Consider the following 57026-nt stretch of genomic DNA (forward strand, 5'->3'; position numbering starts at 1 on the left):
CCCTCAGCGCCGCGCGCCCTTGTTCGCTGAGGCGCGCGGCGCCGGACGTCTCACCCTGTACGGGTGGTGTCCGTCACCGCTTGGGAACGACCAGGCGGGTGCCCGACCAGTCGGCGCCGATGCTGACCGCGCTGGTCTGGGACAGGCCCGAGGTGGTAGCGGCCTCGGCCACGTCGTTGGGGGACACGTGCAGCTCACGACCGGCCTTCGGGGTCAGGACCAGGATGGTCCCTCCGTCGGCGATGGTCGTCACCGTGTCCATCAGAGCGTCGGTGAGGTCGCCTTCCTCGTCGGACCGCCACCACAGCAGTGCCGCGTCGACGTCGCCGTCGAAGTCCTCGTCGACCAGTGCCTCGCCCGTAAGCTCGGCGATGGAAGCGCGCAGTCCCTCGTCGACGTCATCGTCGAACCCGAATTCCTGCACCACCTGACCCGGCTTGAATCCGAGTCGGTCAGCCAAGCCGCGTTCGCTTTGTGCCTGGCCCGCGGTCGCGCTCACGAAAGTTCTCCTCCACAGATGGTTTTTCTCAATCTTGCCTGCACGAAGCAGTTGTCACAACGATGCCGGGCTTTTTTGTCACCCGTCACGTGGGTCCGTAACCATCGCTGATGGCCTAGTTCACACGCTAGTGGCATATCCCGTCAACGCACGGCCGAACCCGGCCCGAGTCGAATCAGCTCATCCGGACTCCAGGAAGGACAACCGGACCTGCCGATCCGGGTTGTCCACGTTCAGGTCCACGATCGCGATGGACTGCCACGTTCCCAGTTCGAGTCTGCCGGATAGTACTGGCACCGTGGTCTGCGGTGCGACGAACGCCGGCATGACGTGCGAGCGTCCGTGCCCCCGGGACCCGTGTCGGTGGCGCCACCGGTCGTCGGCCGGCAGCAGGTCGTCGAGAGAGGCAAGGAGGTCGTCGTCGGACCCCGCGCCCAGCTCGATGATGGCCACACCCGCGGTCGCGTGCGGGACGAAGACGTTGAGCAGGCCGTCGCCGCCGCTCTCGGCGACGAAGTCACCGCACTGCGCGGTGATGTCGGTAACGCTCTCCGATCCGCCTGTGTGCAGCTCAAGGATCAGTGTCCGCATAGCGACACCTTCGCGCAGCCTGGCTCCCGGTGCAACCATCACCTGTGAATCCGGGGGTGGCCGAAGCCCCCTGAAGGGGCCATACTCCTCTCCGACGTGTGTGAAACTGGACGAAAGAAGGGATAAGGGTGACTGTCTCGTTACTTTTGGGACCCGTGCTTCGCCACGTGGGTCACACCACGGCGACGGTGTGGGTGGAGACGGACGCCCCCTGTGACGTCCGGGTTCGCGTGGACGGCGGGCCGGTCTCGGCCAGCCGCACCTTCACGGTCCACGGCCACCACTACGCCGTGTGCGAAATCGAGGGCCTGGAGCCGGGTTCCGTCCTTCCCTACGAGGTCTTCCTGGGTGAGGACCGGGTGTGGCCCGAGCCCGACAGCCCGCTGCCGCCCAGCGTCCTGCGCACCCTGTCCCCCGGTGCGCCGACGAGACTGCTGTACGGCTCCTGCCACACCCCCACCGGTGACACTCCGGAGGGCCTGGTCCGCTACGGACCCGACATGCTCCGCGCCACCGCCCGCCGTCTGGCCCGCGAGGGCGCGACCGGGGACAACCAGGTCCTGCTGCTGATCGGCGACCAGGTCTACGCGGACGAGGTGCAGGAGCCCATGCGGGCCTTCCTGCGGGAGCGGCGCGGCGAGGTCGACCCGGACGGCGCTCCCGAGGACGAGGTCGTCCGCTTCGACGAGTACGCGGAGCTCTACCGCCAGGCCTGGTCCGACCCCCAGGTGCGGTGGCTGCTCTCGACCGTGCCCACGCTGATGGTCTTCGACGACCACGACATCCGCGACGACTGGAACACCTCGGCCGCCTGGCGCAGCGCGATGGACCGGCAGCCGTGGTGGCGCACCCGGGTGACCAGCGGCATCGGCGCCTACTGGGTGTACCAGCACGTGGGCAACCTCTCCCCCGACGCGCGTGCCAAGGACCCTCTGTGGGCGTCCGTGCGGGACCACCGCGATCGCGGAACCGACGCCGGGGACACCGTGGACTCCTTCGCCTGGCGGGCCCACGACGAGCCCTCCTCGTACCGGTGGAGCCACCACCACGACGTGGGCGACGTGCGGGTCCTGGTCGCCGACACCCGCTGCGGCCGGTCGCTGGAGGAGGACGACCCCTCCGGCGGCTCACGGTCCATCCTGGGCGCCGAGGGGCACGATTGGCTGGACCGGCACCTCACCGGCGGCCCCGACCACCTCGTGGTGGCCTCCACCGTCCCGGTCCTGCTGCCGCCCTCCGTGCACCACCTGGAGGCCTGGAACGAGGCCGTGTGCGCGGGGGCCTGGGGTTCGGCCGCGCGGGGCCCCGCGGAACGCCTGCGCCAGGCACTGGACCTGGAGCACTGGGGCGCTTTCCAGTACTCCTTCCACCGCCTCGCGGAGGCCTTGCTCGATGTCGCCCGTGGCGCTCGGGGTCCGGCGCCCGCCACGATCCTCCTGCTCGGCGGGGACGTCCACTTCTCCTACCTGGCGCGTGCGCGTGCGCGCGAGGGGCGGACGACCTCCCGGATCGCCCAGCTGGTCTCCTCCGCACTGTGCAACCAGCTCCCCCCGAACCTGCGCCGTGCCGCCACGCTGTCCGCGAGCTGGCCCCTGCACGTGGCCGGGCGGGTTATGACCCGGCTGGCCGGGGTGCGCCGCAGCCCGCTGTCCTGGGATCTGGCGGAGCGGCCCTACTTCGGCAACACCATCGGTGAGGTGGTCTTCGACGGCCGCGAGGCCGAGGCCCTCTGGTACCACTGCCCGCAGGGCGGGGACGACGCCCTGCCCGAGGTCCGACGCCGCACCCGCGTCTGAACCCCTGGAAACGAAGCAGCTCCGGCGGCGCCCGTCTGGGCGCCGCCGGAGCTGCTTCGGACCGCTCGTGCCGGGAGTCCGGCCGAAGGGCCCTAGGGCTTGTGCGAGGGCGGGCGGCGGTTGGCGTGTCCTCGACGCCGGTTGCGCACGCTCAGGCCGAGCGCGCCACCCTCCTCCAGGAGTTGCCGGGCGGCCCGGTTGACCGTGCCGCGCGTCCCCGATCCCGTCGAGGGGGTGTCCTCGGTCTCGACCAGCTCGGGCTTGGGGAGCAGCGTGGTGGGCTCGTTGTCCTGGTCGTCCAGTTCCTCGGGGAGCGCGTGCAGCTTGCGGGTGCGCTGGAGCCGGGGCCCCTCGGTCCCGGGCTCCTCCCCGACGGGGGCCGCCGCCTCGGTGGGGTTGCGCTTCTCCTCGTCGACGGCCTCCTTCCACGCCTGGTCCTGCTGCTGGTCCTCCTGCTTCTGGCGGGCCAGACGACGGGCGCGGTCGGTGCGCCAGGCGCGGTAGGACCGGGCCAGCGGGGTGAGGACCGGCCAGGTGACCTTGGCGGGGCGTGAGAGGGCGTGCCACAGGTAGGCGGTGGTGCCCCAGGCCTCCATGGCGCGGCGGGCCCTGGTGATGGTGAAGAAGGTGGGCATGGCCAGCAGCAGCTGCGGCCAGGCCAGGGCCAGCGCGGCGAACAGCGGGTACATGCCGCCGCCAGCGATCGCGGCGGCGGCGCCGATGACCACCGGCACCAGGGCCAGCGCCACCCGCAGCTGGGTGAACTGCCGGAACCGGTGCAGGGAGCGGCGGGCCGAGACCGGCGGGGCCAGACCCTCGGGGAGCGGGGTGGGCTGCACGATCACCGCGAGCAGCAGCGTTCCCACGCCCACGCTCGCGGCCAGCAGTATCGTCCATCCGGCGGCGGACATCGCCCCGCCCACCAGCAGGTACACCAGTCCCAGGACCGGGATCGGCGCGGGGAGCCAGAACAGCACCCGCCTGCGCAGCTCACCCTCCTGCGTGGGTTGGAGTACGAAATCGATCACCGGGCGTAGTATCCGGAACCTCTTCCTCGGTCGCTCGACCACAGCGTTGGACCCCCCAAGAACGTCGTGACGGAGCGGTGCGGGGAGCGACGCCCGTGGGTTTTCGTCGTCTGTGGCTCCACCTGCAACCTGCCCGTATCAAAGCTATCTCTTTTCGCGTAGTCCCCGGGCGCGCACAGTCAGTTACACACCTACCCGACGCTGGTGAAACTTCCATAAACCCACGGAAAAGGGAGGCAACGATCAGATTACGACGTGACGGAGGTCACTCTCCCGAGCATGGCCGACACCGGACATCAGGGTGATCCGTCCCGGGTTTCGGACAATCGGCCGAGGGCGACCGCGACCCGGAGCACGAAGGACCCGCGGCCGTCCGAGGGGATGTGCCCGGTGAGCTCGGAGATCCGGCTCAGCCGGTAGCGCACCGTGTTCGGGTGCACGAAGAGCATGCGCGCGGTGGCCTCCAGCGACGAGGCGTGCTCCAGGTACACCGACAACGTGTCCAGGAGCGGGGAACCGGCACCCTGGAGGGGCAGGTACACCTCCGTCACCAACTGCTGGCGGGCCTCAACGTCACCCTCCAGCGCGCGCTCGGGCAGCAGGTCGTCGGCGAGCACGGGCCGTGGAGCGTCCGGCCAGGCCACCGCGGCCCGCAGGCCGTTCACCGCCGACCGCACCGAGGAGCCCGCCGCGTGCAGGTCGGCCACGGCCGGCCCCACCACCACGGGTCCGTCCCCGAACAACCCCGCCAGTGGCTCCACGGGTTCGACCGGGAGATCGTCGACCGGGTGGCGTTCACCCACCCCCACCACCACGACCACACGGCGCCCCTGCATGCCCGCCAGGACGTCGTAGCCCAGACGGCGCGCGGCCGAGCGCAGGTCGTCCATGACCTTCCCGCCGTCCTCGTCGCCGATGTCCCCGGCCATCGCGATCACCGGCGTGTGCGACCAGCCCAGCGCCGAACCCCAGGTCTGGAGCCCCTCCACCTGGTCACCGTGCAGGAGCGCGTCGACGATCAGCGCCTCCAGCCGCGCGTCCCAGGCACCGCGGGCCTCAGCCGCGCGGGCGTAGACCTTGGCGGAGCTGAAGGCCACCTCGCGTGTGTAGCGGAGCATGGCCTCGCGCAGCTGCTGCTCGCCTCCGGCGGCGGCCAGGTCGTCGACCTGGTTCTCCACCACCTCGATGACCACGCGGATCATGTCGACGGTCTGCTGGAGGGAGACGGAGCGGGTGAGTTCGCGCGGGGCGGTGCCGAACACCTCCACGGTGATGGCGGGCCGACCGCGGTCGGGGTCGCGGAACCAGTCCACGAAGGCGGCGACCCCGGACTGCGCCACGAGGCCGATCCAGGACCGGTCCTGTGCCGACATCCGGCGGAACCAGCCGAGCCGCTCCTCCATCCGGCTCACGGCGGCGGTGCCCAGCGCTCCCATGGAGCGTTCCAGGCGTCGTACGGTCTCGGCGCGGATCTTGTCCTGTGGGGCGCCGCTCCCGGTCGGCGCGCTCGCGCCGTCCTCGGTCGGTCGGGGTTCGGTGTTCACTTGTCTAGGTTCGCATCCTCTCCGCACCCGGTCCCGGGTTCGCCTCCGTGTCGGCTGTCACCCCCCCCGGGTCGACCCGGTCCCGGAGGGGGCCGCGGACAGCCCCGCGTAACGTCGGAAAGTGATCTCCTCCACCCGTTTCGGGTTTGTGGGCACATGACCGGCGTCGTTTTGTGGATTACCTACAAACGGTGTCCGGTGAACTTCGTGTCTCTCCCCATCCAACTGGTGATCTCCTACAGGGCAAGGTTGATGTCGTGCTTGTAATCGTTGCTCCAGGCCAAGGCGCCCAGGTTCCCGGTTTCCTCTCCCCGTGGCTCGAACTCCCCGGCATGGCCGAGACGTTCGCGTCGTGGTCCGAGGTGACCGGTCTCGACCTCGTGCGTTACGGCACCACGGCGGACGCGGACGAGATCCGTGACACCGCCGTCGCCCAGCCGCTGCTGGTCAGCGCCGGTCTGGCCGCCGCCACCGCGCTGCTCGGCCCGCAGTCCGCCCCCGGGGCACCGCTGCCCGCCTCGCCCTCCCTCGTGGACGCGACGGCCGGACACAGCGTCGGCGAGTTCACCGCCGCCGCGCTGGCCGGTGTGCTCTCCCCCAAGGACGCACTGGCCCTGGTCGCCGAGCGCGGTCGCGGGATGGCCGACGCCGCCGCCCGCACCGAGACCGGGATGACCGCTGTCCTGGGGGGTCAGCGCGAGGACGTGCTGGCCGCCATCGAGGCCGCCGGTCTGACCCCGGCCAACGACAACGGCTCCGGGCAGATCGTGGCCGCCGGTACCACCGCCCAGCTGGCGGCGTTCGCCGAGAACCCGCCCGAGCGGGCCCGGCTGCGCCCCCTGTCCGTGGCGGGCGCGTTCCACACCGAGCACATGGCCCCGGCCGTGGAGCGGGTGCGGGCCGCCGCCCGGGACCTGACCCCGGCCGACCCCAGTGTCCGTCTGCTGTCCAACGCGGACGGCGCCGTGGTCGACAGCGGCGCCGAGTACCTGGAGCGTCTGGTCTCGCAGATCTCCTCGCCGGTCCGGTGGGACGCGTGCACCGACACTCTCGCCGACCTCGGAGTGACCGCGTTCATCGAGCTGACCCCGGCGGGCACGCTCACCGGGCTCGCCAAGCGTGCGCTGCGCGGCATCGAGATCCTCGCGGTGAAGACCCCCGACGACCTCGAACGCGCCGGCGCCCTCATCAAGGAGCACGCGGGGACCATCTCCCCCGCGAGCGGCCAGCAGGAAGGCTGAGCATGTTCAACGTCCCGAGCGCGCCCGGCGGCGCCTCGATCCGTTCCTTCGGCGAGTACCAGCCGTCACGGGTCGTGACCAACGCCGATCTGGAAGCCCGTGTCGACACCAATGACGAGTGGATCCAGAGCCGTGTGGGCATCAGGGAGCGTCGCATCGCGGGCCCCGAGGACACCGTCGCGAGCATGGCCGTGGCCGCCGGAGGCAAGGCACTCGCCGCGGGCGGGTTCTCCCCCGAGGACATCGACCTGGTGATCGTGGCCACCTGCACCGTGCAGGACCAGATCCCCAACACGGCGGCGACCGTCGCCGCCCGGCTCGGCATCGCCGCCCCGGGTGCCTTCGACGTCAACGCGGCCTGCGCGGGCTTCGTCTACGCGCTCGGGCTGGCCTCGGACTCCGTCCGGGTCGGAAGCTCCCGCAACGTCCTGGTGATCGGCTCGGAGAAGCTCAGCGACTGGGTGGACTGGCAGGACAGGTCCACCTGTGTGATCTTCGCCGACGGCGCCGGGGCCGCCGTGGTCTCGGCCTCCGAGGACCACGGCGTCGGACCGGTCGTCTGGGGCTCCTCGGGCGAACGCGCCGACACGATCCACCTGCGTGAGGGCAAGTACCTCCACCAGGAGGGCCAGGCCGTCTTCAGGTGGACCACCACCGAGCTGTACAAGGTGGCCCTGGAGGCCCTGGAGCGCGCTGGTGTGGAGCCGTCCGAGCTCACCGCCTTCGTTCCCCATCAGGCCAACCTGCGGATCGTCGAGTCCATCGCGCGCAAGCTGGGGGCGCCGCAGGCGCTCGTGGCCCGCGATATCGTCACCGCGGGCAACACCTCCTCCGCCTCGATCCCTCTCGCGCTGTCGCGCATGGTCGAACGCGGGGAACTGCCGTCGGGGAGCATCGTGCTCACTCTGGGATTCGGTGCGGGCCTGGTCTACGCCGCACAGGTGATCCGCATCCCCTGATCCGTTGGTCCGGTCCCGGACGGGCGGGCTCGCCCGCTCCCGTTCGGGAACGCCACCCGACTCCACATTCGTCAAGCGTCAAGCAAGGAGAAAAAGACATGGCCGACCACAGCGAGCAGGACATCCTCAAGGGCCTCGGCGAGATCGTCGAGGAGATCGTCGGCACCGACCCCGCCGAGGTCACCCCGGAGAAGACGTTCGTGGACGACCTGGACATCGACTCGCTGTCCATGGTGGAGATCGCCGTCGCCGCGCAGGACAAGTTCGGCGTCGAGATCCCCGACGACCAGCTCAAGGACCTGAAGACGGTCCAGGACGTCATCAACTTCATCCAGAAGTAGCGTGTCCGGCCGCCGGGCCGCACACCGGCCCGGCGGCCCGCAAGTCCCCACCAGGACGCCCCAGACCCACTCATTCGCCACGCCTCCCGGCACACGCGCCGGGATCGACCCACGAGAAGGGCGATCGGATCATGTCCAAGACCGATGTCGTCGTCACCGGCCTCGGCGCCACCACCCCCCTCGGGGGTGACGTCGCGACCACATGGTCCGCGCTCCTCGACGGCCGCTCCGGGATCAGCATGCTGCCGGAGGACTGGCACGAGAAGCTTCCGGTGCACTTCGCCGGGCGGATCGCGCAGGAACCCTCCGAGAAGCTGCCGCGCCCCAGGCTGCGCCGCCTCGACCGGACCCAGCAGTTCGCCCTCATCGCCGCGCAGGAGGCGTGGGGCCACGCGGGCACCCCCGACGTCGACCCCCTCCGTCTCGGTGTGGTGGTCTCCAGCGGGATCGGTGGCATCCTCACCATCCTGGAGCAGTACGACACCTTCCGTGAGAAGGGCTGGAAGCGGGTCTCCCCGTTCACCGTGCCCATGCTCATGCCCAACAGCCCGGCCGCCGCCGTGGCCCTGGAGTTCACCGCGCGCGCGGGCGCCCACGCCCCCGTCAGCGCCTGCGCCTCCAGCGCCGAGGCCATCGCCAACGGTGTGGACATGATCCGCGCCGGCCGGGCCGACGTGGTGATCGCGGGCGGTACCGAAGCCGCGATCCACCCCCTGAACATCGCCTCCTTCGCCTCCATGCGCGCGCTCTCGACGCGCAACGAGGACCCGCAGACCGCCTCCCGTCCCTGGGACAAGGACCGCGACGGCTTCGTCATGGGCGAGGGCGCGGGCATCCTCGTCCTGGAGTCGGCCGAGCACGCCGCCAAGCGCGGCGCGCACGTGTACGCCCACGCCGCCGGTGTCGGCTACACCGACGACGCCCACGACATCGTCATGCCCGACCCCGAAGGCGCCGGTCAGGCCCGCGCCATCACCCAGGCGCTGGCCGACGCCGACCTCAAGCCGAGCGACATCGTGCACGTCAACGCGCACGCCACGTCGACTCCGGCCGGTGACGTCGGTGAGACCCGGGCGATCCGCACGGCGCTGGGCGACTCCGCCGCCGACCGGGTCGCGGTGACCTCCACCAAGTCCATGACCGGGCACCTTCTGGGCGGCGCGGGCGCGGTGGAGTCGATCGCGACGATCCTGGCGCTGCACGAGGGCCAGATCCCGCCGACCATCAACATCTCCGAGCTCGACCCCGAGGTGGCCGTGGACATCGTCCGCGACAAGCCCCGGGAGATGCCGAGCGGGGACGTCGCCGCCGTCAACGAGTCCTTCGGCTTCGGCGGCCACAACATCGCCGTGGCCTTCCGCCGCGCCTGATCCGACCGGCCGCGCCCCCGCGCGCGGCACCTGGTCCTGCAGTGGGCGTCACCGCACGGTGACGCCCACTGTCGTGTCCGTGACCTCGGTCAACCGTTCGTGAACGTTCGGGGGCCCGTGCCGCAAGAACGGTTGAACTCCGCCGCGAGGGTCTTCAGGTGGGCGCGTCCCGCGCGCGACCATGGATGACGTGTCCACGCTGCCCCATCCACACGCCCCACCGGGTCCCGGCGACGACGGCCGGGCCGGTCGTCGTCGCGGTCCGGCCTTCCGCCCCGTCGTGGACCTGGACTCCGGAGCCGTGGTGGCCGTGGAGGTCGTGGCCGCCGTACCGGCGGGGGGGGGGGGCCCNGGACGGGAGGGGCGGCGGGTCGGCGGTGGTGGCCGAGTGGCTGGCCTCGCTGGTGCGTGCCGGGGCCGGTGTCGAGAGCCTTCTGCCGCTGGTCCTGCCACTGCCCTCGGCCGCGCTCGTCGACGGCACCGACCTGCCCGGGCTGATCGACGGTGCGCTGCGCCGGGCCGGCCGCCGCCCTCGCGACGTGACCCTGATGCTCACCGCGGACCTGGTGGACCTGCCCCGGGCCTCCGTGCTGACGGCAGTCTCGGGGCTGCGCTCCCTCGGGTTCCGCTGCGGCTTCGGCACCGCGATGGCCCGGCCGGATCTGGTCGTGGAGGCCACCCCGTTCCTGATCCGGTTGGACCCGGTCCTGGTGTCGGGGATCGAGGGCGACCAGCGCAACGGGGGGATCGTGGACGGGCTGGCCCGGATCGGGCGCAGCAGCGGCGTGTACGCGTTGGCCTCCGGTGTGGCCCGGGGCGAGGAGATCGTGCGCCTGCGCGAGTGCGGAGTGCGGCTGGGCAGCGGTACGTTCTTCGCCGAACCGGACTGGCGGCCCGGCGAGCGGGTGAACCCGGTGCCGGAACCGGCCGCCACCGCTCTGGCCGACACCGACGCCGGCCCCAGGGTCACCGAGTTCATGGTGCCTCCGCTGGACTTCGACGCCGAGTCCACGGGCGAGCACGTCCTGGAGGCGTTCACCGGCGACACCGCGCTCAACAGCGTGGTCCTCATCGACCACCGGGAGCGGCCGATGGGGGTGATCGACCGGACCCGGTTCCTGCTGTCGGTGACCGGTCGGTACGGGCACGCGCTGCACGCCAAGCGCCCGGCCCTGCGTCTGGCGGAGTCGCCTCGGACGGTGCCCGCGTGGATGTCGGCGATCTCGGCCCTGCGGGTGGCCGGGCAGGACCGCGAACGGGTCTACGACGACCTGATCGTGACGAACCCGTACGGCCAGTGCGTGGGGGTCGTGCACGTCAGCGACCTCATCCAGTCGCTGTCCCGCCAGTGAACCCCGGGGAAGCGGGGACCCCGCTTTCCCACCGGCGGGCTCCCGACGGACCCGACGACCCGTGACGGCACCGTGGCCGCGACCCCTGAGGAACAGGGGGCGCGGCCACGGTGGCGGCGCGGATCCGGCGCGGTCAGCGCAGGGGCTCGGGGCCCTTGGTGCCCGAGGGGCTGCTGGTCGGGGGCGTGTCGTCCGCCGAGTAGTCGTTGTAGTGCGTGTCCGCTCCGCTCCTGCGCAGTTCCTCCCGCAGCTGGTCGCGGGTCTGCTCGTCGTGCAGGTAGTCCAGCTCGGGGCGGCGGGGCAGCAGGCCGTCGCCGGAGGAACGGCCCATCGCGCGGCGGCGCAGCCACGGTACGAGGTACTGACGGGCCCAGCGACGGCCCTCCCTGCGACGCAGGATGCGGGGCAGCTGCTGGGGCGGGGTCGCCCACGGGTCGGTCCAGGACTCGGGCGGACCCATCGGGTGTCCGAGCAGGTCGGCGACGCGCGCCGCGACGATCTGGTGTCCGGCGCCGTTGGGGTGCAGCCGGTCGTCGCTCCAGGCCCGCGGGTCGTTGAGGGCGTTGAGCGCCCACAGGTCGACGATCTCGGTCCCGGTGCGTTCGGCCACGGCCCGCATGTGCATGCTGAACACGGCGATCCGGCCCCGGTACAGGCGCAGGACGGGGATCCACCCGGTGTCGTGGCCCGCGAGGATCACCACGCGGATGCCCGCGTCGCGCAGCTGGCGCACACCCCACTCGAACTTCTCGGCCAGCTCGTCGAGGTCGCCGCCGGGGCGGAGGACGTCGTTGCCCCCCGCGAGTACGGTGACGAGGTCGGGCTTCCAGGCGAGGGTCTGCTCGAGCTGTTCACCGAAGATGTGTTTCATCCGACGTCCTCGGACGCCGAGGTTGGCGTAGCGGAAGTCCGGGGAGAGCGTGCCCAGGTGTTCGGCGAGGCGGTCCGCGAACCCCCGGTACTCGCCGCCGGGGCCGCTGTCGTCCTCCATCCCCTCTGTGATGCTGTCACCGATCGCCACGTAGGACCGGATGAGCTCCGGTCTGTCCGCGGGCGCAGCAGCGGGGGGATTCATCTCAAGGTCTGTCACGTCAACCAATCATCCGGATCGACCGTCCCCGCGCCTGCCATGCGCCGGGGTGCGTGGGAACGGAAGTCTTGGGCGGGTCGCGGTGTGCCGCTGGCCCGAATGTCCGAGCACCGTCGGCCCCGAGGTGAGCCGCGTCGCGGGCACCCGGCCGGGGGGCGCTCGGGCGAGGACAGTGCCCATCCAGCATACCCGCGCCGAACGTCAGCGCGCCGGGCTCACACAGGGCTTCGGGGCACCCTGGGAACAACGCCCGGAGCACCCAAGAAGAGCCAAAAGCCCGATATGAGGTAGCTCACAGCACTTGCTGGCCTCTCGGGGCGAATGTCCTTTGTCACGGTGATCACACGCCGAGGTCACCTCCGGGTATCGGTGGACCCGGTCACCCTGGGACTACCCATGAGCGCCCGGGGCACGTACGATCTCGGAGAAGTGCTCACGGCACCCCTGTCCCTCGGCCCGCCGTGCCCCCACGCGGAACGACCGAGTCGGTTCAAGATCCGTCCTCCTCCGGGTCAAGGGCGCGTACTGTGGTGCATCGAACCGAAGGCCCGTGCGGTTCCTCCCCAATTCACGTGCAGACACCAGGAGGTCGAGGTCCCCAGCGGATGAACGCCGTCTCTCCGATCTGCCTCGTCGACCTCGCACCCGCCCTGCGGTGGTCGAGATCGCCGGACGTGGCACCCCTGCTCCACCACGACCGTCTCATCGACGGCTGGTGGCACTCGCTGCCCGTCACACGCGTGCTGGACATCGCCGGTCCGCCCTGGCTCGCCAACGGGTTGGCCCGCCTCGCGGTCGAACACTGGGGGCACATCGCCCTCTCCGAGTTCCTGCCGAGCCTGCGCACCCAGCACGTGGACTGCTCCGACCTCGCCGAACCGGTCCGCGGCGCGGTCTTCGCCACCGCCGGTGACTGGGACCGCCTCATCGCGTCCAGCCCCCAGGAGATGCACGAGTGGCGGCTCCCGGGCTGCGGTGTCCTGGACATCGTGAGCACCGTCGCCTGGCGTGCCCTCCAGCCCTGCTGTGAGCTTCCCGGAGGCCCCACCCCCTCCCCCGCGCTGATGACGGAGGCCGTGCGCACCATCGCGCACTGGCTGCCCGACTCCGCTCCCGAACACGTGCGCAGCGCGCTGGACTACCTGGAGACGGCTACCGGAACCGGCGACGCGCCGGAAGGGGACGGCGACTCCGAGGACCCGGCGAACCCGCCGCAGACCCCGGCCACCCGCGCGATCCGGACCCTGCGTGCCCTGCGCGCCCAGCGGGACCAGGAGCAGCCCTCCGCCGAACACGTCGAGCAGCGGCCCGCCCCCGTGGCCGAGGCCCCGGCAGCGGTCGGCGGCATGGTCAGCTCGGCGGCGATGATCCCCGGCTCGGTCCTGAGCGCCGAGGCGGTGAGCAGCGAGGCGGCCGCCCCCACGACCAGCGGTGTCGGTGACCTGCGTTCGCAGTTCCGCAGCTCGCTCCTGGGCCCCGGACGCACTCTGCGCCGCCCCAGCTTCAGCCGCACCAAGGCCCCCTCCCCCGAACGGGTGGAGGAGCCCCCGGCACCCGTCCTGGGCCAGCACCCGTTGGTGGACCAGGTCGAGGAGATGTTCCGTTCCTGGCCCGAGCTCGAGCGGACGGTGGCCGCCGAACGGCTCTTCGCCACCGACCCCATCAGCATCCGCGTGCTCTCCGAACAGATCTCGGTGGACGTGACCGAGATACGCGGAGCTCAACGCAAGGTGGAGGAACGCCTCCTGCGCTGGCTGGGCTCCCCCGAGGGCGCCGCCATCACCAGGCACCTGCGCGAACTCTCCGAGCAGCTCGGTTCGGCGACCACCATCGACCGGCTCATCAACGCGCACCCCGATCACCCGGTGGACGTGCCCACGCTGCACACGCCGCTGTGGCGCGTGATCATCACGCTGTTCACCGACCGGCGGATGCACAACGGCTGGCTTATCGCCGACGACCCCAACAAGCTGCGCTGGCAGACCCGTGAGCTGCTGGGCGACGCGCCCAACCTGACCGAGGCGGGCATCCGCCTGGGCCGGATCGGCATCCGCCAGCAGGAGCTGCGCGCCTGGCTGCTGAGCACCCCCGGTGTGAGCCTGCGCGACGGCCAGGTGTACGTGGACACCTCCGTCCCCATGGAGGCCCCCGGCGACGGCCACTCCACCGAGGGGTCCGGCGCCACCACCGAGAACGGCCTCCCGATCCGGCGCCGCCCCGACGGCCAGCCGGGTCCCGAGCCCGCGACCCACGCCCCCGAACACATCCACCACCACAGACCCGAACCCGAGCAGGGCGGGTTCGTGCCCGGCCTCCCGTCCGTCCCGTTGGCCCCGCCGCCGGTCCCGCCCCTGGCTCACCCGGCGCACCCGGGGCACCCGGGGCACCCGGGGCACCCGGGGCACCCGGGGCACGCCGCACCGGTCCGCCCCGGGGCGAGCGACCCGGCCGCCTCCGCGCGCTGCTTCCGGGCCCCGGACGGCCGCTGGTGGCACCGCATCGACATCACCGCGGACCACCTCAACGGCGCGCCGGTGGCCGTGCCCACCGGATACGCCACCCATCTGGGGTTGCAGCCCGGCCGGTTGCTGTGCCTCACCGCTCCCGGCGCCGACCTGCTCGTGCTGGTCTGGCGCGACCAGCCCGCCTTCGACTCCCTTCGTCCGCTGCTGCGCCGCCAGGCGGCCCAGCCGGGTGACCGCATGTTCATCACGGTCTCCGGCGACCGTCTGGACGCGCGCAAGCTGCCCGCCGGGGACCTCAGCGGTCACCCTCCGGCCGCGCGTGCGCTGCACCTGATCGGGTACACCGCCCCGGCCGCCACGGAGGAGGCGCTCAGGATCCTGTCGCGTCGGATCACCGACAACGGCGACGAGTCGCTGGCGGACCCGCAGGCGCTGTTGGAGGCGCTGTCCATGCGCGGGGACGAGGACATCGCCGGGGAGCTGCGCTCGGCCATGTTCGCCACACACTAGACACCTGGTCAGGAGGGGCCGCACCGGACACGTTCCGGTGCGGCCCCTCGTCGTTGGCGCGTGGAGGGGTTCCGAACCGAAGCCGGAGGATGTAGGTTAGCCTTACCTAATTGATTTGAGGTGGTCCTCCTGCTGTCGTACCCGAACTCCCTCACGCCCTCCCCCGCCGAACGGGCGCGCTCCGTCCTCTCCCGCCCCAACCCGGCCACGGTCACCAGTGCGGACGTCTCCCTGCACCTGACCGGAGCCGTCTGCCACACCACCTTCCAGGGCGAGGTCACCCTGCTGGTCCCCGACCAGCACCGCGTCCTGGCCGAGATCGGTGAGGGGGTGCTGGAGGCCACCGTCGAGTTCACCGACACGGCCCCGGTGGACCTGCGCGATCCGACCCGCTCCCTGCTGTGGATCAGCGGCGAACTGCGCGCCCCCTCCCCTCGCGAGGCCCGTGACCGCGCGCTCGCCGCCCTGGTCGACGACCCAGACGAACGCCTGCTCGACCTGGGCCACGGCCGTACCCTGATCGTCATGGACCCCCACCTGATCATCCACTCCGACCACGACGGCTGCCACCTGCTGCACCCGGAGGAGTTCACGGACGCGGCGGCCGACCCCTTCGGCCGCTGGGAGGGTCCCTGGCTGCGCCATCTGGAGGACGACCACCCCGACGTGCTCTGGGCGCTGGTCGCCCACTGCGGCTCCCCGCTCCCGCCGGGGCGGCCCCGCCCGCTCGGCGTGGACCGGCACGGGCTGCGGCTGCGACTGGAGGGTCCGGACGGCGATCACGACGTCCGCATCCCCTTCAGAAGACCGGCACGCACTCCGCACGACGTCGCACACGAGGTCCAGGAGATGGCCGGGCTCGACCGGCACCAGTGCTGAGCCCGGGGCGGGGCCAGCGACCCCGGACACACGACGGGCCGGAACCCCAAGGGGTCCCGGCCCGCGCTCCGACAGGGTCGGATCAGACGTTGAAGCCCAGCATGCGCAGCTGGTCCCGGCCGTCGTCGGTGATCTTGTCCGGACCCCACGGCGGCATCCAGACCCAGTTGATCTTCACTTCGCGCTCGAACTCGTCCAGGGCACTGTTGGCCTGGTCCTCGATCACGTCGGTCAGCGGGCACGCCGCACTGGTCAGGGTCATGTCCAGGGTGATCGACTCGTCGTCGTGGTTCACCCCGTAGACCAGGCCCAGGTCGACGATGTTCACGCCGAGCTCCGGGTCGATCACGTCCTTGAGCGCCTCTCCGATCTCCTCGGCCAGCGCCTCCTGCTCAGGAGAGAGCGGAGCGGCCTCGGGCTTCTCGGCGGTCTCGGTCTTCGTGGTCTCGTTGTCGCTCATTCAGGCGCCTTCCTTCTCCAAGGACTGCGACACCGCGTCCTTCCAGGCCATCCACCCCAGCAGGGCGCACTTGATCCGAGCCGGGTACTTGGACACACCGACGAACGCCACGGCGTCCTCCAGCACGTCCTCGTCCGGCTCACCCTTGCCCTTGGACTGCATCAGCTCGGTGAACGCGTCCAGGGTCGTCATCCCCTCGGCCACCGTCCTGCCGATGAGCAGGTCGGTCAGCACCGAGGTGCTGGCCTGGCTGATCGAGCAGCCCATCCCCTCGTAGGAGACGTCGCTGACGACGGCTCTCTCGTCCAGCTCCGACCCGGAGTCGGGGGTCAGCGTCACCCGGAGCGTCACCTCGTCCCCACAGGTGGGGTTGATGTGGTGCGCCTCGGCGTTGTACGGATCGCGCAGCCCCTTGTGGTGCGGGTTCCGGTAGTGGTCCAGGATGATTTCCTGGTACATCGCGTCCAACTGCATGGTCAGGCAGAATCCTCGTACTAGGAGTGCTCTCTTTGGGCCTCCGCTTCACTTCGGCCCGTGCTCGGCGCCTTTGCGGAGGGATGCTTCGATCTCGTCTACGCCTGGCTCGTTCCTCGCTGGCGGCTTGACTCGTCCTGCAACACCCTCCCCGGCGCCCGACCGGAAGAACACCCCCAGTAGTTCACCGAACCGTTCCTAGGCCCTGGTCCCGAAGAACCTCTGGGCGGCCCGGATGGCCTCCACCAGCGCGTCCACGTCCTCCAACGTGTTGTAGAGGTAGAAGGACGCGCGTGTGGTCGCGACGATACCGAGCTTGCGGTGCAGGGGCCAGGCACAGTGGTGACCGACCCGGACCTCGACGCCCCTGTCGTCCAGGACCTGCCCGAGGTCGTGCGGGTGGATGTCGTCCACCACGAACGACACCGCGCCGCCCCGGTCGACCGCCTCGGTCGGGCCCACGATCCGCACGCCCTCGACCGCGCCGACCTGCTTGAGCGCGTACTCGGTGAGCCTGTGCTCGTGCGCGGCGACCCGGTCCATGCCCACCTCGGAGAGGTAGTCACAGGCCGCGGCCAGGCCGACGGCCTGCGGGGCCATCGGCACACCGGCCTCGAAGCGCTGCGGCGGGTCCGCCCAGGTCGAGTGGCTCATGTGCACGACGCCGATCATCGAACCACCGCTGATGAACGGCGGCATGGCGGCGAGCAGCTCCCGGCGGCCCCAGAGCACGCCGATCCCGTTGGGACCGAGCATCTTGTGCCCCGAGAAGGCCAGGAAGTCCACGTCGAGCTCACGGACGTCCACCGGCATGTGCGGCACCGACTGGCAGGCGTCCAGCAGCACCAGCGCGCCGATCTCCCGGGCCCGCGCGGTGATCGTGGCCACCGGGTTCACGGTCCCGAGCACGTTGGACTGGTGCGCGAACGCCACCAGCTTCGTGCGCTCGTTGACCAGTTCGGCCAGGTCCGACAGGTCCAGCCGGCCCTCGTCGGTCACCGGGAACCAGCGCAGCGTCGCGCCGGTGCGCTGGCAGAGCTGCTGCCAGGGCACCAGGTTGGCGTGGTGCTCCATCTCGGTCACGACGATCTCGTCGCCGGGACCGACCTGGAAGCGGCGCAGGCCCTCGTCCGCCGTGGCGGCGTTGCTCATCGCGTACGCGACCAGGTTCACCGCCTCGGTGGCGTTCTTGGTGAAGACCACCTCGTCGGAGTCGGCGCCGACGAACCTGGCGATCGTCTCCCGCGCCGACTCGTAGGCGTCGGTGGCCTCCTCCGCGAGCTGGTGCGCCCCACGGTGCACCGCCGCGTTGTGGCGTTCGTAGAACCCGCGCTCGGCGTCCAGCACCTGGCGCGGTTTCTGCGAGGTCGCCCCGGAGTCGAGGTACACCAGCGGGCGCTCGTCACGGACGGTCCGGGAGAGGATCGGGAAGTCCTCCCGGATCGCCTTCGTGTCGAGCGGAGCCGTGTCGGGCTGACCGGGCTCGCGGAGGGTCATGGTTACGCGCCCGCCTTCACGAACCGCTCGTAGCCCTCGGACTCGAGGACGTCGGCCAGCTCCGAACCGCCGGACTCGGCGATGCGGCCGCCGGAGAAGACGTGCACGAAGTCGGGCTGCACGTACTTCAGGATGCGGGTGTAGTGGGTGATGAGCATGACGCCGAGGTCGTTGCTCTCCTGGGCACGGTTGATGCCCTCGGAGACGATCTTGAGCGCGTCGACGTCCAGGCCGGAGTCGGTCTCGTCCAGGATGGCGACCTTGGGCTTGAGCAGCTCCAGCTGGAGGATCTCGTGGCGCTTCTTCTCACCGCCGGAGAAGCCCTCGTTCACGCCGCGGGCGGCGAAGGACGAGTCGATGGACAGGTCCTTCATCGCGCCCTGGAGCTCCTTGGAGAACTGGCGGAGCTTGGGCGCCTCGCCGCGCACCGCGCTGACGGAGCTGCGCAGGAAGTTGGACATGGACACGCCCGGGACCTCGACCGGGTACTGCATGGCGAGGAAGACGCCGGCGCGGGCCCGCTCGTCCACCTCCATCTCGAGGATGTTCTCGCCGTCGAGGAGGACCTCGCCCTCGGTGATCTCGTAGCGCGGGTGGCCCGCGATCGCGTAGGCGAGGGTGGACTTGCCGGAGCCGTTGGGGCCCATGATGGCGTGGGTCTCACCGGAGTTGATGGTGAGGTCAACGCCCTTGAGGATCTCCTGCCGCTCGTCCTCGTTGATGAGGACGTCGGCGCGCAGACCGCGGATTTCGAACTTCGTCATTTCAGGCCTCAGGAATTCTTGTCATCCAGCGACACGAGCACGTCGTCGCCGTCGATCTTCACGTCGTAGGTGGGGACCGGCTGGGTCGCGGGCGGGTTGACCGGCGCTCCCGAGCGCAGGTCGAAGCACGAGCCGTGGAGCCAGCACTCGATGGTGCCGTCCTCGACCTCCCCCTCCGAGAGGCGGACCTCCGCGTGCGAGCACACGTCCCGCAGCGCGTAGAGCTCGCCCTCGGTGCGCACCAGCGCGATGGGGGTCTCGTCGTCGGTCTCGATCCCCAGGACACCTTCCTCGGGGATCTCGTCGAGTTCGGCGACCTTGACCCAACCGCCCTGCTCACTCATGCGCGGAGAGCTTCCGCTCGACCTTCTCCATGACGTGGTCGCGCAGGTCCTGGTCGTCGATGCGGTTGACGATGTCCAGGAAGTAGCCGCGGATGATGAGGCGACGGGCCTCCTCCTCCGGGATACCGCGAGAACGCAGGTAGAAGAGGTGGATGTCGTCGAGCCGCCCGCTGGCGCTGGCGTGCCCGGCGCCCGCGACCTCACCGGTGAAGATCTCCAGGTTGGGCACGGAGTCCACACGGGTGTCGTCGGTGAGCTGGAGGTTCCGGTTGTTCTCGTAGGAGTCCGTACCGGTGGTCCCCTCGCCGATGATCACGTCACCGATCCAGACCGCGTGGGCGTCCTTGCCGCTCAGCGCGCCCTTGTAGTCCACCCGCGAGCGGGTGTTGGACACGTTGTGGTCGATCAGCGAGCGGTGCTCGTGGTGCTGACCGTCACCGGCGAAGTAGAGCCCGTAGAGCTCGGCGTTGCCGCCCCGGTCGTCGTAGGACACGCGCGGCGACAGGCGGACCACGTCACCGCCGAGGGTGATCACGATCGACCGGAGGCTGGCGTCCTTGCCGACCCGGGCGTTGTGCTGGCTGACCTCGACGGCGTCGTCGTCCCACTCCTGGAGGGAGATCAGCGTGAGCTTGGCGCCCTCGCCGACGTGGACGTCGAGGCTGCCCGCGCGGACACCGGTGCCGGTGTTCGTGATGATCACGGTGGCCTCGGCCAGCGGCTTGACGTCGATGAGCAGCTGCTCGAAGGCGGTGCCGCCCAGGCCCTTGCGGTCGATGGTGATCGCCTTGTCGGCGGCCAGCGCCTGCGGCACGGTGACGACCGTGGCCTTCTCGAACGACGTGTACGCCTGGGCGATCACGCGGTTGACGGGCAGGCCCGCCTTGCCCAGCCGCTCGTCGTCACGGCCGACCGTCTCGACGGTGACGCCCTCGGGGGCGTCCACGGCGACCTCGTCGGTGCCGTCGGCGACACCCTTCCAGTCGTGCAGCCCCTTGAGGCGGCGCAGCGGCGTGAACCGCCACTCCTCCTCACGCCCGTTCGGGACGGGGAAGGCGTCCACGTCCTTGGAGCCGTGCGTGTCGAGCTTGGAGACAGGGATCTGCCCCAGCCCGTGGCTGTGCGCCTTGGGCTCTGTGTTCGCGGTCGTCAACTTATCCCACCGATCCTTCCATCTGGAGCTCGATCAGACGGTTGAGCTCCAGTGCGTACTCCATCGGGAGCTCCCGTGCGATGGGCTCCACGAAACCTCGGACGACCATGGCCATGGCCTCCTCCTCGCCCATCCCCCGACTCATCAGGTAGAAGAGCTGGTCCTCGCTGACCTTGGAGACGGTGGCCTCGTGCGCGAGCTCGGTGTCGTCCTCGCGCAGGTCGTTGTAGGGGTAGGTGTCGGAGCGGCTGATGGTGTCGATCAGCAGCGCGTCGCACTCCACCGAGGACTTGGCGAGGTGGGCGCCCTCCTGGACCTGGATCAGGCCGCGGTAGGAGGAGCGGCCGCCGCCGCGCGCCACCGACTTGGAGACGACCTTGGAGGACGTGTTGGGCGCGCAGTGCACCATCTTGGCGCCGGTGTCCTGGTGCTGGCCCTCACCCGCGAAGGCGATCGAGAGGGTCTCACCCTTGGCGTGCTCGCCCATCAGGTAGACGGCCGGGTACTTCATGGTGACCTGGGAGCCGATGTTGCCGTCGACCCACTCCATGGTCGCGCCCTCTTCGGCGATGGCGCGCTTGGTGACCAGGTTGAAGACGTTGTTCGACCAGTTCTGGATGGTCGTGTAACGGCAGCGGGCGTTCTTCTTGACGATGATCTCGACGACCGCGGAGTGCAGCGAGTCCGACTTGTAGATCGGCGCGGTGCAGCCCTCGACGTAGTGGACGTAGGCGCCCTCGTCGACGATGATCAGCGTCCGCTCGAACTGGCCCATGTTCTCGGTGTTGATCCGGAAGTAGGCCTGGAGCGGGATCTCCACGTGCACGTTCTTGGGCACGTAGATGAACGACCCGCCGCTCCACACGGCGGTGTTCAGCGCGGCGAACTTGTTGTCACCGGCCGGGATGACGGAGCCGAAGTACTCCTCGAAGATCTCCGGGTGCTCCTTGAGGGCGGTGTCGGTGTCCAGGAAGATGACACCCTGCTCCTCCAGGTCCTCGCGGATCTGGTGGTAGACGACCTCGGACTCGTACTGGGCGGCGACACCGGCGACCAGGCGCTGCTTCTCCGCCTCGGGGATGCCCAGCCTGTCGTACGTGTTCTTGATGTCCTCGGGCAGGTCCTCCCAGGAGGTGGCCTGCTTCTCCGTGGACCGCACGAAGTACTTGATGTTGTCGAAGTCGATCTTGGACAGGTCCGCGCCCCAGTCGGGCATGGGCTTCTTGTCGAAGAGCTTCAGCGACTTGAGGCGGAGCTTGGTCATCCACTCCGGCTCGCTCTTCTTGTCCGAGATGTCCCGGACGACCTCTTCGTTCAGGCCACGACGGGCCGAGGCTCCGGCGGCGTCGGAGTCGGCCCAGCCGTACTCATATGTTCCGAGCCCTTCGAGCTCGGGATGCGCGACAGAAGTCATGCGCGGACTCCTCCTGGACTCAGACGTCCTTCTGGTGAACTGAGCCGCCCGCCCGCTGGCGGATGGCCTTCTTGGACGCGGGGGTGCCGTCCTCCCCGCTCGCCCCGTCTCCCCGTGGGGTGACGTGCGTGGTGCACACACCGTCGCCGTGGGCGATGGTGGCCAACCTGCGCACCGGGGTGCCCAGAAGCCGCGCGAAGGCCTCGATCTCGGCCTCACAGAGCTGCGGGAACTCGGCGGCCACGTGCGCGACGGGGCAGTGGTGCTGGCACAGTTGGTCGCCGCCACCCGGCGCGGGCGCCTGGCCCGAGGTGGCGGCGTAGCCGTCGTTGGAGAGCGCCTCCGCCAGCAGCCGGACCCTCTGTTCCTGGGGTACGGCGTCCAGCAGGGGCTTGTATCGCTGCTCCAGGTCGGCGACCTGACTCCGGGCGAACTCGCCGACCGCCTCGGGACCGGAGGTCCGCGCCAGGAAGCGCAGGGCGTTGGAGGCGAGATCGTCGTAGGCGTGGACGAAGGCGTCACGCCCGGCCTCGGTGATGGCGAAGACGCGGGCGGGGCGGCCCCGCCGACGTCGTCCGTGCGTGGGCCGTGCGTCACGGGCCTCGACCATGCCCTCGACGGTCAGGTTGTCGAGGTGGCGGCGGATGGCCGCCGGGGTGAGTCCGAGCCGTTCCCCCAGTGCGGAGGCGGTGATCGGACCCTTCTCCAGGATGAGCCGGGCGACGCGGGCACGGGTCCCGTGGTCGGGACCACTCAGGGGCCGGGGCGCACCCGGCGTACCGGACAGGTCCGACACAGTGTCCCCCTCCCGCTCGTCGTTCGGCTCTCGGTTTTAGACAACATCAGTGTGGCCTAAATAAGTCCACCTAGGCAAACCCGCCTTGATGCGCTTGATCACGAAGGTCAGGCTTGCCTAATCTGGGAGTTCACGCGGAAGTCACGCACGGACACCCTTTTCGCACACTTCGGAACCGATCCGTTTTCCCATTCAGTGGGATCGCGGTATCACCATCCGACCAACCTGGTGGCCGGAAGGTCGGCTGGCCCTGGCGGGAGCCCCGCTCCGGCCCCTCCGAACCCGGCACCGGCGGCACCCACGCCACTCAGGCACAACCAGGGGCCATGCGCCATTCTTCCACCACACGCACCAAAAACACCTCCGTGTTCCGGCTGTCCGAAGTGGGACGTTCGGTCCCCGCCCGAACGCGGTCGGCCCTCCGAAAGGCGGGGTGGTGAAGCGCGGAGCACCGGCGCACGTAAACTCAGGCCCCATGGACACACCCGCCGTCGAGGTCGTCGACCTGGTCAAGCGCTACGGCGCCACCACGGCCGTCACGGGCCTCTCATTCACCGCGCGCCGCGGCGCGGTGACCGCCCTGCTCGGCCCCAACGGCGCGGGCAAGACCAGCACCATCGAGATCTGCGAGGGCTTCCGCCACGCGGACGGCGGGAAGGTGCGGGTCCTGGGGCTCGACCCCGTCGCCGACGCCACCGAACTCAAACCCCGCGTGGGTGTGATGCCCCAGTCCGGCGGGGTGCCCACCGGCGCCCGGGCCGCCGAGTGGCTGCGGCTCATGGCCTCCTTCCACGCCAGACCGATCGACCCCGCCCTCCTCCTGGAGCGCCTGGGTCTGACCTCCGTCTCCGGCACCCCCTTCCGCCGCCTGTCCGGCGGCCAGCAGCAGCGGCTCTCCCTGGCCTGCGCGGTGATCGGCCGCCCTGAACTGGTCTTCCTGGACGAACCCACCGCCGGACTGGACCCACAGGCGCGCATGGCCACCTGGGACCTGGTCGCGGCACTGCGCGAGGCCGGCGTGGCCGTGATCCTGACCACGCACTACATGGAGGAAGCCGAGCGGCTCGCCGACCACGTGGTGATCATCGACCGGGGCGCGGTGGTCACCGAGGGCACCCCCGCCGAACTCACCCAGGGACGGCGCGAGGTCCGCTTCTCCACCGCCGCGCCGCTGGACGCCGTGGCCCTGGAGGCGGCCCTGCCCACCGGTGGCCGGGTGAGCGCCACCGACTCCGGGGGAAGGAACGAGTACTCCGTGGCCACCGACGACCCCGACGACGTCGGCCCGGAGTTCCTGGCCGCGGTCACCGCCTGGTGCGCCTCGACCGGCGTCCTGGCGGAGGACCTGCGCGTACGGCGGCGTACCCTCGAAGACGTCTTCCTCGAAACCACAGGCCGGGAACTGCGCGACTGATGACCGAGCACACCTCAGGGACGGCCGCGTCCGCCGTCACCGACGCCCCGAAGCCCGCCCTCGACGCGAGCCTGTTCACCCCGGCGCCCGGCGCCGCCCCGATGTGGCGGATGGTCGCGGCCCAGGCCGGGATGGAACTGCGGGTCATGCTGCGCCACGGCGAGCAGTTCCTGCTGACCATGGTCATCCCCGTGCTGCTGTTGGTGGGATTCAGCCTGGTCGACGTCCTCGACGTGGGCGAGGGGGCGCGCGTGGACGCGCTGACCCCCGGTGTCCTGGCCCTCGCGGTCATGTCCACCTCCTTCACCGGCCTGGCCATCGGGACCGGGTTCGAGCGCCGCTACGGCGTGCTCAAGCGGCTGGGCGCCACCCCGCTGTCGCGGTTCGGGCTGCTCGCGGCCAAGACGCTGGCGGTCCTGGGCGTGCAGGCCATCCAGATCACCGTGCTGTGCGTGGTGGCGCTGTTCCTTGGCTGGTCGCCCTCGCTGGAGCCGGCGGGTGTGCTGGCCGTGCTCGCGCTGCTCCTGCTGGCCACGGCGGCGTTCAGTTCCCTGGCACTGCTGATGGCGGGCACGCTGCGCGCCGAGGCGACCCTGGCCGGGGCCAACCTGGTGTACGTGCTGATGCTGGGTCTGGGCGGGGTCCTGTTCCCCACGAGCAGCTTCCCCGAGCCGGTGGAGCAGGCCGTGTCGGTCCTGCCGATCACCGCGCTCGGCTCCGGCCTGCGCGCCGTGCTCACCGACGGCTCCCTTCCCGGCCTGGGCGCCTTCGCGGTGCTGGCCGTGTGGACGGCCGTCGCAGGTTTCCTGGCCTCCCGCCTGTTCCGCTGGGAGTAGCGCCGCCGTTCCGGTCCGGTCTCCGTCACTGAGGGTCCGCGCCCTAGGGTGTCGGTCATGACCATCGACATCGACGCGGTGACCACGATCCTCCGCGAGACCGCCGAATCGACGATCCTGCCGCGCTTCGGTGCGCTGTCCGAGGACGAGGTGTCGGAGAAGGCGCCCGGTGAGATCGTCACCGTGGCCGACCGCGAGGCCGAGGAGCTGATCGGCCGCAGACTCCGTGAGCTGGTCGACGCGCCGGTGGTGGGTGAGGAGGCCACCTCCGCCGATCCCGGGCTGGTCCGTGTCCTGGGCAGTGAGCCCACCGCCTGGGTGGTCGACCCTGTGGACGGCACCCGCAACTTCGCCGCCGGTGACGACCGGTTCGCCGTCATGGCGGCACTGGTCCGTGGGGGCCGGGCGGTGGCCTCCTGGATCCTGAGGCCCACCGAGGGCACCGTGCACGCGGCCGAACTCGGTTCGGGGACCTGGCGCGACGGTGTGCGGGTGCACCGCGCTCCCGCGCCCGCGGACCCGGCCGAGCTGCGGGGTATGACCCAGCGCCGGTTCCTGTCTCCCCGGGAACGCGACCGCGTGCACGCCGCGGTCCCGGGGTTCGCCCTCCTGGACGGCGGCTCCGGTTGCGTGGGAGTGGACTACCCGCGCCTCCTGGCGGGTGAGCTGGACTTCATGCTGTTCGCCGACCCCACACCCTGGGACCACACGCCCGGCGGCCTGCTGCTCACCGAGGCGGGCGGGGTGAGCCTCCGACCGGAGGGCACCCCGTACCGCCCCGACGAGGAGGGGCGGCTCCTGCTCACCGCCGCCGACGAGACGACGTGGCGGACGGCGCGGTCGCTTCTGCTGGGCGCCTGAGCCGGGTCCCGCCGGTGAATCGGGCGACGAACAGCACGGCGCCCGACACCACCACGAGCACCGCTCCGACCAACGGATAGCCGGCGCCGGGCGGCGCCACGGTGAGGAACAGGCCCACGCTCGCCGCTCCCACCGAGGCACCCGCGTTGTGGGCGGTGTTCAGCCAGTTCCCGGCGCGGGTCCGGTACCCGGCCGTCACCGACTCGTCGGCGAGCAGGTAGGCGGTGGTGATGATCGGCGCGCCGCACGCACCGGCCACGAACAGCAACGCCGCCAGCGCCGCGACTCCCGGCACCAGTGCGGCCGCCGCCACACCGCCGCCCAGAGCGAGGCCGAGCAGGGCCAGGCGGGTCCTGGCACCCGTGCGCCAGGACAGGGCCCCGTAGGCCAGTCCACCCAGTGCGCTGCCCGCGGACTGGGCGGACTCCACCAGGACCACCGCCCCGACCGCACCCCGCTGTTCGGCGAAGGCGACGTTGAGGAGGGCGGCCGAGCCCAGGGTCAGGCCCGTCGCGGCGGAGACCGCGACGGCGGAGAGGAAACCACCGCGGGCGGTGAGTCGCGGAGCGTCCGGCGCGGTCGGCTCGGGTCCGGTCCGTTTCTCCGCGGAGGGCCGGACAGCGGGCGTGGGACGGACGGTGTGCAGGGCGCGGGCGGCGGGCGAGGTCAACAGGCCAGCGGTCCCGACCACGATCAGGGAGGCCCCGAGCGCCAGCCCGGCCGAGGGCGGCCCGACCAGCATCAGGGCCCCCAGGAGCAGCGGACCGGTGAAGAAGATCAGTTCCTCGGCGACGGTGTCGAGGCTGTAGGCCCGCTGGAGCAGCCCCCTGTCGGGGACCAGGTGGCTCCACAGGGTGCGGGTGACCGGGCCGAGCGGCGGGGCGCAGGCCCCCGCGACGGAGGTCAGGGCGGTCAGGAGACCGAGGTGTCCGCCGGGGTTCCAGGAGACCGCGGTCAGGCCCACCAGGGCCAGCCCGTGGAGTCCGGCCATCGGGGGCAGGGCGAGGAGCGGCCCGTGCCGGTCGATGAGCGCGGCCCGCAGGGGCGACAGGACGCTGGCGGTGAGGCCGAACAGCCCGGCGACCAGGCCGACGTCGGCGTAGGACCCGGTGGTGTGGACCACGGACAGGACCAGGGCGAGCGAGACCAGCCCGTAGGACAGACGGCCCAGGAGGGCGGGAACGAGGAAGCGGGGGACCCCCGTGACGCGCAGGACGGCACGGTAGGTCGGCGCCCGGTGGGGCGGGGTCATGGATGTTCTCCGTCAGGGAGGCGGCACGCGCGGGGGCGCCGCGAACGTGCGTGGACGCCGAGGGACCACGGGACCGGGCCGTGGTCGGGGCGTCGCATCACGCACAGGGGGAGAACATGCGCACGAGGCTAGCAGGGGGACACTGGCCGTCAACCCCCGCTGCGTCCTCCGGGGTCAGCCCTCGACCGGGAGCAGGCGCCACTTCTGGTGGGGGTGGCCGCCGTCCTCACCCTGGGCGACCAGCGTGCCGTTGTCGGGTGCGCCGCCCTGCCCCTCCAGCGCCTGACCGGTGGCGCGGTTGAGGAGGCGGACCTCGCCGTCCCCGCTCTCGACCACCCGCCACTGCTGGTTGTGTCCTCCGGTCCGCGTGAGCAGGGCCGAGCCCGGCTGGGCCTCCTCGTCGGCGGGGATCTCCAGCAGCTTGCCGCTGCCCACGCCGACGATCTCGTAGAAGTCGTCCTCCACGTGCGCGAACCGCCACTGCTGGTGGGCCTGGTCGTGGCGGTCCCACAGGTGTACCGGGGCGCCGTTCTCGTCGGAGCCGCCCGCGACGTCCATGACGCGGTCCCCGTGGACGCTCTGGAGGGCGTAGACCTGTTCGGGGTCGAGGCCCGCCGGGTGGGTGACCTCCTCCTCTTCTGCCTCGTCCTCCTCGGGTTCGGCCTCCTCCTCGGGGCCGCCTGTGGGTTCGACGAGGATGCCGGAGACCACGGACATCTCCTCGGGGGTGTCGCTCTCGGCGACGAACATCCCCGCGACGTAGCCTCCGAGCGCGACCGCCAGGACCAGGGCCGAGGCACCGGCGACGATCGGCCACCGGGGTACGTACGACACCTGGTCATCGACTCGCTGGTCACTGCGTCGGGAGGACATGGCGGGGACTCTCCTGCGGGAACGGGGCCGCCCGCGGTCTCCACGGGCTCGGACCATTTCACACCACGGGGACCCCCGGCGCACGTTCGGGCCACCTGTGAGCACGTGTCCCGATTCCCACCGATTCGGGACGGTAACGCCTCGATAGGGTGACCGACCATGGAAGCCATCGGAGTCCCCTGGTTCATCGTGGTCCGCTACCTGGGGCCGCCCCTGTTCCTGCTCGTGGTGGGCGGAGCGCTTCTCGTGTGGCGACGACCCGCGCGGGCGTGGATGGTCTGGTCGGCGCTCGCGGTGAACCTGGTGGCCGCCATGCTTCCGTTCCTGTGGATCGGGGTCCAGATCCTCACCGGGGAGGGTGATCTCACGGTGGTCGGGTTGGTGATGACGTTGCTGCAACCGGGCACGGTGGTCGTGGCCTGGCTGCTCCTCCTGCTCGCTCTGGTGACCCAGCCCGGCGCCGGGGCCACCGTTCCCGGTGTTCCCGGGAACGAGGGGGCTCATGAGGCGGAGAGGGTCGCGCAAAACGTAGGATGACTCAACATGAGTTCTCGGAGCGGCTCGACGAGCCTCCTCTCCCCCGGCGCCGCCCTGGGGTCCCTGCCCCCGGTCTGGCTGGTCATGGTCAGCATCGTCTCGGTACAGACCGGCGCGGGCGTGGCCAAGAACCTGTTCGAGGTCCTGCCACCGGCCGCCGTCGTCTGGCTTCGCCTGCTCACCTCCGCGGTGATCCTGGGCCTGTTGGTCCGACCCGCGCTGAAGGCACGCAGCCGCACCGACTGGATGGTGGTGATCGGCTACGGAGTGGCCCTGGCCTCGATGAACTACTTCATCTACCAGGCCTTCGCGCGCATTCCGCTGGGCATCGCGGTGACCATCGAGTACCTCGGCCCGCTGGCCATCGCGATCCTGGGCTCACGTCGCCGGGTGGATCTGCTGTGGGCGGGCCTGGCCGGGCTGGGCGTGGCCGCGCTGGGGATCGAGTTCCGTGAGCTCGACCCGGTCGGCGTGCTGTTCGCGGTGCTGGCCGCCACCGCCTGGGCGGGCTACATCCTGTTGAGTGCCGCCACGGGGCAGCGCTTCAGCGGGGCGTCGGGGCTGGCCATCGCCAGTGTGGTGGGCGTGTTGGTGCTGGCCCCGGTGGGGATCGCCGAGGGCGGCGCGGCCCTGTTGGACTGGCGCCTGCTGCTGTTCGGTCTGGCCGTGGGCGTGCTCTCCTCCGTGGTGCCCTACACGCTGGAGCTGAACGCGCTGCGCCGTATGCCGCCGAGGGTGTTCGGGGTACTCATGAGCCTGCAACCCGCGGCCGCCGCCATGGTGGGGCTGGTTCTCCTCGGTGAACTGCTGACCGTGTGGCAGTGGTTGGCGGTGGGCTGTGTGATCGCCGCGAGCGCGGGCGCGACCCGGACCTCGGCCAACCGGGACGAGCGGACGCGCACCGAGCGTGACCACACCAACACGGATACGAGTGGGGACAACTAGAGGCCAAGGCCAACGCCCTCGTCCATTGGGACGGAAGATCACCGCCACTGATCAGGCAAACCTCGTTCCGTCGGTGTTTCCGACGAGTCGGGACCGGCAATTCTTGCCTCTGGGACGGCGGGCCTTCCGGACCGCCGACCCAATTCCTGAGCACTCGCACTTAAAAGGGGAAACCCATGCGCATCGCCGCCAAGCTCGCCCTGACCGCTTTCTTCTCCGCCAGCCTCCTCGGGCTGGGCGCCGGGGCCGCTTCCGCGGAGTCTTCCTCGGTCTACCACCAGTGTGTCCAGGAGCAGCAGCAGCTCGGTCTGCTGAACCTCAATCTGGACCTGCTGAACCAGTGCATCGCGCAGAACAGCCACAACAAGTAGCGGATCGACTGGTCTGACCCACGATCCTGACGGCGGGGGGGGGGGGGGGGGNTGACCCACGATCCTGACGGCGGGGGCCCCGGAGCGTACTCCGGGGCCCCCGTGCGTGCGCGTGGTCCGTCTCCCGGGCACGGCCGATCCGGTGAGTGCCCCGGGGTAGTTCCGCGTTCGCGACCACCAGTTTCCCTCTCGCCGCGTCTCTGGAGCTCGGACAGCCAACCCGGACGGGCCCGCCGCGCGGCACGGCGCACCTTGTGTGGCGGCGCACAGTAGGAGAGACGGCCGCTGGCATCGATGGCGGCCCCGCCACCGCCGCCGAAAGCGCCCGCGAAGCAGCCCCCTAGGAACGGACCGGGCTGACGGGCTCCCGTGGCGGGGTCTGTGAACGGTGGGAGCGTCCCCGTTCGGCTCCGAGGCCGAAGTAGTGGCGGAAGCTGTAGACCAGCGGATTCCAGCGCGCGGGATCGATGTGATGGGTTCCGGGCACCACGATGTCCTCCGCCGCGTGGACACGGACCACTTCAGCCTCGACGATGACGTGGTCGCCGGAGTCGTCCAAGCGCACATGGCGTGCCCTCGCCTCCAGTTGCAGGGGGCACCGCGCCACACGCGGCGGGCCGACCAGGTCCGCCCCCAGGGGAGACAGCCCGGCCGCGCCGAACTTGTCGGCCTCGAAGCGGCAGCCCGGTGGCTTCCCCTCAGGGACGGGACTCCGACCGGTCAGGGGCGCCAGCCGTTCCACGTGCTCCCACAGGTCGGCGGAGGGCAGGTTCACGACCAGTTCCGGTCGCTCCCGGAGGTTTCGGGCCGTCTGCCCGGTGGCACCGAGGCCCACGACGAGCAGCATGCCCAGGGCCCACACGGAGGAGACGGGGGCCAGGTTGGGCGACCCGTCGTGGTTGAGCGTGGACACGAGGGCCACGGGGGTACCGAAGTAGAGAATGCTGGGCTCGATCCTCAGGTGGTCCCCGGAGGTGTCCGAGGGGTTCTCGAAGGTGTCAGTGGTCATGGCCGTGACACTAGTAACCGGACACTTCGGTGCTGGCCGAAGCGTCTGCGGGGACAATGGACCCATGGAAACCGAGCGGGTCGCCCCAGGGCTGGCGAAGGTCGCGGGCCTGCTGGCCGACCCGACCCGGGCCGGGTTCTGCCTGGCCCTGCTGGACGGGCGGGCCTGGACCGCCGGGGAACTGGCCCGGCACGCGGGGGTGGCGGCCTCCACGTCGACCGAGCACCTCAACGCCCTCGTGGAGGGCGGACTCCTGGCCCAGGAGCGGCAGGGACGTCATCGCTACGTACGTATAGCCTCCTCCGAGATCGCCGAGCTGGTCGAACGCCTGGCCGCGCTGGGGCCGGAACCGGCTCCCCCGGCGCCTTCCCTGAGGGCGCGTTCCCGCCAGCGGCACCTGGCGCTCGCACGGACCTGCTACGACCACCTGGCTGGTCGGCTGGGCGTACTCGTCACCGAGGCGATGGTCGAGCGCGGACTGCTGACTGAGCGCGGCGGCCTGGCACTGACCCCGGCCGGAGTGAGCTGGAGCACGGAACTGGGGCTGGTGACCGCCCCGGGCACCCGGCGTCCGGCGGTGCGGGCCTGCCTGGACTGGACGGAGCGTCGCCCCCATCTCGCGGGCGCCCTGGGGGCCGCGTTCTGCTCCCACGCGTTCGCTTCCGGATGGATCGTCCGCACGGGAACACCCCGCGCCGTCGAAGTGACCCCGGAGGGCATGGAGGCCTTCGGTTCGCTGCTCGGCGCGAGGGCCGAGGAACTGCGCGTTCCCTGAGGACGCCGCCGCACGGGCCGGTCAGCCGGACCGGATCCCACTGGCTCGCCCCCGCCCGGAGACCAGTGGCCTCGCGGCTGCGGGGGCTCCCCGGCCGACCCCGCTCCACGACCGGTCCGTTCGATCCTGTGCGCGTGGCACGCGCCACGACCACGAACCAGCGGAACACGATTCCGGCGCACCGGGTTTGCGCAGGCCAACACACAAACAGAGGGCGCATTCGTCCCCTCCGAAGGATGTACTACAGTCTGTCGTATGTTTGCATCCCCGGCCTCCGCGACGACGGCCCTCAACACGATCACCCCGCTCGCGGCGGACGAGATGGATGACATCGTCCTCCTCGGAGTCCCCCTCTGGGGCTGGCAGATCGCCGTGGCCGCCGCGGGCGTCCTGGCGCTGGTCCTGCTGGCCCGGACCATCTGGAACCCCTCCCAGAGGTCGCTGCGAGCCTGGGCGCTGGGCAACATCGTCGTCAACGCCGGGATCGCCGTCACCGGCGCGACCGTGCGGGTCACCTCCTCGGGCCTGGGATGCTCCGAGTGGCCCCGGTGCACACCGGACAGCTTCGTGCCCATCGACACCGGCCACGCCGCCCTCAACGCGGCCATCGAGTTCGGCAACCGGACCCTGACCTTCGTGGTGCTCGCGGTCGCCGTGATCACCCTCATCGCGGTGCTGCGCATGACCCCGCGCCGCCGCGACCTCGTTCTGCTGGCCGCGATCATCCCGTTCGGCGTCCTGGGACAGGGCGTGGTCGGCGGCATCACCGTGTGGACGGACCTGCACCCGGCCTCGGTGGCCACCCACTTCCTGCTGTCCATGGTGATGGTCTTCATCACCGTGGCGCTCTACGTGCGCTGCCAGGAGCCCGAGGGCAGGCCACAGCTCGCCGTGGGACCGATGCTGCACACGGTGAGCATCGGCCTGGTGGTGGTCGGCTTCCTGTTGCTGATCGCCGGAACCGTGGTCACGGGCACCGGTCCGCACGGCGGTGACGCCGCCGCTCCTCGCTGGGAGCTGGACCTGCCCGCTGTCACCCGGGTGCACTCGGTCCTGGGCTGGCTCACCCTGCTGGGAAGCGTCCTGGCCACCGTGATCGCCTTCCGCAGCGGCGCCTCGCGCATCGCGCGGACGAGCAGCGTGAGTCTGCTGGTGATCGTGGTGCTCCAGGGGGTCCTGGGCTACACCCAGTACGCCCTGGAGCTGCCCGAGGCCCTGGTGGTCCTGCACGTGCTGGGCTCCGCGGTGACCTGGGTCGCGATCTCCCGCCTGTACTTCGCCACCACCCGCCTGGTCCCTCCGGGTGAGGAGGTCAGCGGGGAGGCTGACCGTGCCGGGGAACGTAGTTCTGCTGGCTCGGCGGCTGCTGGACAGTAGGCTGCTCGGCCCGCGCCTGGGCGATGACGTGCGCGAAGTCGGCCCGGCGCAGGAAGCCCGAGTCCGTGGGGTTCTCCGCCCAGCCGGGCGTGACCGGCTGGGGGACGCGCCCCAGGAAGGTGTCTCGGGCCACGTGCATCAACGCCAGGAACGAGTCCCGGTCGACCTTCCAGTTGTCGCGGGGCAGGCCCGCGTCGAGCTTCTGGTGCAGCAGCGCGAGTTCGGTGGCTGCCAACTGGTAGTCCTTCATCGCCGAGCGGCCCCGGGCCCCCGCGTTGCGGGCGGCCCACTCTCGGGCGCGACGCCTGCCCGTCATCGAGCTGAGCATCGTGATGTCGGCCGGGGTGACCAGCCCCGTGGAGATGTAGGGCGGCAGGTAGCGGTCGATCGCCGCCACCTGGCCGCGCCGGTCGTGGGCGGCGATCGCGAGGATGCCGAGCAGGAACACGAACAGCACCAGGTACGCCACGCCCAGGCCGGTCCAGCCGAAGTAGGTCGAGCCGTTCCACATGCCGTGCAGCAGCACGGCCGTCACCCATCCCCCGATCGGAGCCAGGAACCGCAGTCGGCCGGTGCGCATCGCCGCGTAGGCCACACCCAACCCGATCATCGCGGTGTAGACGGGGTGGCCGAACGGCGCGATGAGGCCCCGGATGGCGAAGGTGGCGACGAGGGTGCCGTCGAAGAAGGCGCTGAGGAAGTAGAGGATGTTCTCGGTGAAGGCGAACCCCGTGGCCACCATTCCGGCGTAGACCACACCGTCGGTGAAGGTGTCGATCTCGTTGCGCCGCCGCCACAGCAGGATGAGCAGGACCATGCCCTTGGCGCTCTCCTCCACGACCGGTGCCACCAGTGACGTGCTCAGGAACTCGGCCACGCCGTCGCCGAACACCGGCTGGGTGAGGTAGGTCAGCCCCCAGCTGTTGAGCAGGAACGACGCCACGACCGCCACCCCGGCTCCCCATGCGAACGCGAAGAAGAGCACCCAGCCGGGTTCGGGTTCGAGCCGGTCGAGCATGAGGATGAGCGGCACGAGGATGGTCACCGGGATGATCGCCGCGACCAGGCTGACCAGGAACCCCGTGGCGCCGTCGATCCCCGCCGCCGCTCCCCCGGCCATCGCCAGCAACCACAGGTACGTGAGCATGCCGATCATGCACACCACGCTGACGGTGGTGCCCAGGATGAGGGTCATCGAGTACCGGGAGCGGCGTCCTTGCAGGATCGCCCTGCTGTCGAGTCGGGGCATGGGCACAGATCGTAGCGGGTCAGCGGGCGTTCGGCGGGGTCGGCTCCGCCCCCGCGCTGGTCCTCCGAAGGCGAGGGCGGCGAACCGCGCCACGCCTCCGGTCTCGTGCCCGTGGGCGACCGGGTACGAGAGGATCGGAGCGTTCGTTCAACTCGGAGATGAGGCCACGGCATGGACCCGAACACCACCACCGAGCGCGGGGGAAACCCGCCCTGGCTCCTGCTCCTCCGTGTCGCGGTGGGCGCCAGCCTCGCCGCGCTCCTGTGGGAGTTTCTCACGGCGGGACAGTTGATCACGTTCAACATGGCCGCCCTGCCTCTGCACTGGGGCGGCGCCTTCGCGGTGCACGTGGCCAGCGGCGTGCAGCTGCTGGCCGCCGTCCTGGTGTGGCGTGCGGGATCGTCGGCCGGTCCCGCGCATGACCGGCTGGTGGCGCTGGTGAGTCTGCTGGCCTTCGTGCTGGGCTTCCCGCAGGCCGCCCTGGGCACCTACGGGCCGCTCCAGGCGCACGTGCCGCTGGCCCTGGTACTCGTGGCCACCGTCGTGTGGTCGGCGGTCCTGGTGTGGCGCCGCGCTGAAGGGCGCGGGGTCAACCGGAGCTGAGCCCCGCCCTCCGAAGGCCCTAACAGGGCATCAGCCCAGGCCAGGGTGTCGAAGTGGGGGCGCACGTCCGTGAGGTGGGTGGGCGCGGCCCCCGAAGCCTCGGTGCCGCTGTGGCCATGGGTGAGCCGGGTCGGGGCCGGGGCCGGGGCTCTCGGCGCCCCCAGGCACGGCGCCTTGGACCGGGTGGTTTCCGGGGCTGGGTGGTTTCCGGGACCGGGTGGAAGTGGAGTGCCCCGTGGCGCGGCCCCCTCCGGAATCGACCCTGTGGACAACCCGTCCGGCCCGCTTCCGGTCGGGGAGACTGGAATCTCCGGGAACCCCGCGGCGGAGGTTCCGGAGTCGGGCTGAGGCGGGGAGGTCCGCACGGGTGTCGGTGATCTGGGTGACCTGGGTGGTGGGGCTGTTGTGCGAGTGGAGGGCGTGGGGCAGGAGGCTCTCCACGGCGGCGCGGGCACGGGTGTCGGCCATCGCCAGAGCCGAGGACAGGACTGGCAGGACGGCCAGGTCGGTCTCCACCTCGCCGAGCCGTTCGGTGACAGCTTCGGGGAAGCGGGAGCGAGCCGAGGCGGCGAGCGGGTCGAAGCCCTCGAGTGGGGCGGGCAGGCGGTACGGGTACTCCGTGTCGGTCCCGACCCGCTCCGCGCCGGCGACCCAGGTGGGAGGGGTGGTTGTTGCCACAGGGGGGTCACAGCGCCCACCCGTGACCAGAAGGTGTGCGTACCCACACGAAACGGCGCTCCTCCGTGGGAGGAACGCCGTCGTGAGGGGCCCGCGCTCGCGGCCGACGTGCCCGCGGGACCGGGTGTCTAGGAGAGGAAGCGGGCGATGAGCGGGTCGACGGTGACCGCCACGAACAGCAGCGCCAGGTAGGCGTTGGTGAGGTGGAAGAAGTTCATCGTCTTGAGCTGGGCGCCGGTCACTCCCGCCTTGGAGCGGCTGAGCAGGCGGTGGGCCTGCACGACCAGCAGCGCCCCCAGCACCAGGGCGACCACGCCGTAGAACCAGGTGGTCCCGGCGACCGGCCAGAAGATCAGGGAGACGATCACGGTCGCCCAGGTGTAGAGCACCGACTCCAGCAGCACACGGCGGTCGCTGGCGACCACGGGCAGCATGGGCACCTGGGCTGCCGCGTAGTCCTCGCGGTAGCGCATGGCCAGCGTCCAGGTGTGCGGCGGCGTCCAGAAGAACACCACCAGGAAGAGCACGAACGGCGCCCAGTCCAGGCTGTTGGTGACGGCGGCCCAGCCGATCAGCACCGGCATGCAGCCCGCGATGCCGCCCCACACGACGTTCTGCGCGGTGCGCCGCTTGAGCAGCATCGTGTAGACGAAGATGTAGAAGGCGATCGCGAAGACCGACAGCACGGCCGAGAGCACGTTCACGAGCACGAGGAAGCCGACGGTGGAGCCGATCGCCAGGATCAGCCCGTAGGTGAGGGCTCCGCGCGGGGTGACCAGGTCCATCGCGCCGGGACGCTGTCGGGTGCGACGCATCTCACGGTCGATGTCGCGGTCGATGTAGCAGTTCATCGCGTTCGCGCTGGCGGCGGACATGGTGCCGAACACCAGGGTGGCGACGGCGGTCCACAGCGGGGGCACGCCCCCGGCGGCGACGAACATCACCGGGATGGTGGTGATGAGGAGGAGTTCGATGACGCGGGGCTTGGAGAGGGCGACGTAGGCACGGGCGTGGTCGCCGAAGGAGGCCTTGCGGGGGGCCTCGGGGGCGGACGCCTCGATGTCGGACTCACCGGTGTGGGGTGCGCGGTTGGTGAGAGCCATCAGATCGGCGCCCTCACGCCCGGAGGCACTCGTGTCCCCTGGGGGGCCGGCTCGGTTTCAGACACGCGGATACCTCGACAACTCTTAGGGAATCGACACTGCTCGCCACGCGGGGTGGATCGGACCGACAAAGCGGCAGGATCAGCGAAAACCCCGTCAACGACAAAGTGTAGTACTTACCTGTCCGGATCGGTGACCAGCCCCCTCCGTACGGATGGCCTCCGGCCCCGGCGACCGATCGCCCCGGGCTCCGTTACTCCCGCCTGGGTGTACAGAAGGGTCGCACAGGCCCCTTCGAGCTTCCAACGTGCCACGCGCCCCGGGCGGCCGCACCGCCCGCCCCCTACGGCCGTGGCGGGCGGTCGCCAGGCGGCGCCCACGGACCCCTACCAGCCAGTAACCCAAGGTGTCGGGAAACGACATCCACGGCCACGGACGATAGGCTCACATACGGCCCTGTTCTCGACCCCGTCACCACGGGGCCCGAGCTCCGGACACCGTGACCCAGACGCTGTCGCGCCGACTCCGCGGCCCGAGCCCCGCGCCACGGGGCCACACCGCGCGAGCCGTCGAAGCCGATCCCGCCCTCCCCCGCGATCCGCCGACCCGGTGGGCCGCCGACGGGGTGCCCGGCCTACAGCACGCACACACAACCCACACCCGCCCCGGAACCGGGTGCACGGGTGTCGAGAAGGAGCAGACAAGTCCGTGAACGCCCACACCCCGAAGAACCTGGAGTGGTCGGACCTCGACCTCCGCGCCGTCAACACGGTTCGGGCGCTGGCCATGGACGCGGTAGAGAAGTCGGGTAATGGTCACCCCGGCACCGCGATGAGCCTCGCGCCCGCCGCCTACCTCCTCTTCCAGAAGGTGATGCGGCACGACCCCGCAGCGCCCGAGTGGGTGGGCCGGGACCGCTTCGTGCTGTCGATCGGTCACTCCAGCCTCACCCTGTACATCCAGCTCTACCTCGCCGGATACGGCCTCACTCTTGACGACCTGCGGAACCTGCGCCAGTGGGACAGCCTGACCCCGGGCCACCCCGAGGTCGGTCACACCGCCGGCGTGGAGACCACCACCGGCCCCCTCGGCCAGGGTGTCGGCAACGCCGTCGGCATGGCCATGGCGGCCCGCCGCGAGCGCGGCCTCTTCAACCCCGAGGCCGGTCCGGGCGCCAGCCCCTTCGACCACCACGTCTACGCGTTCTGCTCCGACGGTGACGTCCAGGAGGGCGTGAGCCACGAGGCCAGCGCCCTGGCCGGGACGCAGAACCTGGGCAACCTCATCATGATCTGGGACGACAACCAGATCTCCATCGAGGACGACACCCGCATCGCGCACAGCGAGGACGTCGTGGCCCGCTACGCCGCCTACGGCTGGCACGTGGAGGAGGTCGACTGGACCGCGACCGGAGAGTACGTCGAGGACATCGACGCCCTCTACCAGGCGATCCTGCGCGGCAAGGCCGAGACCGAGCGTCCCACCTTCATCCGCCTGCGCACCGTCATCGGCTGGCCCGCCCCCAACAAGCAGAACACGGGCGCCATCCACGGCGCGGCGATCGGCGCCGACGAGATCTCCGCCACCAAGGAGATCCTCGGCCTGCCCGACGCCCCGTTCGCGGTCGAGGACTCCGTGATCGAGCACACCCGCGAGGCCCTGGACCGGGGGCGCGAGGCGCACGCCGCGTGGGACGAGGCGCTGGCCGCCTGGCACCGCGGCGCCGGTGAGCACGCCGAGCTGTTCGACCGTCTCCAGGCGGGCAAGCTGCCCGAGGGCTGGGAGGACTCCCTGCCCTCGTTCGAGGCCAGCGCGAAGGGCGTGGCCACCCGCAAGGCCAGCGGCGAGGTGCTCAACGCCATCGCACCGGTTCTGCCCGAGCTGTGGGGCGGCTCGGCCGACCTCGCCGGGTCCAACAACACCACGCCCAAGGGCGAGCCGTCGTTCCTGCCCTTCGACCGGGCCAGCAGCATGTTCCCGGGCAACCCGTACGGACGCGTGCTGCACTTCGGCATCCGCGAGCACGGCATGGGCTCGATCCTCAACGGCATCGCCCTGCACGGCCCCACCCGCCCCTACGGCGGCACGTTCCTGGTGTTCAGCGACTACATGCGTCCGGCTGTGCGCCTGGCCGCGCTGATGAAGCTGCCGGTCACCTACGTGTGGACGCACGACTCCATCGGCCTGGGCGAGGACGGCCCCACCCACCAGCCGATCGAGCACCTGTGGGCGCTGCGCGCCATTCCGGGCCTGAACGTGATCCGCCCGGCCGACGCCAACGAGACCGTCGTGGTCTGGCGCGAGGTCATGGCCAACCCCGACGGCCCCTCCGCCCTGGCCCTGACCCGCCAGAACGTGCCCACCCTGGACCGGAACGAGTACGCCTCCGCGGAGGGCGCCGCCCAGGGCGGCTACGTCCTGGCCGAGGCCTCCGGCGGCAGCCCCGAGGCGATCATCATCGCCACCGGCAGCGAGGTGCAGCTGGCCCTGGCCGCCCGCACCGAGCTGGAGGAGGCCGGTACGCCCACCCGCGTGGTCTCCATGCCGTGCGTCGAGTGGTTCGAGGCCCAGAGCCCGGAGTACCGCGAGCGGGTCCTGCCGTCCTCGGTGCGCGCCCGCGCCTCCGTGGAGGCCGGGATCGCCATGGGCTGGCGCTCCTACGTCGGCGACGCCGGCGTCTCGGTGAGCCTTGAGCACTTCGGTGCCTCCGCCCCCTACGAGACGCTCTACGAGAAGTTCGGCATCACCTCCGAGGCCGTCGTCGCGGCGGTCCGCGACAGCCTGGCCAAGGTCGGAAGCTGACGACGCGGGCCGCCGGGAGGCCCCCGGCGGCCCGCACTCCGTGTGAATTCCAGGAAGGCGTGAGACCCACATGAGCACCGCTCTGAAGGACCTGGCCGAGGCCGGTCAGTCCGTTTGGCTGGACGACATCAGCCGTGACCGGCTACGGACCGGCAACCTGGCCGAGCTGCTGTCGACCCGCCACGTCACCGGCGTCACCTCCAACCCGTCCATCTTCGACAAGGCCCTCGCCGAGGGTGACGCCTACGACATCCAGGTGCACGAACTGGGTGTGCGCGGGGTGTCGGTGGACGAGGCGGTCCGGCTGCTGACGGCCTACGACATCCGTTGGGCCGCGGACACCCTGCGCCCGGTGTACGACGCCACCAACCGCTTGGACGGGCGGGTCTCCCTGGAGGTGGACCCGCGGCTGGCGCGCGAGACCGAGCGCACCGTCGCCGAGGCCAAGTCGCTGTGGTGGCTGGTCGACCGGCCCAATCTCATGATCAAGATCCCGGCGACAGTCGAGGGTCTGCCCGCCATCACCCAGGCGCTCGGGCACGGCATCAGCGTCAACGTGACCCTGATCTTCTCCCTGGCCCGCTACGGCGCGGTCATGGAGGCGTTCCTGGCCGGCCTGGAGCTGGCCCGTGAGAACGGCCACGACCTGTCCCGCATCCAGTCCGTGGCGTCGTTCTTCGTCAGCCGCGTGGACGCCGAGGTGGACAAGCGGCTGAGGGAGGTCGGCACCCCGCGCGCCGAGGAGCTGCTCGGCCGCGCCGCCATCGCCAACGCGCGCCTGGCCTACCGGGACCACGAGCAGGTCTTCTCCTCCGAGCGCTGGCAGGCCCTTGCCGCCGACGGCGCCACCCCGCAGCGCCCGCTGTGGGCGTCCACCGGTGTGAAGGACCCCGCGTACGCGGACACCCGTTACGTCACCGAACTGGTCACGGCCGGAACCGTCAACACGATGCCGCAGGCCACCCTGGACGCCACCGCCGACCACGGTGAGATCACCGGGGACACCGTCCGCGCCAACTACGACTCCGCCCAGGCCGACCTGGCCGGGCTGGCCGAGGTCGGCGTGGACCTGGACGACGTGACGCGTCACCTCGAGGAGGACGGCGTGGTCAAGTTCGTCGACTCCTGGGAGAGCCTGCTGGGCCAACTCACCCTGAAGCTCGACGAGCTCTCCTGACCCGGACCCGTTCCCGGTCACCGACCCGCGTCCGCGCACGAGCCGCGCGGACGCGGGTTCCAGCAGCCACCAGGCCGTTCCTGACAGGAAGAGACGGAACCCGTGAAAGAACCGGTGATGCCGGGAGCGGTACCCAACCCGCTCCGCAACGCCCTGGACCGAAGGCTCCCCCGTATCGCCGGGCCCAGCGTGCTGGTGCTCTTCGGCGTCACGGGTGACCTGGCCCGGAAGAAGCTCCTGCCCGCCATCTACGACCTGGCCAACCGCGGCATGCTGCCGCCGGGCTTCGGTCTGGTGGGGTTCGCCCGCCGCGACTGGGAGGACCAGGACTTCGCGGCCGAGGCGTACGAGGCGGTGCGCAAGTACGCGCGGACCCCGTTCCACGAGGACGTGTGGCGCCAGCTCAGCGAGGGCGTGCGGTTCGTGCAGGGCAACCTGGACGACGACGCGGCCTTCGACGAACTGGCCCGGACCGTCCGCGAGCTGGACGCCCACCGTGGCACCGGCGGCAACTACGCGTTCTACCTGTCGCTGCCGCCCAAGCTGTTCCCGACCGTGGTCACCCAGCTCAAGCGCAGTGGTCTGGCCACACCCGAGGAGGGTGAGGGCGCGGGGGGCACCACGCCGTGGCGCCGGGTGGTGATCGAGAAGCCGTTCGGCCACGACCTGGAGAGCGCCCAGGAGCTCAACGCGGTGGTGGACGACGTGTTCCCGCCGTCCTCGGTGTTCCGCATCGACCACTACCTGGGCAAGGAGACGGTCCAGAACATCCTGGCGCTGCGCTTCGCCAACACCCTGTTCGAGCCGTTGTGGAACCGTAGCTACGTGGACCACGTGCAGATCACCATGGCCGAGGACATCGGTGTGGGCGGACGCGCGGGCTACTACGACGGGATCGGCGCGGCCCGCGACGTCATCCAGAACCACCTCCTCCAGCTGTTGGCCCTCGTCGCCATGGAGGAGCCGGTCTCCTACAGCGCGGACGCGATCCGTGCCGAGAAGGAGAAGGTCCTCTCCGCGGTGACGCTCCCCGACGACCTGTCCAAGGGCACCGCGCGCGGCCAGTACGCGGCCGGTTGGCAGGGCGGGGCAGCGGTCCCGGGGTACCTGGAGGAGGACGGCATCCCGTCCGAGTCGGTGACCGAGACCTACGCGGCGCTGCGGCTGGACGTGGGTACGAGGCGCTGGTCGGGTGTGCCGTTCTACCTGCGCACCGGCAAACGGCTGGGCCGCCGGGTGACCGAGGTGGCGCTGGTGTTCCAGGCCGCGCCGCAGCAGTTGTTCGCCCGTGGTGACGTGAGCGAGCTCGGGCAGAACGCGCTCGTGCTGCGCATCCAGCCCGACGAGGGGGTCACCCTGAGGTTCGGGTCGAAGGTGCCGGGCGCCTCCATGGAGGTGCGCGACGTGAGCATGGACTTCACCTACGGGCAGTCCTTCACCGAGGCGAGCCCCGAGGCCTACGAGCGGCTCATCCTGGACGTGCTCATCGGCGACCCGCCGCTGTTCCCGCGCCAGGAGGAGGTGGAGCTGTCCTGGCAGATCCTCGACCCGGTCGAGGAGTACTGGGCCGAGTCGGGCCAGCCCGAACAGTACGGTTCGGGTACCTGGGGCCCGGAGTCAGCCGAGGAACTGCTCGCCAGGGACGGACGCCAGTGGCGCCGCCCGTGACCGTCCGCGTCCACGCCGGGAGGAACAGATGACGCTCTATCTGCCGCGCACCACGACCTCGCAGATCACCGAGGCGCTCATGGCCGAGCGCCTCAGTGTCGGCGGGGGCGCCATGAACATGGTGCTCACCCTGGTCATCGTCACCGACGAGGCCGACCACTACGACGCCGTCCGCGCGGCCACCGAGGCGGGGCGCGAGCACCCCTCGCGGGTGGTGGCGCTGATCCGCCGCGACCCGGGGGCCGAGCCCGCCATCGACGCGGAGATCCGCCGTCCCGGCACCTCCGGCCCCGGTGAGGCGGTGCTGCTGCGCCTGTACGGTCCGCTGGGCGAGCACCCCGACTCCGTGTTGACGCCGCTGCTGGTCCCGGACGCGCCCGTGGTCGTGTGGTGGCCCGGAGAGGGTCCGGCCGACCCGGCCGCCGACCCGGTGGGGAAGCTGGCCCAGCGGCGGATCACCGACGCCCTGCGTGCCCAGGATCCGGTAGCCGACCTCCTGGAGCGGGTAGCCCACTACCGTCCGGGTGACACGGACCTGACCTGGACGCGGTTGACCCCGTGGCGTTCGCTGCTGGCCAGCGCCATGGACCAGCCGTGCGGCTGGGTGAACTCGGCCAAGGTGACGGCCGAACCGCACTACCCGAGCGCCGAGCTGCTGGCCGCTTGGCTGTCGGAGAGGCTGGAGGTGGAGGTGGAGCGCGACACCTCGCACGGGCCCGGCCTGACCGAGGTCCGGCTGACCACCGACCAGGGGGACATCACGATCTCCCGGGTGGACGGCCGGGTGGCCACACTGTCCAGGACCGGTCAGCCGGACCAGACGGTGGCGCTGTCCCGGCGCGGCGCCTCCCAGGCGCTGGCCGAGGAACTGCGCCGCTTGGACGCCGACGAGACGTACGCGAGTGCGGCCCGCCACCTGGGTCCGCTGCTCGCTGGAAGCGGAGCATGAGGATGACCGAACCGGAGATCGTCCGCACCACCGACGCCAAGCAGCTCGCCGAGAGCGTGGTGTCGCGGTTGGTGAAGCTGATCGTGAGCGCCGAGGCCGAGGAGCGCGAGTTCCACCTGGTGCTCACCGGCGGCGGCGTGGGCATCCAGACGCTGGGTGTCCTGCGGGACGAGGCGCTCGCCAGCGGGATGAGCTGGGGGCACGTGCACCTGTGGTGGGGTGACGAGCGGTTCCTGCCCGAGGGGGATCCCGAGCGCAACCAGACACAGGCGTGTGACGCGCTGATCAACGACATCGACATCCCGTCGCACCAGGTGCACCCGATGCCGTCGTCGGACGGGACCGACCACGCGGAGGCGGAGCGGGCGGCCACCAACTACTCGCAGGCACTCTCCGTGGCGGCTCGTGGGCGCGGCCCGGTACCCGAGTTCGACGTGTGCCTGCTGGGTCTGGGTCCGGACAACCACGTCGCCTCGCTGTTCCCGGGCCTGCCGGGGGTGCACGAGAACGAGGCCGCGGCGATCGCGGTGCACGACTCCCCCAAGCCGCCGCCCACGCGGATCAGCCTGACCCTGCCGTCGATCCGCAGCTCCCGCCAGGTGTGGGTGCTGGCCTCCGGTGCGACCAAGGCCGACGCGGTCCGCCTGGGTGTGGCCGGTGGCAGCGTGGACGAGGCCCCGGTGGCCGGTGCGCGCGGTGCCGACAAGACGGTGTTCTGGGTGGACGAGGCCGCCGCCTCGAAGCTGTAGCCGCACAGGCCAAACGCCCCGGCCGGAAACTCGGCCGGGGCGTCGTCGTGTCCGGGGCCCATGGCGCGGGCACCGTCGCTCAGGTGTGGTCCCCGCTGAGGGGGCTCAGGCGCACGGCGGTCTCGGTCCCGTCCTCGTGCAGGACGTGGCGCTGCGTGGAGGCGTCGGGGAAGAGGCCCTCGGGCACCTCGGTCACCAGTCGGAGCTGGGCCGTGGCGTGCTTGGGCATGGTGGCCCTGCCCGGCAGGTGGATGGCGAGTTCCTCGCGGGCCTCGAAGGTCTGCACGTCGACACGCTCAGCCAGAGCGGCCAACTGCCGGGCCTCTGCCGTGACCGGGACCTTGGCCAGCCAGTGCGGCCCCTCCGGGGTGAGTGCCCTCTGCCGCTGTTCGTGGGTCTCACCGGCCCACGTGAACCATGGGGCCCCCGCGACCGCGGCACCGTGTTCCTCGGCCAGGGCGCTGAGTTCCGCCACCGCGGCCCTCACCGCTGCGGCGACCTCGTCCCAGTCGTACTGGTCCGGCTGTCCCCTGTGCTTCTCCACCGCGACCACCGCCACCTCCGTCGAGAGCACCGTCATCTCCGGTACCTCCCGCCGCCGTACCTCGGGCCAGGAAGTGAGCAGGCTGCGAGCGGTCGTGACCGCCTCGTCCTCGGCCTCGCGCTGGCGGCGCAACCCCTCGGTGTGCTCGTGGAGCAGCCCGGCCGCCGTGTCGGGGGCCTCCACCGCCCGACGCACGTCCTTGACACTCATCCCGGCCCCGCGCAGCGCGCTGACCAGTAGGGCCTCCTGGACCTGCTCGAAGTCGTAGTAGCGGTACCCGGTGTCCTCGTCGACTATGGCGGGGACCAGCAGCCCCTCGGAGTGGTAGAAGCGCAGCGTCTGCGGAGAGAGCTCGCTCATCTCGCTGAAATCCTTGATCGAAAGGCCCATGACGCCAGTCTCAGGGTTGCAGTAACCAGAGGGTCAAGCCGTGTGCTAGAAGTCCGGGCTTGGCCCGAGACGACGACACGTGGATCAGTGACCCGGGCTGTGGTTTCGCGGGCGCCCTGCGCGACCCCGGGGTGCACGCCGCGATCCAGGCCGTGCACCGCGACCCCGCGCACCCCTGGAGCGTGGCGGTGCTGGGTGAGCGTGCCGGTCTCTCCCGTGCCGCCTTCTCCAGCCGCTTCACGGCGCTGGTGGGGCAGTCGCCTCTGGCCTACGTGACGTGGTGGCGACTGACCACGGCCGCTCGGCTGCTGCGCGAGGAGGACGCCCCGATCAGCTCGGTGGCGACGCGGGTGGGCTACTCGTCCCAGTTCGCCTTCGCCAACGCCTTCAAGCGCGAGTTCGGCCGATCCCCCGGTCGCTACCGCGAGGCGTCCGCCGAGTCCGACGCGGCTCAGAGTTCTCCGGGGCAGGAGGCGCCGGTCGCGGGGACCACGCCGTCCAGGAGGTAGGCGTCGACCACGCCGTCCACGCAGGCCCGGCCGCCCGCGTAGGCGGTGTGGCCGCCTCCCTCGTAGGTGAGCAGGGTGGCCGTGGCCAGCTGGTCGGCCAGTTCCTCGGACCACGCGTACGGGGTGGCCGGGTCGGCTCGGGTTCCAACGACCAGGAGCGGAGGCGCCATCGGGGCGCTCAGGCCGCCGGGCGCGAGTTCGGTGTCAGGCCAGGAGGCGCAGGGCAGGAAGGACCAGATCCCGTCGCCGCCGAAGAACGGGGACACCCTCGCCGCACGCTGGGCTCCCTCCTGGTACGCACGGACGTCACCGGGCCGCGCGTGGTCGGCGCACTGCACCGCGGTGAAGGCCGACTCCGTCGCACCCCGGTCGTCCCGCTGACCGGCGACGAAGCTCCCCAGGTAGGCCTGGACGAAGGGGTCCCTGGTGTCGCCCCCGACGATCCGGGCCAGGAGGCGGGCGTCGCTCTCCCACTGCCGCTCGGTGTACAGGGAGTCCCGGAGCAGCGCGAGCATCTCGTGGCGGTCGATCCTGGTGTCCCGCACGACGATCGGGTCGGCGTCGATCCCGGCCAGGAGGGCCTCTGCCTCGGCGGGGGCCTCCTCCGCTCCGGTGAACGGGCACTCCGGCGCCTTCTCCAGGCAGTAGGAGACGAAGGCTTCCCAAGCCCTCTGCGCCCCCTGGCTCTGCTCCACGCCGTCCGCGATCAGGCCGCGTTGGTTCTGGAGGGCCCCGTCCAGCACCAGTGCGCGGGTGTTCTCCGCGAACATCTCGGCGTACAGAGCGCCGACGTAGGTGCCGTAGGAGAAGCCCACGTAGGTGAGCCGCTCGTCGCCCAGGGCGTCGCGGACCAGGTCGAGGTCGCGGACCACGTTGACGGTGCCCATGTTGGCGAGGAACTCCGCACCGACCTCGTCCGCACAGCTCCACGTGAACCTCCGGGCGGTGCGTTCGAGGTCCCGGAGCTGGTCGGGTCCGACCCTGTCGGGTTCGACGCCCGCGACCTCCTCCAACGGCCGCTCCATGGCGTCCCACTCCGGGCAGGTGAACCCGGCGCTCTCCCCCACACCGCGCGGGTCGAAGGAGACGAGGTCGAAGGAGTCACGGATCCTCCTGCTCACGGGGAGGGGTCCGGACTCGAACTGAGCGACGCCCGCGCGGCCGGGGCCGCCGAAGTTGAACACCAGGGAGCCCCGGTGCTGCTCGGCCGGGCCCTGGGCCGGGTGCCGCACCACGGCGGTCTCGATGGTCCGGCCGCCGGGGTCACCGTGGTCGACCGGGACCGTGACGGTGCCGCACTCCAGGCGCGCCCGCCAGTCGGGGTCGCCCTCCGCGGGTTGGGCCGCGGCGAGTTCCTCGGGGGACAGGCAGGGCCGCCAGTCGATGTGCTGACCGTAGAAGGAGCGTGCGTGGTCCTGCTCGTCGAGTGGGGCGAACCCCGCCGTCACGACCAGTGCCAACGCCGCCCCCACGGCCCACAGAGCCCGCCCGCCAGCGCAACGCACCCGAACACCCGCCCCCGCACAGAGTCGTCCTCCACCGGGATCCATCCTCCGAGCGACCGGGTGCGCGGCCGCGCAGAACATTCCGGAGGGCGGGTAAACAGTCCGTCCCTTCGGGCTTTACCAGGCGGGGCAGGACAGCCCGGACTCCGGGACCGCCCCTTCCAGCAGGTAGGCGTCCACGGCGGCGTCCACGCACTCCATGCCGTAGCCGTAGGCGGTGTGGCCCGCGCCCTCGTAGGTGACCAGGGTGGCGGTGGCCAGCTGGCCGGTCAGCTCCTCGGCCCAGGTGTAGGGGGTGGCCGGGTCCCCGAGCGTGCCGACCACGAGGATCGGCGGGGCGTCGGGGGCGGAGAACCCGGTGGGCGCCTCCTCGGTGTCCACCCAATAGGCGCACGGCAACTGCTCCCACACGAGGTCGGCTCCGAAGTAGGGGGACTCCGCGGCCGCGCGCTGGGCCGCCTCCCGGTAGTCGTCGGCGTCGGTCGGGTCGGCGCGGTCCGCGCAGTTGACGGCGGTCAGGGCGGCCTCGGTGTCCTCGAAGACGCCGGGTTCCTCGGGCTCGTCCGACTCCTCGGCCTCCTCCTCGTCCTGGGCGAAGGTCTGGTCGTAGAGGCGTTCCAGCTGGGGTCCGGCGCCGTGGACGTCCTGGTCCAGAGCTGCGAGGGTCTGGGCCAGCTCGCGCCAGGCGACCTCGTCGTAGAGCTGGAGGCTCACCATGGTCAGCAGCGTGTCACCGTTCACCGGCCAGCCCTGGACCATGGGCGGATCGGCGTCGAGCCGGTCGAGGAGGTCCCCCATCCGAGCGTCGGCGGTGGCCGCGTCGTCGAACGGGCAACTGGGGGCGTACCCGCACTCCTCCACGAACAGGTCCCATGCGCCCTGGAAGGCCACTGCCTGATCGGCGGCGACCTCCACGTTGGGGCGCTCGGTCTCCACCGCGCCGTCCAGGACCAGCGCGCGGGTGTTCTCCGGGTACGTCTCGGCGTACAGGGCACCGATGTAGGTGCCGTAGGAGAAGCCCGCGTAGGTCAGCCGCTCGTCACCCAGGGCGGCGCGGATCAGGTCGAGGTCGCGGACCACGTTGACGGTCCCCATGTTGGCGAGGAACTCCTCCCCCGCCGTCTCCGCGCACGCCTCGGCGTAGGCGCGGGCGGTGTCCGCCAGGGCGGAGAGTTCCGCGTCGGTGACGTTCTCGGGGTCGGCCACGGCGCGGCGGGCCTCGTCCATCGCGTACCAGTCGCCGCAGGCGAAGCCCTCGCTCTCGCCCACCCCGCGCGGGTCGAAGCCGACCAGGTCGAAGGCATCCTGGATCGGTGCGTCGAAGAGCGGGTGGTCGAGCATGTTCACCCCGGACTCTCCAGGGCCGCCGGGGTTGATCACCAGGGAGCCGATCCGCTCGTCTGCGGGGCCGCTGGCGGGCCGTCGGGCCAGGGCGAGGTCGACGGTGTCCCCGTCGGGGGCGGCGTGGTCGAGCGGCACGGTGAGGGTGCCGCACTCCAGCGTCTCCAGCCACTCCGGGTCGCCGTCCCAGTCCGGTGCGGCCTCCAGTTCCTCCTCACTCAGGCAGGGCGCCCAGTCGATGGTCCTCGGCGCCGACACGGGCGCGGCCTCGGCCTCCCCGTCGTCCTGCGCGGTGCACCCCGCGAGCAGGAGTACGAGCACGCCTCCCAGCGCGCCCGCCCGAACCCGACCACCAGTGATCCCCATGCCTTGTACGTCCCGCCGTCGCCACCCGCACGACCGGTCGGCCGCGACCCCATAGTGGAGCACCGGATGGGACGCCGCGAACCGGGCACCGGTTCGGGAAGGGGACGTGGATCACCGCGGGGTCAGAGCCTGCTGACGTCCGTGGCCAGTGCCCCGGTCGGGTCCGTCACGCCCGCAGGGTCCACTTCGAGGACCAGGGGGCACAGCGGCTCCCCGAACCGGAGTCCCGTGGCGGCGCCGCGTCCCGGGGCGGGCTGGGAGATCCAGTCCACCAGTTCACCGGCGCGGCTCACGTCCCGCCCCGGCCTGGTCAGGGCGACCACGGTGCCCGCCACGTCACAGCGCACGTTCAGGTGCGTGGTCGCCGCGAACACGCTCTGGGCCCAGGACCCCGGGCTCACGTCCCGCAGGGGCCCGTCCGGTGTGCGTCGGCGTTGGCGGGCCGGGGCCGCCAGCCCCACCGCGCGGTCGTCGAAGGTCAGGACCAGCCCGGGCCGTTCCTGCGCGGTGAGGAACCCCTCCGGGTCGGCGAGGGAGACGTCCCACCACACCCCGGTCGATCCCGAGGCGGCCGCGCTGAGCTCGGTCCTGGCGCGTTCCAGCAGTTCCACGTCCACCTGGTCGCGGGCGGCTCCGGTGACCACTTTCCCCAGTGGTGCGGTGAGGGGTGCGTACCCGGACAGCACCAGTGACCAGTCGATCCGGGCCCGGCCCTGGAGTTCGCGGCGGCCGTGCGTCAGGCACACCACGGCACGGTCCCGGGGCAGCTGGTAGGTGGCGCAGGCACCTCCGTGCCGTGCGGCCCTGGCCAGCCCGAGACTCATCGCCTTGGTACCGGTGGTGATGTCGACGACCACGGGTTGCCCGCCCTCGCGTTCGTGTTCGATCCAGCCCTGCACGGCCCGCTGGACCGCCGCGGAGTCGTAGCCGTCCACCGGGTCGGCGGCCAGCCGGACCCGGTCGCGGTAGCCCTCGGCGCGCAGGGTGGCGGCGTCGGCCGGAGGCGCGTCCGGCTGCTCGGCGGCGCGCAGGGCTCCGGCGGCGGCCTCCCGCACCCGGGCCCGCAGGCTCTGCCGGGAGGGCAGGACCAGCGCGCGGGCGGGACGGTGCGCGTGCAGGGCCGCGAGGGCGCCCAGGCGGCTGCCGCCCAGGGGTGTGACCAGGAGCGGACCGTCCCCCGGGCCGGGGTGCAGGGCTGGTGGCGTGGGACCGGGGATCGCACCACCAGCGGGGTCGGGTGTCACCTTGGACCGGGGAATGACGACGGGGACGGCGGGCCGCGGGGAGTCGGCCAGGCTCGGGAAGAAGGCGTCCCGTGCGGCCGCGAAGGTGGTGACGCGCTCGGTCAGGGCCTCCAGGTTCCACACGTGGACGTGGCGGGCGGTCAGCGCCGGGTTGTACGCGGTGACCTGTTCGCGCAGGTTCTCGACGACGGGGCCGGAGTAGACGAACAGAACGAGAGTGGCCCCGCCGAAGACCCGGCGGGCCTTGGCCACGGTCCAGCCGGCGCGGGCCACCACGTCCTCGGCCCGCGTCTTGGCCTCCACGCACAGCACCCGGTGGCGATGGCGCACCAGGATGTCGAAGTCGGCCACGGACCCGCCCGGGCGGTAGGGGTCGGCGACACGGCGGGAGCCGAGGACCTCGGTGTCGGGCCGCCCGCCCAGCAGGCGGCGCAGGTGGGACAGAACCCGGGCCTCCGCCGCGATCCCGTTGCGTTCGCTCTCGGGCAGGTTCGGATGGGCCCTTGCCAGGGCGGTGTCCCCTCCGTTCAGGAAGCGGCGCACCGGCTCCGGGTCGCGGTCACTCAACCAGTGGGCGCCGTGGACCCCGGCCAGGGTGCGCAGGTCGACCCCCTGGCAGCTCACCGGGTGGTCCGGGCGCGCGGTGTCGGCGGTGCGCAGCAGGTCGCTGTGGGAGTCCAGGTAGAACCGCCAGGCGCGGGCGTGCGACGGCAGCGCCTGCTCGTGGTGCAGCGCGGCGGCCACGCTCATCACCTTGGTTCCGCCGGTGTAGTCGAGGTACCAGGGTTTCCCGCCGAGTGCGCGGCGGACGGTGTCCAGGAGCCCGGTGACGCTGGCGGGGTCGTGCGGGTCGGCGCCCACGCTGAGGACGCGCACGGAGCGCTCCCCCGCGATACGGCCGACCGCCTCGGCGACGCGGCGCGCCACGGGCAGGGTTCCGTCGCTACAGACCAGGAGCAGTTGGTCGACCGGCAGGGTCAGCGACGTGAGGAGGGCGGGGGTGGGGTTCTGGCCCACGAGAACGACGGCGACTCGGGGTGCGTCCACGCTTTTCCTTTCCGGACGCACCGTTTTCGGACGTCTCCCGACTACAGGAACGGGACCACAGTACTCACCCGTTCCCGAAATGGATCAGGGAAGTGAGTTTCCCACCCGGCACGCGGGGCCGCACTGGTAACCGTGCGCGCGCACCGGAACGGAGGTGAGGACGAAGGAGCGGCATCCGGTGACCACCCCCTTGTCGTCCCGTACGAGGTCGGAGGGGACGAGCAGGTCGTCCCGTTCCGGATGCGCCGAACTCACCACGGAGGAGACGATGAACCAGACCCCCTCGGCGGGCGGCGGCAGGCGTGCCCTGGTGCGTTCCTCCGCCAGCAGCGGCACCCCCTCCACCTCGCTCAGCGGTACCCGTACCGCCTCGACTCTCGCTGGTTCAGTCGATCCGCGCCAGGTGCGGATCACCCGCGCATGCTCGTCGACGACCGTCACCTCGTGCGGAGTCAGATTGACCACGGACATCCGGCGACCTCCCGTAACACTCGATCCATGTCGGCCGCCCTCCACTCCGGGACGGGCGCGACGCACCCCGATCCGAGGTCCTCAACGCCATCTCTCGGACACCTGCAAGTTCCCTGGCGAATACCTTCACGGCCCTTTCTGGGGCCACTGTTACTCGTGACCGTTTCAGAATGGCCCCCAAGCACTTCCTCCATTCGGATTCCCCGCCGACAATTGACAGCGCGCACCCGGTGGCCATATTTTGTTGTTTGACCTCCCGTTGACGCAGGAGTGTCACCACCAGTCTCACGTCTCGACAGCGCGTTTCCCCGGAAGGGCTGGGGGAGCGTCCCAGCCCCGGCACACCCGGGGAGAAGAGTTCGTGAGCAAGCATCACTGCTCCGCCGTGGAACTGTTCGGTTCGGCCGCCTTCCTGCGCGTGTTCACGCGTGTGTTGGGGTGTGGGCCCTGCTCCTCGGACGGAACAGCGCAGGGCTGCGCCGGTCACTCCGAGCAGTTCTTCGACTACGTCGACCTGTGCTTCGAGCACTGCCCGTGCCCGCGGCACCGGGGAGAGCCGACCAGCGTCATCGCCACACGCATGGCCAGCGTCTCGAACGGCGCGGCGGGTGGCCGCGGCGTCCTTCCGGACGCTGACGCGGTTGGTGCCAAGGCCATGCCCGGGAGCGGGTGCACGGCCGAAGACGCCTTCGGCGTGCGCGCGGTCGCCTCAGTGGACCGCACCGCCGCCCACCGGCTGCGCGACGCCCTGGACGACGTCCGCCGTGACCGCTCGTACAAGAACCTGCGGCGCGTCTACCCGCAGCCCGCTCCCAACGGCAAGGTCCGCTGCGCCTTCTCCGAGCGCCCCCGGCGCTGGGCCCAGCGCCGCGACGTGGCCCGTGTCGCCACCGACATCGTGGAACAGGAGGCGCTCGCCCTGCTGGTCCTGACGGCCGGTTGGGGCAACCCCGCCGCCGACCTGCCCGAGGACGTCCATCCCGGGGAGTCGGTGTCATTCACCGAGGACGGCAGCGCGGTCCCCGTCGCCGACCTGCACGGGCGGTCACTCACGGCGGTCAGGGAACCCCCGATGGTCTCCACTGCCACCGGCGACTACCTGCTGCGCAAACTCTCCGAACTGGCCGGAGGGCGCGACGCCGACGCGGGACGCACCCCGGACCAGCGCCGCCGCCTGCACCTGCGCCGACTGCTGCCGAACCTGACCGGCGAGGACGTGGCCCGGCGGCTGACCGGCGTCCTGGGGCGGATGGCCGTCACCATGCCCGGCCACTTCGAGCTGGTGCAGCGCGCCCGCGGGCGCGCCCGCAGCGCCCCCTACACCCCGGTCCCGGACCTGCCGGACGAGGAGGACTCAGACGCCTACGGTGACGGGGACCCGGACCCGTACGGGCCCCGGCGCGACGTGCCGCGCCAGGCCGAGCGGGCGTGGCTGGGCTGGCTCGCCCGTGAGCTCGCCGCCGAGGCTCAGGCCCACCGGGCGGCCTTCGACGCCGACCCCCGTGGTTCCCTGGACGCCCTGTTGTGCCGTCTGCTGGAGGAGGGGCCCCGGGTGCCGGTGCCGTGGCGGGGAGCCCAGGACGACCCCGATCGCCGCGCCGACCTGTTGGAAGCCCTGGCGGACGCGGTCGACGACTGACGGCGCGGATGACGGCCCGTCGGCCCGATCAGCCCGCGCCCGCCGCCGCGAAGCGCTCGGTGAGCGGAGGGAGCACCGGATACTCGGCGAACTGGCGCAGGGACATCACCGCCGTCTCCTCCCACGGCAGGCGCCCCCGCCAACGGCTGGCCAGGAGCACGTCCACCACCTGGTCCACCCCGCGCCAGTCGTCGGCGGAGCGCTCGCGCGCGATGGCGGCGGAGAAGGCGTCCAGGAAATCGCTGACCAGGCCCGGAGCGGCGCGGGTCACCCCGGAGGCCGGGTCCAGGGACAGGTCAGCGGCGCGGGCCCGGCGGTCCACCAGGTGGAGTTCGGGGCGCAGGTGCACGCTGCCCATCCCGAGGGACTTGCCCATGCCGACCTTGTGCGCGTGCTCGGGGTCATGGGGATCGCCGCCCTCCACGGGGTTGTCCAGGAGCAGGGCGCGCAGGAGGGCGCCGAGTTCGGCGTCGGTCAGGTTGGTGAAGGTGACGCGTGAGCGCAGGACGAGGCCGTCGCGCAGGGGCACGATGTCGCGCTGGGTGTCCTCGGGTGGCGGAACGCGGGCGCCCCGGGGCAGCACGGTGATCCCGAGGTCGGCCTGGGCGCGTTCGTCGTAGCGCACAGGTGAGCCCAGCCGGGGGTCGTGCCGGTGCAGGTAGGTCTTGTAGCCGCCCAGGCGGATTCGACCCTCGTGGGACCACGTGACGACATCGGAGCGCTCCCCCGACACCTCAGGGCCCTGGACCAGGTAGTTGGCGAAGCAGCCGCGCTGCGGGGACAGGAGCCGTACGCGCAGGGCGGCGCCGTCCGGGTAGTCGAAATCGCCGCCCCCTCCCACGGCGTCGCCGAAGGACACCCGGCCCTTGAGCGCGCCGGCCTCCCCCGCGAACACGTCGGTGTCGCCGAACAGCGCGCGACACACGTCCACGGTGCGGCCGGCCCGCTCCGTGCGGTCGGGGTCGCCGTGCTGCGGGCCGAGCACGTCGGCGGGGACGGCCCGGCGGATCGGATCGTCGTCGCTGACCGCGACCCGGTAGCCGCCGGAGCGGCCGAAGGACACCACCCGGCCCGAGGGGTCGAGGTCGAACCAGACGGGCTCCAGCCCCCGGCGGGGCAGCCCCCCGCCACCGGCTCCGGCCACCGGCGGGCGGGCGGGCCGGTCGTCCCCGGTGCCCAGGGTGTCGGGGAAGGCGGCCCGCTGGTATCCGGTGATCTGCGCCGCCGACTCGAACAGTTCCACCAGCGACTCCGGGACCGGGAGGCGACCGGTGCGCGGGTCCGGGGGCCGGGGGAACAGGTAGGCGTTGCGCCGCTCCTGCGCGGCGCTCCCGGTGAGCACCAGCAGGGCCGGGATCACGCCGCCGGAACCGCCGTGGGCGGCGAGGTGGGAGCGCGCCTCGGGTTCGTCGGGGGCCACGGCCGCGATGCCGCGCCGTCCGCTCAGGTGTACCGCGTACACCCAGCGGTGCTGGAGGTGGCCGTGCTGTTCGTGGACGGTGGGCACGTAGGTGCCGTCCCGGGGCGGGTCCGGGAAGTCGGACACCCCGAAGTCCCAGGTGCGCAGGCTCTTGCGGAGTACGTCGAAGGTCACCTTGAGGGCCCGTCCGGGTTCGGGTTCCAGGATGGTGGCGGGGACCTCCACGGCGTACCAGCCCCCGTCCGCGGAGTCGCGGTAGAGGAAGCCCTGTCGGGTGCGGTGGCCCGCGCGGCGTCTGCGGTAGTGGTCGTGTCGCCTGGCCATGACCCGTCGGGCGCGGGCTGAGGGAGAACCGTCGGCGGCCCCGGCGTCCACGCGCACGGGTGCGCGGAAGAACAGCATGGGCGTGTTGACCGGGCCGCTCTCACCGCTGGTGAGCATGCGCAGCGTGTTGCGGACCAGGCCGCGCAGGGTGGAGCCCGGGACCAGTGGGAGGGAGCGGTCACCGTGCGGGAGTCGGGCGGAGGAGCGCGTGCGGCCGCGTCCCGGTGTCTGGCCGACGAACGTGGGGGTGAGCGTGGTGAGGGCGAGGTCGATCCAGCCCGAGTGGGTGCCCTCCACGGTGCGGTCGTGCGAGCGGAGCAGGGACGCGGTGTCGTGGTCGGGGTGCAGGGCGGTGGCGGGGACGGGGGCCTCGGCCAACCGGACCAGGCCGTAGGGGGCCGTGGCGCGGTGCGGATCCGACATCAGAGCTCCCCGTCCCGGTCGCGGCCCCGGGGTTCGACCACGGCCCCGGTGCCGACCTCGAACTCGGGTCCGGTCGGCTTGCGTCCGGACGCCAGCCCGGTCAGCCGGTGGAAGGCCACGCCCACGGCGCCGGTCACGGGGTCGGCGGCCCAGTACTCCCGCACCGTCAGCCAGGTCCCGGTGCTCTCCAGAGCACCCCGCCCCGGTTCCGGCAGGGGGCGCACCCGGCCGGAGAAGTCGGTCCAGGCCACCGGGAGCACCGCCTCGGAGCCGGAGGGCTCCCTGGTGACGGAGAAGGGGACCGGCCCCTTCAGGGTGCGGCTGGCTTGGGGTCCGCTCCATCCCTGGAGCAGGAGGGAGCGGTCGCGGGGGCGCATCCAGTCCGGCGGGCGGCCGGGGGCGTCGGTGCTGATCCAGCCCGCCTCCACGCCCTCGCCCAGACGGATCTGTGCGTGCGGGCCGAACACGAGCACCTCCAGGACCCGCCACCGGTCGGTGTCGGGGTCCACCGGCGCCGCCGACAGGTGTCCGGTCGGCGGTTCGTCCGACCTCCGCCACCGCGCGTGGGGGCACGAACCGGTGATGCGCCCGTCGCCGAGTTCGGCCAACAGCCACTGGGGGCCTCCGGGCGGGCCCGCCGCGTCGAGGGCGCGGCAGCGCCGTCCACTGACGAAGACGTCGTCGAGGACCTCGTCGATGGTCCGCTCGGAGAGCGGCCGCACGTCGACGCCGACCGGGTCGGGGGGTTCGTGGGGATGCGGGTTCATGGGAGGTCCCCCTCGTCAGTCTGCCCGGGTTCCGGGGCCGGGATGATCTGTCGGTGCAGTTCGGGAAGCCACTCGCGGGCGGTGGCGGCGTCCGGGCCGTCCGGCTCCGTGAGGGCGCGGAGCAGGTCCACCTCGCGGGGCGCGGACCCGTCCCCCTCGTGGCTGGTCAGGACGGCCCGGGTGGCCAGCAGTCGACCGCTGCCGGTGCCCGCCCCGGCCCCGAGGGTGTCCAGGGGGACCGTGGCCAGTTCGCGTACGACCAACGCGAGCAGCCCCCGCACGGCGTCGTCGGGCTCGGAGACGTCGAGGACGACTGTGGCCGAACCGCCGCAGTGGAGTTCGGTGGTGAACAGGTGACCGTCCACCTCGTCGCCGAACAGGGCGTCGACGGTCAGACGCGTGGTGGTCACCGGGGCGCCGCCGGTCAGGGTCGGGGTGGCGCGCAGGCGGACCCGGGAGGCGGCGGACCGGGCGTCGGGCCACCGGCCGGTGTCGTCGCCCCACCAGTGGCCGTGCCACTCCCGCCAGCGGGTCCCCTCCCCCGCCAGGTGTTCGGCCGCGTCCCGGACGAGGCGTCGACCGATCCGCTTGAACAGGGCGAACAGGGCGGTGTCACCGAGGACCGGGCGCAGCTCCACCTCGCCGTCCGCGGATCCGATGTCGGCGGGGCTTCTCCGGTGGGCGCGGTCGGCCGTGCCCGATCGGTCGTCCACGGGGGCGTCGCCGATCAGCAGGGTGGCGGGGCGCGGTTCCCGCTTCGAGGACGCGGGGTCCGTGTCCGTGCGCTCGGCCACGTGCAGCTCCATGCGCAGCTCGGCCCGGCGCCGCCGGTCCACGACCCCGGCCCCGTCTGGCGGAGGGGCGAGGGTCCCGGCACCGCCGTGTTCTTCGAGGACGGAGCGCATGACCTCGACCAGGTCCGTCCCGGTGCGGGTCGCGGAGGGGTGCCGTTCGCCGCCTGGGGCCACGGCGGTCCACTCGTCGGCACGGGGCGGGCCGACCCAAGCGGGAGTTGCGGGCTCGGCGGCCTTAGCGTGCACGGCGGGCTCAGGGGGCGCGGCGACCTTGGCGGGCGCGACGGGCTTGGCGGGCGCGACGGGCTCAGGGGGCGCGACGGGCTCAGGGGGCGCGACGGGCTTGGCGGGCTCCACGCGGGATGGACCCGCGGGTCCGGTCTCGGCGGCGGACAGGGCCTGTTCGGCCTCCCGCCAGCGGGTCGGCCAGTCACGCGCGTGGTAGGC

At 71.6% G+C, this 57026-nt stretch carries 49 protein-coding genes and 1 pseudogene (1 of these 50 running past the window's edge); 24 read left to right on the forward strand and 26 right to left on the reverse strand.

Annotation, left to right across the window (positions count from 1 at the left end; all coding sequences use genetic code 11):
- Positions 1-73 precede the first annotated feature (73 nt).
- Complete coding sequence (locus D452_RS0115605) at positions 74-499, reverse strand: DUF3052 domain-containing protein (protein ID WP_026129353.1); 426 nt, start codon at positions 497-499, stop codon at positions 74-76.
- A 180-nt stretch (positions 500-679) separates the two neighbouring features.
- Positions 680-1090 (reverse strand): secondary thiamine-phosphate synthase enzyme YjbQ, encoded by a 411-nt coding sequence (locus D452_RS0115610; RefSeq protein WP_017545088.1) that lies wholly within the window; start codon positions 1088-1090, stop codon positions 680-682.
- A gap of 128 nt (positions 1091-1218) precedes the next feature.
- On the opposite strand from D452_RS0115610, the gene D452_RS0115615 reads away from it, so the two are divergent.
- Entirely contained in the window at positions 1219-2886 is a 1668-nt protein-coding gene (locus D452_RS0115615) for an alkaline phosphatase D family protein (protein WP_026129354.1), read from the forward strand.
- A gap of 92 nt (positions 2887-2978) precedes the next feature.
- On the opposite strand, the gene D452_RS0115620 is transcribed toward D452_RS0115615, so the two are convergent.
- Both D452_RS0115620 and D452_RS0115625 read right to left on the reverse strand, forming a co-directional pair.
- Positions 2979-3914, reverse strand: coding sequence for a hypothetical protein (locus D452_RS0115620; protein WP_017545090.1), 936 nt, complete (start codon positions 3912-3914; stop codon positions 2979-2981).
- 296 nt (positions 3915-4210) lie between these two features.
- On the reverse strand, positions 4211-5458 hold the full coding sequence (locus D452_RS0115625) for a PucR family transcriptional regulator (protein ID WP_017545091.1): 1248 nt from the start codon (positions 5456-5458) through the stop codon (positions 4211-4213).
- A gap of 332 nt (positions 5459-5790) precedes the next feature.
- Between D452_RS0115625 and D452_RS0115630 the strand changes: the two genes are divergently transcribed.
- The 5 genes from D452_RS0115630 to D452_RS0115650 all read left to right on the forward strand — a co-directional run bounded on the left by D452_RS0115630 (position 5791) and on the right by D452_RS0115650 (position 10721).
- Entirely contained in the window at positions 5791-6699 is a 909-nt protein-coding gene (locus tag D452_RS0115630; protein WP_017545092.1) for an ACP S-malonyltransferase, read from the forward strand.
- A gap of 2 nt (positions 6700-6701) precedes the next feature.
- On the forward strand, positions 6702-7658 hold the full coding sequence (locus tag D452_RS0115635) for a beta-ketoacyl-ACP synthase III (RefSeq protein WP_017545093.1): 957 nt from the start codon (positions 6702-6704) through the stop codon (positions 7656-7658).
- A gap of 98 nt (positions 7659-7756) precedes the next feature.
- On the forward strand, positions 7757-7999 hold the full coding sequence (locus tag D452_RS0115640) for an acyl carrier protein (RefSeq protein ID WP_017545094.1): 243 nt from the start codon (positions 7757-7759) through the stop codon (positions 7997-7999).
- Between the two features lie 131 nt (positions 8000-8130).
- Positions 8131-9369 carry a beta-ketoacyl-ACP synthase II gene (gene fabF, locus D452_RS0115645; protein WP_017545095.1) on the forward strand — a complete coding sequence of 413 codons (1239 nt, stop codon included), beginning with the start codon at positions 8131-8133 and terminating at the stop codon, positions 9367-9369.
- 380 nt (positions 9370-9749) lie between these two features.
- Positions 9750-10721 (forward strand): EAL domain-containing protein, encoded by a 972-nt coding sequence (locus tag D452_RS0115650; RefSeq protein ID WP_239646402.1) that lies wholly within the window; start codon positions 9750-9752, stop codon positions 10719-10721.
- Between the two features lie 133 nt (positions 10722-10854).
- Here D452_RS0115650 and D452_RS0115655 read toward each other — a convergent pair whose 3' ends face one another.
- Positions 10855-11796, reverse strand: a complete 942-nt coding sequence (locus D452_RS0115655; protein WP_193374242.1) for an SGNH/GDSL hydrolase family protein — start codon at positions 11794-11796, stop codon at positions 10855-10857.
- Positions 11797-12416: 620 nt separating this feature from the next.
- Here D452_RS0115655 and D452_RS0115660 point away from each other — a divergent pair.
- Positions 12417-14786 (forward strand): hypothetical protein, encoded by a 2370-nt coding sequence (locus D452_RS0115660; protein WP_017545098.1) that lies wholly within the window; start codon positions 12417-12419, stop codon positions 14784-14786.
- A 120-nt stretch (positions 14787-14906) separates the two neighbouring features.
- A complete protein-coding gene (locus D452_RS0115665; RefSeq protein ID WP_017545099.1) occupies positions 14907-15665 on the forward strand; it encodes a DUF2470 domain-containing protein in 759 nt (252 codons plus the stop codon).
- An 82-nt stretch (positions 15666-15747) separates the two neighbouring features.
- Here the strand turns inward: D452_RS0115665 and D452_RS0115670 are convergent, their stop codons facing one another.
- From D452_RS0115670 to D452_RS0115705, 8 genes are all read right to left on the reverse strand, one after another.
- Positions 15748-16125, reverse strand: a complete 378-nt coding sequence (locus tag D452_RS0115670; protein WP_017545100.1) for a metal-sulfur cluster assembly factor — start codon at positions 16123-16125, stop codon at positions 15748-15750.
- Positions 16126-16599 carry a Fe-S cluster assembly sulfur transfer protein SufU gene (sufU, locus tag D452_RS0115675; RefSeq protein WP_017545101.1) on the reverse strand — a complete coding sequence of 158 codons (474 nt, stop codon included), beginning with the start codon at positions 16597-16599 and terminating at the stop codon, positions 16126-16128. It abuts the gene before it with no gap.
- Positions 16600-16797: 198 nt separating this feature from the next.
- On the reverse strand, positions 16798-18096 hold the full coding sequence (locus tag D452_RS0115680; protein WP_017545102.1) for a cysteine desulfurase: 1299 nt from the start codon (positions 18094-18096) through the stop codon (positions 16798-16800).
- 2 nt (positions 18097-18098) lie between these two features.
- On the reverse strand, positions 18099-18860 hold the full coding sequence (gene sufC, locus D452_RS0115685; protein WP_017545103.1) for a Fe-S cluster assembly ATPase SufC: 762 nt from the start codon (positions 18858-18860) through the stop codon (positions 18099-18101).
- An 8-nt stretch (positions 18861-18868) separates the two neighbouring features.
- Positions 18869-19204, reverse strand: a complete 336-nt coding sequence (locus D452_RS0115690; RefSeq protein WP_017545104.1) for a non-heme iron oxygenase ferredoxin subunit — start codon at positions 19202-19204, stop codon at positions 18869-18871.
- Complete coding sequence (gene sufD / locus D452_RS0115695; protein ID WP_017545105.1) at positions 19197-20357, reverse strand: Fe-S cluster assembly protein SufD; 1161 nt, start codon at positions 20355-20357, stop codon at positions 19197-19199. The genes D452_RS0115690 and sufD overlap by 8 nt, the downstream gene beginning before the upstream one ends.
- 1 nt (position 20358) lies before the next feature.
- The gene (gene sufB, locus D452_RS0115700; protein WP_017545106.1) at positions 20359-21771 is read right to left on the reverse strand and encodes a Fe-S cluster assembly protein SufB; all 1413 of its coding nucleotides are present in this window, start codon (positions 21769-21771) and stop codon (positions 20359-20361) included.
- A gap of 19 nt (positions 21772-21790) precedes the next feature.
- Positions 21791-22567 carry a helix-turn-helix transcriptional regulator gene (locus D452_RS0115705; RefSeq protein ID WP_017545107.1) on the reverse strand — a complete coding sequence of 259 codons (777 nt, stop codon included), beginning with the start codon at positions 22565-22567 and terminating at the stop codon, positions 21791-21793.
- A 475-nt stretch (positions 22568-23042) separates the two neighbouring features.
- Between D452_RS0115705 and D452_RS0115710 the strand changes: the two genes are divergently transcribed.
- From D452_RS0115710 to D452_RS0115720, 3 genes are read left to right on the forward strand one after another with little or no spacing between them, the layout of a single operon-like run.
- The gene (locus D452_RS0115710; protein ID WP_017545108.1) at positions 23043-23981 is read left to right on the forward strand and encodes an ABC transporter ATP-binding protein; all 939 of its coding nucleotides are present in this window, start codon (positions 23043-23045) and stop codon (positions 23979-23981) included.
- Positions 23981-24817 carry an ABC transporter permease gene (locus D452_RS0115715; RefSeq protein WP_017545109.1) on the forward strand — a complete coding sequence of 279 codons (837 nt, stop codon included), beginning with the start codon at positions 23981-23983 and terminating at the stop codon, positions 24815-24817. Before D452_RS0115710 ends, D452_RS0115715 begins: the two co-directional genes overlap by 1 nt.
- Positions 24818-24874: 57 nt before the next feature.
- The gene (locus D452_RS0115720) at positions 24875-25678 is read left to right on the forward strand and encodes an inositol monophosphatase family protein (protein WP_017545110.1); all 804 of its coding nucleotides are present in this window, start codon (positions 24875-24877) and stop codon (positions 25676-25678) included.
- Here D452_RS0115720 and D452_RS0115725 read toward each other — a convergent pair.
- Positions 25620-26930 (reverse strand): MFS transporter, encoded by a 1311-nt coding sequence (locus D452_RS0115725; RefSeq protein WP_017545111.1) that lies wholly within the window; start codon positions 26928-26930, stop codon positions 25620-25622. The genes D452_RS0115720 and D452_RS0115725 overlap by 59 nt on opposite strands.
- Positions 26931-27104: 174 nt before the next feature.
- The gene (locus D452_RS0115730) at positions 27105-27803 is read right to left on the reverse strand and encodes an RICIN domain-containing protein (RefSeq protein WP_017545112.1); all 699 of its coding nucleotides are present in this window, start codon (positions 27801-27803) and stop codon (positions 27105-27107) included.
- Positions 27804-27962: 159 nt separating this feature from the next.
- Between D452_RS0115730 and D452_RS0115735 the strand changes: the two genes are divergently transcribed.
- From D452_RS0115735 to D452_RS0115745, 3 genes are all read left to right on the forward strand, one after another.
- Positions 27963-28340: a hypothetical protein gene (locus D452_RS0115735; RefSeq protein WP_017545113.1), complete on the forward strand. Its 378-nt coding sequence runs from the start codon at positions 27963-27965 to the stop codon at positions 28338-28340.
- 6 nt (positions 28341-28346) lie between these two features.
- The gene (locus D452_RS28390) at positions 28347-29285 is read left to right on the forward strand and encodes an EamA family transporter (protein ID WP_017545114.1); all 939 of its coding nucleotides are present in this window, start codon (positions 28347-28349) and stop codon (positions 29283-29285) included.
- 176 nt (positions 29286-29461) lie between these two features.
- Positions 29462-29656: a hypothetical protein gene (locus D452_RS0115745; protein WP_017545115.1), complete on the forward strand. Its 195-nt coding sequence runs from the start codon at positions 29462-29464 to the stop codon at positions 29654-29656.
- Between the two features lie 340 nt (positions 29657-29996).
- Here the strand turns inward: D452_RS0115745 and D452_RS0115750 are convergent, their stop codons facing one another.
- Positions 29997-30665: a flavin reductase family protein gene (locus D452_RS0115750; protein WP_017545116.1), complete on the reverse strand. Its 669-nt coding sequence runs from the start codon at positions 30663-30665 to the stop codon at positions 29997-29999.
- Positions 30666-30729: 64 nt separating this feature from the next.
- On the opposite strand from D452_RS0115750, the gene D452_RS0115755 reads away from it, so the two are divergent.
- Together D452_RS0115755 and D452_RS0115760 are read left to right on the forward strand one after the other, a co-directional pair.
- Positions 30730-31440, forward strand: a complete 711-nt coding sequence (locus tag D452_RS0115755; RefSeq protein ID WP_017545117.1) for an ArsR/SmtB family transcription factor — start codon at positions 30730-30732, stop codon at positions 31438-31440.
- Positions 31441-31695: 255 nt separating this feature from the next.
- Positions 31696-32817 (forward strand): COX15/CtaA family protein, encoded by a 1122-nt coding sequence (locus D452_RS0115760; protein ID WP_017545118.1) that lies wholly within the window; start codon positions 31696-31698, stop codon positions 32815-32817.
- Here D452_RS0115760 and D452_RS0115765 read toward each other — a convergent pair.
- Positions 32753-34066 (reverse strand): PrsW family intramembrane metalloprotease, encoded by a 1314-nt coding sequence (locus D452_RS0115765; RefSeq protein WP_026129356.1) that lies wholly within the window; start codon positions 34064-34066, stop codon positions 32753-32755. The genes D452_RS0115760 and D452_RS0115765 overlap by 65 nt on opposite strands.
- 171 nt (positions 34067-34237) lie before the next feature.
- On the opposite strand from D452_RS0115765, the gene D452_RS0115770 reads away from it, so the two are divergent.
- Complete coding sequence (locus D452_RS0115770) at positions 34238-34669, forward strand: hypothetical protein (RefSeq protein WP_017545120.1); 432 nt, start codon at positions 34238-34240, stop codon at positions 34667-34669.
- A gap of 806 nt (positions 34670-35475) precedes the next feature.
- On the opposite strand, the gene D452_RS0115775 is transcribed toward D452_RS0115770, so the two are convergent.
- Positions 35476-36450, reverse strand: coding sequence for a heme o synthase (locus D452_RS0115775; protein ID WP_017545121.1), 975 nt, complete (start codon positions 36448-36450; stop codon positions 35476-35478).
- A 708-nt stretch (positions 36451-37158) separates the two neighbouring features.
- On the opposite strand from D452_RS0115775, the gene tkt reads away from it, so the two are divergent.
- The 5 genes from tkt (at position 37159) to pgl (ending at position 43795) form a co-directional block, all read left to right on the forward strand.
- Complete coding sequence (gene tkt, locus D452_RS0115780; protein WP_017545122.1) at positions 37159-39252, forward strand: transketolase; 2094 nt, start codon at positions 37159-37161, stop codon at positions 39250-39252.
- Positions 39253-39322: 70 nt separating this feature from the next.
- Positions 39323-40429 carry a transaldolase gene (tal, locus tag D452_RS0115785; protein ID WP_017545123.1) on the forward strand — a complete coding sequence of 369 codons (1107 nt, stop codon included), beginning with the start codon at positions 39323-39325 and terminating at the stop codon, positions 40427-40429.
- A gap of 117 nt (positions 40430-40546) precedes the next feature.
- Positions 40547-42097: a glucose-6-phosphate dehydrogenase gene (zwf, locus tag D452_RS0115790; protein WP_017545124.1), complete on the forward strand. Its 1551-nt coding sequence runs from the start codon at positions 40547-40549 to the stop codon at positions 42095-42097.
- Positions 42098-42125: 28 nt separating this feature from the next.
- Complete coding sequence (locus D452_RS0115795) at positions 42126-43046, forward strand: glucose-6-phosphate dehydrogenase assembly protein OpcA (RefSeq protein WP_017545125.1); 921 nt, start codon at positions 42126-42128, stop codon at positions 43044-43046.
- 2 nt (positions 43047-43048) lie between these two features.
- Positions 43049-43795, forward strand: a complete 747-nt coding sequence (gene pgl, locus D452_RS0115800) for a 6-phosphogluconolactonase (RefSeq protein ID WP_026129357.1) — start codon at positions 43049-43051, stop codon at positions 43793-43795.
- 79 nt (positions 43796-43874) lie between these two features.
- Here the strand turns inward: pgl and D452_RS0115805 are convergent, their stop codons facing one another.
- A complete protein-coding gene (locus D452_RS0115805; RefSeq protein WP_040693951.1) occupies positions 43875-44729 on the reverse strand; it encodes a MerR family transcriptional regulator in 855 nt (284 codons plus the stop codon).
- A gap of 95 nt (positions 44730-44824) precedes the next feature.
- Here D452_RS0115805 and D452_RS28395 point away from each other — a divergent pair.
- A pseudogene (locus D452_RS28395) lies at positions 44825-45238 on the forward strand (helix-turn-helix transcriptional regulator); the annotation flags it as partial.
- Here the strand turns inward: D452_RS28395 and D452_RS0115815 are convergent.
- The 4 genes from D452_RS0115815 to D452_RS0115830 form a co-directional block, all read right to left on the reverse strand.
- Positions 45181-46698, reverse strand: coding sequence for an alpha/beta hydrolase (locus tag D452_RS0115815; RefSeq protein ID WP_017545129.1), 1518 nt, complete (start codon positions 46696-46698; stop codon positions 45181-45183). The pseudogene D452_RS28395 and the gene D452_RS0115815 overlap by 58 nt on opposite strands.
- Positions 46699-46860: 162 nt before the next feature.
- Positions 46861-48450 carry an alpha/beta hydrolase gene (locus D452_RS0115820; protein WP_026129358.1) on the reverse strand — a complete coding sequence of 530 codons (1590 nt, stop codon included), beginning with the start codon at positions 48448-48450 and terminating at the stop codon, positions 46861-46863.
- Between the two features lie 122 nt (positions 48451-48572).
- Positions 48573-50741, reverse strand: a complete 2169-nt coding sequence (locus tag D452_RS0115825) for a hypothetical protein (protein WP_017545131.1) — start codon at positions 50739-50741, stop codon at positions 48573-48575.
- Positions 50742-50825: 84 nt separating this feature from the next.
- Complete coding sequence (locus D452_RS0115830; RefSeq protein ID WP_017545132.1) at positions 50826-51212, reverse strand: hypothetical protein; 387 nt, start codon at positions 51210-51212, stop codon at positions 50826-50828.
- Positions 51213-51573: 361 nt separating this feature from the next.
- Between D452_RS0115830 and D452_RS0115835 the strand changes: the two genes are divergently transcribed.
- Positions 51574-52851, forward strand: a complete 1278-nt coding sequence (locus tag D452_RS0115835) for a hypothetical protein (protein ID WP_026129359.1) — start codon at positions 51574-51576, stop codon at positions 52849-52851.
- A 28-nt stretch (positions 52852-52879) separates the two neighbouring features.
- Here the strand turns inward: D452_RS0115835 and D452_RS0115840 are convergent, their stop codons facing one another.
- The 3 genes in view from D452_RS0115840 to D452_RS31425 are tightly spaced (each overlapping or abutting the next) and all read right to left on the reverse strand, a layout consistent with a single transcriptional unit that may run on beyond the window.
- The gene (locus D452_RS0115840) at positions 52880-55018 is read right to left on the reverse strand and encodes a TIGR03986 family type III CRISPR-associated RAMP protein (RefSeq protein ID WP_017545134.1); all 2139 of its coding nucleotides are present in this window, start codon (positions 55016-55018) and stop codon (positions 52880-52882) included.
- Positions 55018-55785 carry a hypothetical protein gene (locus D452_RS0115845; protein ID WP_017545135.1) on the reverse strand — a complete coding sequence of 256 codons (768 nt, stop codon included), beginning with the start codon at positions 55783-55785 and terminating at the stop codon, positions 55018-55020. Before D452_RS0115845 ends, D452_RS0115840 begins: the two co-directional genes overlap by 1 nt.
- Positions 55782-57026 carry the 3' portion of an RAMP superfamily CRISPR-associated protein gene (locus tag D452_RS31425; RefSeq protein ID WP_017545136.1) on the reverse strand. Its footprint extends 669 nt past the window's final position, so only the last 1245 of its 1914 coding nucleotides appear in the window; its start codon lies off the right edge, out of view; the stop codon is at positions 55782-55784. The genes D452_RS0115845 and D452_RS31425 overlap by 4 nt, the downstream gene beginning before the upstream one ends.

The sequence above is a fragment of the Nocardiopsis prasina DSM 43845 genome (assembly GCF_000341265.1).
Classification (GTDB): domain Bacteria; phylum Actinomycetota; class Actinomycetes; order Streptosporangiales; family Streptosporangiaceae; genus Nocardiopsis; species Nocardiopsis prasina.

Excerpts from the sequence above, each read along its gene's own strand:
- D452_RS0115725 (WP_017545111.1), bottom strand. The coding sequence starts at position 26,930 with ATGACCCCGCCCCACCGGGCGCCGACCTACCGTGCCGTCCTGCGCGTC.
- D452_RS0115770 (WP_017545120.1), top strand. The coding sequence starts at position 34,238 with ATGGACCCGAACACCACCACCGAGCGCGGGGGAAACCCGCCCTGGCTC.
- zwf (WP_017545124.1), top strand. The coding sequence starts at position 40,547 with ATGCCGGGAGCGGTACCCAACCCGCTCCGCAACGCCCTGGACCGAAGG.
- D452_RS0115720 (WP_017545110.1), top strand. The coding sequence starts at position 24,875 with ATGACCATCGACATCGACGCGGTGACCACGATCCTCCGCGAGACCGCC.
- D452_RS0115655 (WP_193374242.1), bottom strand. The coding sequence starts at position 11,796 with ATGAATCCCCCCGCTGCTGCGCCCGCGGACAGACCGGAGCTCATCCGG.
- sufC (WP_017545103.1), bottom strand. The coding sequence starts at position 18,860 with ATGACGAAGTTCGAAATCCGCGGTCTGCGCGCCGACGTCCTCATCAAC.
- D452_RS0115710 (WP_017545108.1), top strand. The coding sequence starts at position 23,043 with ATGGACACACCCGCCGTCGAGGTCGTCGACCTGGTCAAGCGCTACGGC.
- D452_RS0115640 (WP_017545094.1), top strand. The coding sequence starts at position 7,757 with ATGGCCGACCACAGCGAGCAGGACATCCTCAAGGGCCTCGGCGAGATC.
- D452_RS0115735 (WP_017545113.1), top strand. The coding sequence starts at position 27,963 with ATGGAAGCCATCGGAGTCCCCTGGTTCATCGTGGTCCGCTACCTGGGG.
- D452_RS0115660 (WP_017545098.1), top strand. The coding sequence starts at position 12,417 with ATGAACGCCGTCTCTCCGATCTGCCTCGTCGACCTCGCACCCGCCCTG.
- sufU (WP_017545101.1), bottom strand. The coding sequence starts at position 16,599 with ATGCAGTTGGACGCGATGTACCAGGAAATCATCCTGGACCACTACCGG.
- D452_RS0115750 (WP_017545116.1), bottom strand. The coding sequence starts at position 30,665 with ATGACCACTGACACCTTCGAGAACCCCTCGGACACCTCCGGGGACCAC.
- D452_RS28390 (WP_017545114.1), top strand. The coding sequence starts at position 28,347 with ATGAGTTCTCGGAGCGGCTCGACGAGCCTCCTCTCCCCCGGCGCCGCC.
- D452_RS0115840 (WP_017545134.1), bottom strand. The coding sequence starts at position 55,018 with ATGTCGGATCCGCACCGCGCCACGGCCCCCTACGGCCTGGTCCGGTTG.
- D452_RS0115765 (WP_026129356.1), bottom strand. The coding sequence starts at position 34,066 with ATGCCCCGACTCGACAGCAGGGCGATCCTGCAAGGACGCCGCTCCCGG.
- D452_RS0115760 (WP_017545118.1), top strand. The coding sequence starts at position 31,696 with ATGTTTGCATCCCCGGCCTCCGCGACGACGGCCCTCAACACGATCACC.
- D452_RS0115670 (WP_017545100.1), bottom strand. The coding sequence starts at position 16,125 with ATGAGCGACAACGAGACCACGAAGACCGAGACCGCCGAGAAGCCCGAG.
- D452_RS0115820 (WP_026129358.1), bottom strand. The coding sequence starts at position 48,450 with ATGGGGATCACTGGTGGTCGGGTTCGGGCGGGCGCGCTGGGAGGCGTG.
- tal (WP_017545123.1), top strand. The coding sequence starts at position 39,323 with ATGAGCACCGCTCTGAAGGACCTGGCCGAGGCCGGTCAGTCCGTTTGG.
- D452_RS0115690 (WP_017545104.1), bottom strand. The coding sequence starts at position 19,204 with ATGAGTGAGCAGGGCGGTTGGGTCAAGGTCGCCGAACTCGACGAGATC.
- D452_RS0115635 (WP_017545093.1), top strand. The coding sequence starts at position 6,702 with ATGTTCAACGTCCCGAGCGCGCCCGGCGGCGCCTCGATCCGTTCCTTC.
- D452_RS0115845 (WP_017545135.1), bottom strand. The coding sequence starts at position 55,785 with ATGAACCCGCATCCCCACGAACCCCCCGACCCGGTCGGCGTCGACGTG.
- D452_RS0115755 (WP_017545117.1), top strand. The coding sequence starts at position 30,730 with ATGGAAACCGAGCGGGTCGCCCCAGGGCTGGCGAAGGTCGCGGGCCTG.
- D452_RS0115830 (WP_017545132.1), bottom strand. The coding sequence starts at position 51,212 with ATGTCCGTGGTCAATCTGACTCCGCACGAGGTGACGGTCGTCGACGAG.
- D452_RS0115680 (WP_017545102.1), bottom strand. The coding sequence starts at position 18,096 with ATGACCCTCCGCGAGCCCGGTCAGCCCGACACGGCTCCGCTCGACACG.
- D452_RS0115795 (WP_017545125.1), top strand. The coding sequence starts at position 42,126 with ATGACGCTCTATCTGCCGCGCACCACGACCTCGCAGATCACCGAGGCG.
- D452_RS0115715 (WP_017545109.1), top strand. The coding sequence starts at position 23,981 with ATGACCGAGCACACCTCAGGGACGGCCGCGTCCGCCGTCACCGACGCC.
- D452_RS0115775 (WP_017545121.1), bottom strand. The coding sequence starts at position 36,450 with ATGGCTCTCACCAACCGCGCACCCCACACCGGTGAGTCCGACATCGAG.
- D452_RS0115610 (WP_017545088.1), bottom strand. The coding sequence starts at position 1,090 with ATGCGGACACTGATCCTTGAGCTGCACACAGGCGGATCGGAGAGCGTT.
- D452_RS0115745 (WP_017545115.1), top strand. The coding sequence starts at position 29,462 with ATGCGCATCGCCGCCAAGCTCGCCCTGACCGCTTTCTTCTCCGCCAGC.
- pgl (WP_026129357.1), top strand. The coding sequence starts at position 43,049 with ATGACCGAACCGGAGATCGTCCGCACCACCGACGCCAAGCAGCTCGCC.
- fabF (WP_017545095.1), top strand. The coding sequence starts at position 8,131 with ATGTCCAAGACCGATGTCGTCGTCACCGGCCTCGGCGCCACCACCCCC.
- sufB (WP_017545106.1), bottom strand. The coding sequence starts at position 21,771 with ATGACTTCTGTCGCGCATCCCGAGCTCGAAGGGCTCGGAACATATGAG.
- D452_RS0115630 (WP_017545092.1), top strand. The coding sequence starts at position 5,791 with ATGGCCGAGACGTTCGCGTCGTGGTCCGAGGTGACCGGTCTCGACCTC.
- D452_RS0115730 (WP_017545112.1), bottom strand. The coding sequence starts at position 27,803 with ATGTCCTCCCGACGCAGTGACCAGCGAGTCGATGACCAGGTGTCGTAC.
- D452_RS0115805 (WP_040693951.1), bottom strand. The coding sequence starts at position 44,729 with ATGGGCCTTTCGATCAAGGATTTCAGCGAGATGAGCGAGCTCTCTCCG.